General features: G+C 64.4%; 39 protein-coding genes and 1 pseudogene. 14 read left to right on the plus strand and 26 right to left on the minus strand.

What is annotated here, in order from left to right; all coding sequences use genetic code 11:
• A pseudogene (locus GRZ55_RS21655) lies at window positions 1-277 on the plus strand (isopentenyl-diphosphate delta-isomerase); the annotation flags it as partial.
• A gap of 279 nt (window positions 278-556) precedes the next feature.
• Here the strand turns inward: GRZ55_RS21655 and pufM are convergent.
• From pufM to GRZ55_RS21710, 11 genes are all read right to left on the minus strand, one after another.
• Window positions 557-1,480 carry a photosynthetic reaction center subunit M gene (pufM, locus tag GRZ55_RS21660; protein ID WP_169289033.1) on the minus strand — a complete coding sequence of 308 codons (924 nt, stop codon included), beginning with the start codon at window positions 1,478-1,480 and terminating at the stop codon, window positions 557-559.
• 16 nt (window positions 1,481-1,496) lie between these two features.
• A complete protein-coding gene (gene pufL / locus GRZ55_RS21665) occupies window positions 1,497-2,321 on the minus strand; it encodes a photosynthetic reaction center subunit L (protein WP_169289034.1) in 825 nt (274 codons plus the stop codon).
• Between the two features lie 129 nt (window positions 2,322-2,450).
• On the minus strand, window positions 2,451-2,639 hold the full coding sequence (gene pufA / locus GRZ55_RS21670) for a light-harvesting antenna LH1, alpha subunit (RefSeq protein ID WP_169289035.1): 189 nt from the start codon (window positions 2,637-2,639) through the stop codon (window positions 2,451-2,453).
• 12 nt (window positions 2,640-2,651) lie between these two features.
• Window positions 2,652-2,873, minus strand: coding sequence for a light-harvesting antenna LH1, beta subunit (gene pufB, locus GRZ55_RS21675; protein ID WP_169289036.1), 222 nt, complete (start codon window positions 2,871-2,873; stop codon window positions 2,652-2,654).
• Window positions 2,874-2,997: 124 nt separating this feature from the next.
• The gene (locus tag GRZ55_RS21680) at window positions 2,998-3,219 is read right to left on the minus strand and encodes a hypothetical protein (protein WP_169289037.1); all 222 of its coding nucleotides are present in this window, start codon (window positions 3,217-3,219) and stop codon (window positions 2,998-3,000) included.
• Window positions 3,220-3,268: 49 nt separating this feature from the next.
• Window positions 3,269-4,717: a chlorophyllide a reductase subunit Z gene (gene bchZ, locus GRZ55_RS21685; RefSeq protein ID WP_169289038.1), complete on the minus strand. Its 1,449-nt coding sequence runs from the start codon at window positions 4,715-4,717 to the stop codon at window positions 3,269-3,271.
• Window positions 4,717-6,192, minus strand: coding sequence for a chlorophyllide a reductase subunit Y (bchY, locus tag GRZ55_RS21690; protein ID WP_210257477.1), 1,476 nt, complete (start codon window positions 6,190-6,192; stop codon window positions 4,717-4,719). The genes bchZ and bchY overlap by 1 nt, the downstream gene beginning before the upstream one ends.
• Window positions 6,193-6,335: 143 nt before the next feature.
• A complete protein-coding gene (locus GRZ55_RS21695) occupies window positions 6,336-7,349 on the minus strand; it encodes a chlorophyllide a reductase iron protein subunit X (RefSeq protein ID WP_210257474.1) in 1,014 nt (337 codons plus the stop codon).
• Window positions 7,346-8,287 carry a chlorophyll synthesis pathway protein BchC gene (bchC, locus tag GRZ55_RS21700; RefSeq protein ID WP_169289040.1) on the minus strand — a complete coding sequence of 314 codons (942 nt, stop codon included), beginning with the start codon at window positions 8,285-8,287 and terminating at the stop codon, window positions 7,346-7,348. The genes GRZ55_RS21695 and bchC overlap by 4 nt, the downstream gene beginning before the upstream one ends.
• A gap of 121 nt (window positions 8,288-8,408) precedes the next feature.
• The gene (locus tag GRZ55_RS21705) at window positions 8,409-9,545 is read right to left on the minus strand and encodes a methyltransferase (RefSeq protein WP_169289041.1); all 1,137 of its coding nucleotides are present in this window, start codon (window positions 9,543-9,545) and stop codon (window positions 8,409-8,411) included.
• 29 nt (window positions 9,546-9,574) lie between these two features.
• A complete protein-coding gene (locus GRZ55_RS21710; protein WP_169289042.1) occupies window positions 9,575-10,453 on the minus strand; it encodes a polyprenyl synthetase family protein in 879 nt (292 codons plus the stop codon).
• An 85-nt stretch (window positions 10,454-10,538) separates the two neighbouring features.
• Here GRZ55_RS21710 and crtD point away from each other — a divergent pair, with 85 nt between their 5' ends.
• Both crtD and GRZ55_RS21720 read left to right on the plus strand, forming a co-directional pair.
• On the plus strand, window positions 10,539-12,101 hold the full coding sequence (crtD, locus tag GRZ55_RS21715) for a 1-hydroxycarotenoid 3,4-desaturase CrtD (protein ID WP_169289043.1): 1,563 nt from the start codon (window positions 10,539-10,541) through the stop codon (window positions 12,099-12,101).
• Between the two features lie 155 nt (window positions 12,102-12,256).
• The gene (locus GRZ55_RS21720; RefSeq protein ID WP_210257475.1) at window positions 12,257-12,970 is read left to right on the plus strand and encodes a hypothetical protein; all 714 of its coding nucleotides are present in this window, start codon (window positions 12,257-12,259) and stop codon (window positions 12,968-12,970) included.
• Between the two features lie 4 nt (window positions 12,971-12,974).
• Here GRZ55_RS21720 and GRZ55_RS21725 read toward each other — a convergent pair whose 3' ends face one another.
• The 6 genes from GRZ55_RS21725 to bchI all read right to left on the minus strand — a co-directional run bounded on the left by GRZ55_RS21725 (window position 12,975) and on the right by bchI (window position 19,395).
• Window positions 12,975-13,124 carry a hypothetical protein gene (locus tag GRZ55_RS21725; protein WP_169289044.1) on the minus strand — a complete coding sequence of 50 codons (150 nt, stop codon included), beginning with the start codon at window positions 13,122-13,124 and terminating at the stop codon, window positions 12,975-12,977.
• Window positions 13,121-14,170, minus strand: a complete 1,050-nt coding sequence (locus tag GRZ55_RS21730) for a phytoene/squalene synthase family protein (protein WP_169289045.1) — start codon at window positions 14,168-14,170, stop codon at window positions 13,121-13,123. The genes GRZ55_RS21725 and GRZ55_RS21730 overlap by 4 nt, the downstream gene beginning before the upstream one ends.
• Window positions 14,148-15,644 (minus strand): phytoene desaturase family protein, encoded by a 1,497-nt coding sequence (gene crtI / locus GRZ55_RS21735; RefSeq protein ID WP_169289046.1) that lies wholly within the window; start codon window positions 15,642-15,644, stop codon window positions 14,148-14,150. The genes GRZ55_RS21730 and crtI overlap by 23 nt, the downstream gene beginning before the upstream one ends.
• 64 nt (window positions 15,645-15,708) lie before the next feature.
• Window positions 15,709-16,608: an alpha/beta fold hydrolase BchO gene (bchO, locus tag GRZ55_RS21740; protein ID WP_169289047.1), complete on the minus strand. Its 900-nt coding sequence runs from the start codon at window positions 16,606-16,608 to the stop codon at window positions 15,709-15,711.
• Window positions 16,609-16,615: 7 nt separating this feature from the next.
• Entirely contained in the window at window positions 16,616-18,343 is a 1,728-nt protein-coding gene (locus tag GRZ55_RS21745) for a magnesium chelatase subunit D (protein WP_169289048.1), read from the minus strand.
• Window positions 18,340-19,395 carry a magnesium chelatase ATPase subunit I gene (gene bchI / locus GRZ55_RS21750; RefSeq protein WP_169289049.1) on the minus strand — a complete coding sequence of 352 codons (1,056 nt, stop codon included), beginning with the start codon at window positions 19,393-19,395 and terminating at the stop codon, window positions 18,340-18,342. The genes GRZ55_RS21745 and bchI overlap by 4 nt, the downstream gene beginning before the upstream one ends.
• A gap of 162 nt (window positions 19,396-19,557) precedes the next feature.
• Between bchI and GRZ55_RS21755 the strand changes: the two genes are divergently transcribed.
• Window positions 19,558-19,983, plus strand: a complete 426-nt coding sequence (locus tag GRZ55_RS21755; protein ID WP_169289050.1) for a cytochrome c family protein — start codon at window positions 19,558-19,560, stop codon at window positions 19,981-19,983.
• A 207-nt stretch (window positions 19,984-20,190) separates the two neighbouring features.
• On the plus strand, window positions 20,191-22,023 hold the full coding sequence (gene dxs / locus GRZ55_RS21760; RefSeq protein WP_169289051.1) for a 1-deoxy-D-xylulose-5-phosphate synthase: 1,833 nt from the start codon (window positions 20,191-20,193) through the stop codon (window positions 22,021-22,023).
• Window positions 22,024-22,032: 9 nt separating this feature from the next.
• Here dxs and GRZ55_RS21765 read toward each other — a convergent pair whose 3' ends face one another.
• The 4 genes from GRZ55_RS21765 to GRZ55_RS21780 form a co-directional block, all read right to left on the minus strand.
• Entirely contained in the window at window positions 22,033-22,488 is a 456-nt protein-coding gene (locus GRZ55_RS21765; protein ID WP_169289052.1) for a TspO/MBR family protein, read from the minus strand.
• A gap of 79 nt (window positions 22,489-22,567) precedes the next feature.
• Window positions 22,568-22,846: a hypothetical protein gene (locus GRZ55_RS21770; protein ID WP_169289053.1), complete on the minus strand. Its 279-nt coding sequence runs from the start codon at window positions 22,844-22,846 to the stop codon at window positions 22,568-22,570.
• Window positions 22,847-23,015: 169 nt separating this feature from the next.
• Window positions 23,016-23,621, minus strand: a complete 606-nt coding sequence (locus GRZ55_RS21775) for a response regulator transcription factor (RefSeq protein ID WP_210257476.1) — start codon at window positions 23,619-23,621, stop codon at window positions 23,016-23,018.
• Complete coding sequence (locus tag GRZ55_RS21780; protein WP_169289055.1) at window positions 23,614-25,905, minus strand: ATP-binding protein; 2,292 nt, start codon at window positions 25,903-25,905, stop codon at window positions 23,614-23,616. Before GRZ55_RS21780 ends, GRZ55_RS21775 begins: the two co-directional genes overlap by 8 nt.
• A gap of 327 nt (window positions 25,906-26,232) precedes the next feature.
• Between GRZ55_RS21780 and GRZ55_RS21785 the strand changes: the two genes are divergently transcribed.
• A complete protein-coding gene (locus GRZ55_RS21785; protein ID WP_169289056.1) occupies window positions 26,233-27,552 on the plus strand; it encodes a PAS domain-containing protein in 1,320 nt (439 codons plus the stop codon).
• Between the two features lie 26 nt (window positions 27,553-27,578).
• A complete protein-coding gene (locus GRZ55_RS21790) occupies window positions 27,579-27,836 on the plus strand; it encodes a hypothetical protein (RefSeq protein ID WP_169289057.1) in 258 nt (85 codons plus the stop codon).
• Window positions 27,837-27,839: 3 nt separating this feature from the next.
• On the opposite strand, the gene GRZ55_RS21795 is transcribed toward GRZ55_RS21790, so the two are convergent.
• Both GRZ55_RS21795 and GRZ55_RS21800 read right to left on the minus strand, forming a co-directional pair.
• Window positions 27,840-29,168, minus strand: coding sequence for a DUF3422 family protein (locus tag GRZ55_RS21795; protein ID WP_169289058.1), 1,329 nt, complete (start codon window positions 29,166-29,168; stop codon window positions 27,840-27,842).
• A 137-nt stretch (window positions 29,169-29,305) separates the two neighbouring features.
• The gene (locus GRZ55_RS21800; RefSeq protein WP_169289059.1) at window positions 29,306-29,683 is read right to left on the minus strand and encodes an STAS/SEC14 domain-containing protein; all 378 of its coding nucleotides are present in this window, start codon (window positions 29,681-29,683) and stop codon (window positions 29,306-29,308) included.
• A gap of 118 nt (window positions 29,684-29,801) precedes the next feature.
• Between GRZ55_RS21800 and GRZ55_RS21805 the strand changes: the two genes are divergently transcribed.
• Window positions 29,802-29,984 carry a hypothetical protein gene (locus tag GRZ55_RS21805; protein ID WP_169289060.1) on the plus strand — a complete coding sequence of 61 codons (183 nt, stop codon included), beginning with the start codon at window positions 29,802-29,804 and terminating at the stop codon, window positions 29,982-29,984.
• A gap of 78 nt (window positions 29,985-30,062) precedes the next feature.
• Here the strand turns inward: GRZ55_RS21805 and GRZ55_RS21810 are convergent, their stop codons facing one another.
• The 3 genes from GRZ55_RS21810 to GRZ55_RS21820 form a co-directional block, all read right to left on the minus strand.
• A complete protein-coding gene (locus GRZ55_RS21810) occupies window positions 30,063-30,836 on the minus strand; it encodes an IclR family transcriptional regulator (protein ID WP_169289061.1) in 774 nt (257 codons plus the stop codon).
• Between the two features lie 97 nt (window positions 30,837-30,933).
• A complete protein-coding gene (locus GRZ55_RS23815; RefSeq protein WP_169289062.1) occupies window positions 30,934-34,230 on the minus strand; it encodes a hydantoinase B/oxoprolinase family protein in 3,297 nt (1,098 codons plus the stop codon).
• The gene (locus GRZ55_RS21820; RefSeq protein ID WP_169289063.1) at window positions 34,227-34,727 is read right to left on the minus strand and encodes an ureidoglycolate lyase; all 501 of its coding nucleotides are present in this window, start codon (window positions 34,725-34,727) and stop codon (window positions 34,227-34,229) included. The genes GRZ55_RS23815 and GRZ55_RS21820 overlap by 4 nt, the downstream gene beginning before the upstream one ends.
• 209 nt (window positions 34,728-34,936) lie before the next feature.
• Here GRZ55_RS21820 and GRZ55_RS21825 point away from each other — a divergent pair, with 209 nt between their 5' ends.
• The 6 genes from GRZ55_RS21825 (at window position 34,937) to GRZ55_RS21850 (ending at window position 41,418) form a co-directional block, all read left to right on the plus strand.
• Window positions 34,937-35,731 (plus strand): creatininase family protein, encoded by a 795-nt coding sequence (locus GRZ55_RS21825; RefSeq protein WP_169289064.1) that lies wholly within the window; start codon window positions 34,937-34,939, stop codon window positions 35,729-35,731.
• A complete protein-coding gene (locus GRZ55_RS21830) occupies window positions 35,728-37,029 on the plus strand; it encodes an amidohydrolase family protein (RefSeq protein ID WP_169289065.1) in 1,302 nt (433 codons plus the stop codon). Before GRZ55_RS21825 ends, GRZ55_RS21830 begins: the two co-directional genes overlap by 4 nt.
• Complete coding sequence (locus GRZ55_RS21835) at window positions 37,026-38,420, plus strand: FAD-binding oxidoreductase (protein ID WP_169289066.1); 1,395 nt, start codon at window positions 37,026-37,028, stop codon at window positions 38,418-38,420. Before GRZ55_RS21830 ends, GRZ55_RS21835 begins: the two co-directional genes overlap by 4 nt.
• Window positions 38,421-38,456: 36 nt before the next feature.
• Window positions 38,457-39,704, plus strand: coding sequence for an FAD-binding oxidoreductase (locus GRZ55_RS21840; RefSeq protein ID WP_169289067.1), 1,248 nt, complete (start codon window positions 38,457-38,459; stop codon window positions 39,702-39,704).
• A gap of 140 nt (window positions 39,705-39,844) precedes the next feature.
• Window positions 39,845-40,549 carry an ABC transporter ATP-binding protein gene (locus GRZ55_RS21845; RefSeq protein WP_169289068.1) on the plus strand — a complete coding sequence of 235 codons (705 nt, stop codon included), beginning with the start codon at window positions 39,845-39,847 and terminating at the stop codon, window positions 40,547-40,549.
• 8 nt (window positions 40,550-40,557) lie between these two features.
• Complete coding sequence (locus GRZ55_RS21850; RefSeq protein WP_169289069.1) at window positions 40,558-41,418, plus strand: ABC transporter permease; 861 nt, start codon at window positions 40,558-40,560, stop codon at window positions 41,416-41,418.

Below are 41,418 nucleotides of genomic sequence, written 5' to 3' on the forward strand. Positions count from 1 at the left end.
GCTCGGGATCTGCCTGCCGCTCACCCACCGCGCGATCGTGGAATACCGCGCCGAGGTCGGCCACGGCCTGATCGAGCACGAGATCGTGCACGTCTTCGAAGGCCACCTCCCCCGCCCGGTCCTGCCGACCGCCTTCGACCGCGCGGAAGTGGCCGAACTGCGCTGGGCCACCGTCGCCCAGCTCACCCGCGAGATCGCGGCAAACCCGCAGGCCTTCACCCCCTGGCTCAGGATCTATCTCGAAAGATGGAACGAGCTCGATTTGACCGCGGCCTGACACCCCAGAAACGCTGCCTGACCGACGCGGCGAGCCAACCACCAGGCGCGGTGGCTGGATATCTGGCGGCGTGGCGACCTCAAGAAAAAAGCGGTCCGGAACGGCCCTGGAGGGACCAGGCCGTTCCGGCCACCTCATGCCAGGGTTCGGGGCGCGATGCCCTTGAACGGTGGCGGTGACGCCGGCGGCGGATAAGGACGCAGCTCCGCCCTTCCGGCTCCGGCCATCGAACCTGCCGCGTGCGGCCTTCAACGCACGCGGCAGGTCCAATTCGTAGGCTCAGCCTGGCGTGAGCCCGTGCTTGATGCCCCACGAGAACCAGTCGTCGACGACGGTGCCTGTGAGCAGGATGCCAATGCCACCCGTGAGCGGGCACAGGATCGCAAACCACCAGGCCCAGCGATGGATCGATTCCATCGTGGCGTTGAAGCCCATGGTCCAGCGCCAGAACAGAGCAGCGCGCTCGGAGGCCGTTCCGCGATCGACAATCTGCTCGATCTCGCGCTCGCCGCCGAGCCGACTTACGGCCAGGATCGTGGCGCCATGCATGGCAAACAGCACCGCCGAGCCATAGAGGAAGGCGATCGAGAGCATGTGGAACGGGTTGTAGAACAGGTTTCCGTAGACCAGCGAGAAATTGTTGGTCCAGTCGAGATGCGGGAAGATGCCGAAAGGTACTGCCTCGCTCCAAGAACCCATCAGCACCGGCCGGATGAAGCCGAGCACCAGATAGAGGAAGATCGCGGCTGCAAAGGCCCAGGCCACATGCGTGCCCATGCCGAGTTCGCGTGCGCGGACATACATTCGTCCCCACCAGAGAAGGATGGAGGTAGTCAGGAAAAAGCCCGCCATCAGCCACCAGCCACCCTCTTGGAGCGGGGGCATGACCGACAGGCCATGTTCGGGCAGCGGCGGATCGAGCGAGAGCCAGAAGAACTCGCGCATGAAAGCGAGCGGACTCCAGTTCACCGAAGCCAGCATGTTCAGCCCGATGATCTCAATGGCGACAAAGCCGCAGATCAGCGAGGCGACCCCCAGCGTGCCCAGATAGATGGGGCCGATCTGAGCGTCGCCGATCTTGCCCATCCAATAGGAGAAGATCGGTTCGCCCTCGCGTTCCCAGGGACCCGGTTGCAGCGGGACGCCCATGTCGGGCCCGCCCCGGATTTGAACGCGTGTGAAGATGTTCTGATACTCGACCATGACAAATCTCCTCCGCTCACGACCAGATCGGGACGCGACGCCACCAGTCCCACCACTCGAGCCAGGTGGCAGTCCACAAGGGGCCGCTGATGATCATACAGACCGCGCTCCAGAAAGAGGCGGATACGGCGAGGAACAGGCCCAGGCGGTGGATGCCCAGCGTGCCGATCGAATAGCCGATCGTATCGCGGAAATAGCTGTTCTCGTGTTCGGCCGTCTTGACCGTCTCGCCCTTCCTCGGATTGGTCGCCGACAGGATCAGGCCACCATGCAGCGCCAGCGCCAGCGTCGTCGTGAAGAAGAACGTAATGGCGATCATGTGCGCCGGATTGTAGTGGAAGTTGCCAAACTGGTAGCCGACGTTCGACACCCAATCGAGGTGTGTGATGATGCCGTAGGGAAAGCCCTCGCTCCAGGCGCCCATGGCGATCGGCCGAAAGATGACCAGCGTGACATAGGCCAGGATGGCAAAGGCAAAGGCCCAGGGCACGTGCATGCCCATGCCAAGCTTGCGCGCGATTTCGGCCTGGCGCAGGGCCCAGGAGCCGAAGGCGCCGACCGCGCAGATGGTGATGACCTGCCAAAGCCCTCCTTCCTTCAGCGGGGCAAAACTCAACCCGTATTCACGCACGGGTGGATCGATGGAGATCTGCCAGAGGTTCCAGGTGGGGCCGAGTGAGGCCCCATAGACGATCAGCAAGGTCCCCACCGCGGTGAAGAAGATGGTCGTGATGCCGAAAAAACCGACATAAAAGGGGCCGACCCAGAAATCGAACAGGTCTCCGCCGATCAGTGTCCCTCCCCTGACGCGGTATTTTCGCTCGAAGCTCAGCATCGCCATGTGCGCTCTCCCCACAGAGGGTGTTCGGGAGGGCGCGAACCGCGCCCTCGAAGGGTGGCTGCGGGCGGCGGCCGAGGACCGGTCGCCCGCGCCTTTCTTGTGTCGACCCTGCCCGGACGGCTGCCCGGGTCAGGCCTGATCGACGACCAGTTCGATGGTCGCCGGGTTCGCGGAAGATACGTTCCGCGGCCCTTCGAGCCAGTTGAAGCGGTCGGTGCTGAGCAGGATGAAATGAATCACCAGTGCCAGCACGAACAGGAAGGTGAACAGTGCGATCAGCGACCGGCGCGGATCGAACAGTAGCCAGATTCTCCACATCTCTCTTCTCTCCTACGTCACGATTGACAGGAGCGCGCTCGCGACGGGCATGACGCCTTCCTCGAGCGATGCGTAGCCCTGGGGACCGGGAAGCCACGGCCGCCACATCCAGGCAAGGATGTGTGCGACGACCGCGACGATCACGAACACCATGAAGCTACTCATGAAGACGGAGTGAAACTCTCTGGCCTCAGCTTCCGAAAGGCCCGACAGGGACCCCTCTCTAACAGCCATCGTTACCTCCTACGGTTTGGCCTTTCGGCCATATGCCGGATGGCGGACCATCCAGCGCCAACGCCCTGAACCAAGAAGGCCGGGACGCTTTCCGTCCGGTTGCCCGGCCGGAAAAGAGATCCGCTCATCGAAAGACGAACGGAATGCAGGATGCCGCGACGACGCGCGCCTCGGCAAAGACGGATCGCCGCTCGCCAGCTGCTCGGCCGGCACCCAGCAGGCGCGACACGATCACGCCGACAAGCAGCAGCGGGTAGGAGATGCAGAAGAGGAACCAGTACTCGCGGCGCTGCGAACGACGCCGTTCGGCGTAGCTCGGCCTGCGGTCGAAATCGGCAATGGCCATGTCCATTCCTCCTGTCCTGCCGGAAACGGAATAGTCCCGGCGAAGTCTCTCATGCCGGCTCGGCCGTGCGCCCCAGCGCCTGCCGTGCCCTCGTCAACCCGACACGCGTTTCTCCCGCCGCGCGGGCCAGTTCCTCGATGCGGTCGCGCATCCGCTTGGCCGCCGAAATACGCACCAGCACCGGCTCCGCCTCGACGCTGGCGTCGAGAAGGGCGCGGGCTTCCTCGTCCCAGGGCAGCTCGCGATGCAGCCGCGCGGGCGTCGCCTCGACGCGGTCCATGTCGGTGGCCAGAGGCAGGATCCGGAACAGCGCGTCGAACAGCGCGTTGCAGACTTCCTGGATGACATAGGTGGCGCCCGCGTAGCCCATGAAGGGCGTACCCGTGTGGCGCCTGATGATGGCGCCGGGAAAGGAGGCCGGGATGTAGGCGGATCGCCCTCCAGCTTCGGCCGCGTACATGCGCTCGTTGAAGGAGCCGAAAAGCACCATCGGGTGCTTTTCGTGGATCGCCTTGCGAACCGCGTCGTTATCGGTCTTTGCCCCGGCCCGCCGTGCGATGGCGAAGGCGCAGGGGAGGCCCATATCCTCTTCGAGGAAATGGCGCAGGCCGCGCGCGTAGGTCTCGGAGGCGACCACGCCAAAACTCGCCGTGGCGTAGAAATCCTGGGTCACCGAGCGCCACAGATCCCAGATCGGCTTGATCGTGGTCATCTTCTCGGCGTCGATGAAGGGTTCGGGATCCAGCCCGGTCAGCTCACCAAGCTTGCGCAGGAAGGCTGTGGTCGAATGCAGGCCGATCGGGGCCTGGAGATAGGGCTTGTCCAGCGCCTCGCAGAGCTTGCGGCCGAATTCGCGGTAAAGACAGATATTGACGTCGGCCTCGGCCAGCCTCGACACCTCGGACAAATCGGCCCCAAGCGGGAAGACCAGATTGACCTTACAGCCGATGCCTTCGACGAGACGCCTGATCTCGGCAAGATCGGAAGGCATGTTGAAGGTGCCGTAGATCGGACCGATGATGTTGACGCGCGGCGGAGCACCCTCGGGGCGCGGCTTCGGCTTCTTGGGCCGCTTCTTCTCGCCGAACTCCTTCCACAGCCACAGCATGGCGCGGTCAGCGCTCTGCCACTGGTCCTCGTCGATGGTGCGCGGCAGGAAACGCACGATGCGCGTGCCTTCCGGCGTGACCCCGCCGCCGATCATCTCGGCAATCGACCCGGTGACCACCACGGCGGGCTTGGTCGGATCGAGGGTCGCATGGGCACGCTTCATGGCCTGTTCGGTGCCGGTCTGGCCGAGTTCTTCCTCGCCCAGCCCCGTGACGACGATCGGCAGTTCATGCGGCGGCAACGCGTCGGTGTAGTGGAGCACGGCCGTGACCGGCAGATTCTCGCAGCCGACCGGACCATCGATGATGACCTGCAGCCCCTTAACGGCGCTGAAGACATAGACAGCTCCCCAGTAGCCGCCGGCGCGATCGTGATCGAGGACCAGCATCAGAAGTCCTCCATCTTGACGGAGGCCTTGGCGTCGACCTGGGCGGCGGCGGGCGCTTCGGCCGATGGCAGGCTGTCTCGATCGTGCCACACACCGGCCTTCCGGTCCGTGCCGATATCCTCGAAGAAGGCCTTCATCGTGTCGAACCGGCCCTTGCCGGAAGCCGCCGCATTGACGACCGTGGCGAGCGAACCAGGTCCCGCCGGCCCCATCAGGGGGCGGGCAGAGATGAGGTTGGTGAAGTAGAGGGCGGGGATCGCCTTCTGCTTGGCGTGCTGGACGACCGGCGTGGTGCCGATGGCGAGATCCGGTTCAAACCCATCCACCGCGGCGAGATCTGTTTCCAGCGATGCGCGGAACTCGACATGGATGCCGCGGGCGCACAGCCATTCGGCATCGGCCTCGTTCCATCGCGTCTTCGGGCAGGCGGTTCCGACATAGCGCAGATCGGCACCCGCCTCGGCGAGCAGGCGGCCGACGATCAGTTCGGAGCCTTCATAGCCCGACAGCGTGATGCGCGCCGTGATGGGAGCAGCGGCAAGAGCGCCGCGGATAGCCGGCAAAATGCCGTTCAATGCCGCATCGACCTTGGCGCGGCCGACACCGCAGGTCTCGCCAATCGCGCCGAGCCAGGCGGCGGTGCCCTCGACCCCGACCGGCGCGGAACCGACAACAGGCCTGCCGGCACTCTCGAACTCGCGGATCGAGGCGGTATAGAAGGGATGGATTGCGGCAACGACTGCGCAGTCGAGCGCGGCATAGAGCTCGCGCCATTCGCGTGTCGGCACGACGGGACCGGGTGCCAGGCCAAGCGGTTCGAGCATGCGCCCGATCGAGACTGGATCAGCCGGGAATATCTCGCCCAGCAGGGTAACGGTCGGTAGGGCGGAACGGCCCGTCGCAGGGGCCTGGACTGGACCGCTGGCGGCTTCCTGACGCGCATAGGCGAGCATGGCGCCGGCCAGGACGTCCTTGGCTTCGGCATGGGTCGGCACGCCGAACCCCGGCACGTCGATGCCGATGATGCGCACGCCATTGATTTCTTTCGGGAGTGCGCGCAGCGGGATGCCGGAGGCTGTCGGCACGCAGAGATTGGTGACGACGACGGCATCGTAGAGCTCGGGATCGGCCAGCTTGTGCACGGCTTCGCGGATGTCCTCGTAGAGCTTGCCCGTGACCAGCGTTTCGGAATCGAATGGCACGTAGCCAACGGTTCGCTTGGCGCCGTAAAAATGCGCGGTGAAGGTCAGGCCGTAGACGCAGCAGGCCGACCCCGACAGGACGGTGGCGGTGCGCTTCATGCGCAGGCCGACACGCAGCGACCCGAAGGCGGGACACATCGATTGCGGCTGGTCGTGCGGCCCTTGCGGGTAGTCGGCCTTGAGCCGTTCCATCAGTTCCGCGTTGCCGGACGTTGCGGCCGCGCGGCGCATTTCGTCGGCACCGCCGTGGCAGCCGGCGCCGTCTGCGGCCATTTTCGCGGTTACGGGGGCGGAGCCTTGATGCGGGCTGTCCGCATTGTCGAGTTCAACCGTCGCCGAGCCATCATAGACGATTTCGGATTTCGACGGTGGCTTCGTGGCCTTGGGATCAGGGCGGACATTCATCGGATGCTGCCTCAAACCTGATCGTAGACGATTTCGAGGGAAGGCTTGTCGATCACGATGCCGCCGCGCATGTCGGCCTGGCTGGCGGGCTCCAGCACGACATTGCCACCCACCATCTGGCTGGAGAACAGGCCGAGCAATCCGTCCTGGTCGAGCGGTGTCGGGCGCTGCGGCTGGGAGGAGGCGACGTTCTCGGCCAGTTCGGCAAAGAGCGGACCCCAGCGACCATCCGGCTTGCCGATGATCTGGTAGTTGGCGCTCTTGCGGCGGATGTCCTCATCGGCGGGGATGGTCGCCAACACGGGGATGCCGACAGCTTCGGCAAAGGCTGCCGCCTCGCCCGTCCCGTCATCCTTGTTGATGACCATGCCGGCCACGCCGACATTGCCGCCGAGCTTGCGGAAATAGTCGACAGCCGAGCAGACATTGTTGGCGACGTAGAGCGACTGCAGATCGTTCGATCCGACGACGATCACCTTCTGGCACATGTCGCGGGCGATCGGCAGGCCGAAGCCACCGCACACCACGTCACCCAGAAAGTCGAGCAGCACGTAGTCGAAGCCCCATTCGTGAAAGCCCAGCTTCTCGAGAAGTTCGAATCCGTGGATGATGCCGCGCCCGCCGCAGCCGCGGCCGACTTCCGGGCCGCCGAGCTCCATGGCGAATACGCCGCCGCTCTTGAAGCAGACATCGCCGATGGCGACATCCTCCCCGGCCGCCTTCTTGCGCGCCGAGGTCTCGATGATGGTCGGGCAGGCCCGTCCGCTGAACAGAAGTGAAGTGGTGTCGCTCTTGGGATCGCAGCCGATCAAGAGTACGCGCTTTCCCTGCTGCGCCATCATGTGGGAGAGATTGGCCAGCGTGAAGGACTTGCCGATGCCGCCCTTGCCGTAGATGGCGATGATCTGGGTCTCGGATTTCGCCTCGCCCTCATGGACGGGATCGGGCTCCATCGCCGCCTCGGCGCGAACGCTCTCGACCAGGGCCATCAGGCCGTTCTCGGTCGCCTTGAAGGGTGCGTTCATGAGGGTTTCCTCCAGTCCAGGACCATTTTCAGGCAAGCCGGGTCATCAAAGGCCGTGCGATAGGCCTGCTCGACTCCGGTCGGGGTGCCTGTGTGTGTGATGAGCCCCCTGAGCGACAGCGCACCCGTCTCGATGAGATGGGTGCAGGAAGCCAGATCTTCCGGCCGCCATTCCGCCGCGACGCGCAGCCTTACTTCGCGCATGAAGGCCGGCGGGAACGAGAACGAGACGCGCCGGTCGTAGAAGCCGGCCAGCGTGATCTCGCCGCCTTTTGCCAGTCGACCGATCAGCGCATCGAAAATGTCGGCATCACCGCTGACGTCGCAGACGCGATGATAGTCGCGCCGCTCGTCCTCCGCCGGGTCGAGCAAGGCGTAACCTTCGGCGCCAGAGCGCCGCTGTGGATTGACTTCCCATACCGTGGGCGGTTTGCCGCCGGTGGCGATAACGGTTCTCGCGATCAGCCTGCCAAGTGCGCCGTGACCTACGATCAGCTCCGGCGGGCGCAGCCGCTCGGGATCAATGGCGTGCCAGGCGGTCGCGGCCAGCGCAACCAGGATCGCCTCGTCGCCGATCGCCTGGCTGAGAGGCGCTGTCCGTCGGCCGGGAACGACAAGATGCGAGGCTGCACCACCGAAGAGGCCGCGGACGTCGCCGAAACAATTCGCCCCCGGCACGAAGACGCGGTCGCCGGCTCTGCGTTCTGAGGCAGGCCCCGCTTCGACGACGGTTCCAACCGTCTCGTAACCAGGAACCAGCGGATAGGCCATGCCGGGAAAATGGGGCATCTTGCCGGACCACAAGAGTTTCTCGGTGCCGGTCGATATGCCGCTGGTTTCGACCTGGACTACGACATCGTCGCGGCTCGGATCGCAGATCGCGAGATCGGCGATTGTGATGCATCCGGGCTTTTCGAGAACAACGGCCTGAGACTGCATTCCTGGCTCCATGTCGGCGCCCCTTTTTGGGCGCACAGGGCTTGTGTTGTCAGAATAGCTTTACGGTCATAGGTGTCAATCTTTTTATACACTTCTCGATGTGGAAAGCCGTTGACGGACGTCATGACGCTGGTTTGCGGCCGACAACAATCCTTGCGATCAACGGTGTAGCCGTTCGCACTTCGCGCATTTTTTCGAAGCCGGCCTGCGCCATCAGTTTCCCGATTTCGGCTATACGGCGCGGCCGACCCTGCCCCATCGCCAGCAGGTAAAAACCGAAATAGGCATCCCCCGAAGCCTCCGCGCCCCGCGTGGCTGCCATCGGCTCCGCGACGACGATCGTGCCGTCTCCACACAGACCGGCATAGGCGGCTTTCAAGATGCTCAAGGCAGCGGAATCGTCATGATCGTGCAGCACCCGAACCAGCGTCGCGATATCCGCACCGCGTGGCATCGGGTCTTCGAAGACGCTGCCGTCATGGACAGCAATCCGGCTTTCGAGTCCCGCCTGCATGATCCTGTCCCGGGCAATCTCGGCAACAGGCGGCAGGTCGAACAGGTCAATGCCCAGGTGCGGGTTGCGCCGGGCAGCCTCCATCGAGAAGGCGCCGCTGCCGCCGCCAATATCGAGCAGTTGCCTGTGGGTCTTCATGGGCAGGGCATCCAGCACCTCGCGCGCCACCATCTCTTGCGAACGCGCCATGAGCTGCGAATAGGAACGCGCGGCCGCCGCATCGTGGGACTCGCCGCCCGCGTAGGACCAGAATTGCGACAGTTTAGTCGCCCGCTCGCCGCGAAGAAGCGCAACCGGATCAGCCAGATCTTCATAGAGCATCTGGTGGTGCGCGATCATGGCGAGCACGCCATCGTTGTCGACAAGGGCGGCACCGGTCTCGCCCAGCCGGTAGCGACCGTCCGCATCCATGGCTGCGAGGTCGAGAGCGACCGCGGCGTTCATGAGTCGCAAAGCACGCTCTGCCGGAAGACCCGTATGCCGAACGATCTGGGCCAGGTCATTGGACCCGGCATGGAGCGCCTGCACCAGGTCGAGCCTGACGAAGGCTGCCAGCACCTGGGAATAGACGAAGCCGGCTGCCAGATCGAACAGCACCCGGGTGCGGCGGCGCGCCATGGGCCGCGTCAGCGGAAACGCTGCGGCGAACTGTCGAAAGGCCGGTCTGGCAACGAGACGCACGCGAAAGTGGCGCCAGCGATCATGCAGGATGCGCACCAGAGACCGCGAGGCGGGCTGCATCATGGGGACCGCACGCCCTGGCACCCGACCGCTCATGCCGCCGCGCGGGCGGCCTCCTTGGGCAAGAAGCGCGCAGACTGGGCATGAATCTGAAGCCGCAACGCCGGTGCGCCAGGACAGTCCGGTACCGATTCGGCCGCTTCCGCGATGAGCGCCTTGAGATGCCGCGCAGCGCCCTCGACGCCCATGCGTTCGACGATGTTCGGACGCGAAAGCGCTTCGTCCTGACCGACAGGCTTTCCGATTTCTTCCGGGCTGCACAGCACGTCGCGCAGATCATCGGCAGCCTGATAGGCTTCGCCAAGACGGTGTCCGAGCGTTGACCAAGCTTCCGCAGGGTGCCCCGCCGCCGCCGCCCCTGCCATGGCCGCGCCCGCAAACAAGGCCCCCGTCTTGGCCCGCTGGTAGATGGCGAGGTCGACCACTGACTCGCTCTCCCATCCCTGCCCTGCGACGATACCGTGCGGCATTCCCACGGAACGTGCCAGGACGGCCGCCAGCGCGGCCGAACGCAGCGGGTCCACGACCGCCATGAGCGCCGTCGTTTCGAAGGCCAGCACGATCAGGGCGTCACCTGCCAGGAGGGCAAGCGGTTCGCCGAAGGCGGCATGGACCGAGGGCTTGCCGCGACGTGTGCCGGCATTGTCGAAGCAGGGCATGTCGTCGTGGACGAGCGAGGCACAATGAAGGAATTCGACCGCCGCGGCTGCGGCGTCGGGCAGGCCCGGAGGGCACTCGCCACAGGCAGCGGCGACCGAAAGGGCCAGCCTCGGCCTGATCCGCGCTCCGCCGGGGAAAACGGCATGGCGCATTGCCTGTGCAAGCCGGTTCGGCGCGGCCGATCCCGTTACGCGGGCCACCGCCCGTTCGAGAGCCTCCTCGATCCGCAGGGAAATCTCGTCCTTGGCCATGACTTTCAGCTCCCATTGTCAACTCCATTGGTCTATAGTGCATGTAAATCTACCTTTACACAAGTGAGAGGACAGGAAGCCGGACATGCTGGACAGACACCCAACGGGCGCCCCCCGGATCGTTGTGATCGGGGCAGGCATTGGCGGTCTTGTCGCGGCGCTGCTGCTGTCTCATGCCGGCTTTGAGGTGACCATCGTCGAAAAGTCGGCCCGGCCGGGCGGCAAGGTGCGAACGATCGAGGCCGGCGGGCTACCGGTGGATTCCGGCCCGACGGTCCTGACGATGAAGCCCGTATTCGACGCCATCTTCGAGACCGTGGGAGCCCGGCTGGCCGATCATGTCCGGCTGATGCGGGCCGAAATTCTCGCGCGCCACGAATGGCCCGACGGTTCGATGCTCGACCTCTTCGTCGATACCGATCGCACGGTGGACGCCATCGGCACCTTGGCGGGTAACGTCGACGCGGCCGGCTATCGTCGTTTCGCCGCGCGCAGCGCCGAAGTCTTTGCCACACTCGACCGCAGCTTCATGCAAGAGACCGAGCCCGGGATCGGCAAGCTGATTGCCCAGTCCGGCTTGGGAGGGCTCCCTGCCCTTGCCCGCATCCAGGCCTTTTCGACGCTCTGGAGCGTGCTTGGAGGCTATTTCCGCGACCCGCGCCTGCGTCAGCTTTTCGGGCGCTACGCCACCTATTGCGGGTCATCACCCTTTGCCGCCCCCGGGCCGCTGATGCTGGTGGCGGATGCGGAAAAGCAGGGCGTCTGGCTCGCGCGCGACGGCATGATCGCCCTGCCGGAGGCCATTGCCGAACTGGCGCGCCGGGAAGGCGCACGGTTCCTGTTCGGGCAGGAGGTCGAGCGCGTAAACATCAGCGAGGGCCGCGTCGTCGGCATTCGAACCGCGAACGGCAGCGAGATCGGCGCCGAGGCCGTCCTCTTCAATGGCGATCCCACCGCACTCGGGATCGGCCTGCTCGGGGATCGGGCGAGGGCCGCCGCAGCCGCCTGGCCGAGGTCTCGACGGTCACTTTCCGCCCTCACGCTCTCGCTTGCCGCGCGCGCCCGGGATTTCCCCCTGGTGCGCCACAACGTCTTCTTCTCAGCCGACTACCGGGCCGAGTTCGATGCCATCTTCGCCCACGGTCGCCTGCCCGAGGATCCTACGATCTATCTGTGCGCGCAGGATCGCGATGACCGCGGCCGCAGGCTCGGCGACACGAGCAGGGAGCGGCTCTTCATGATCGTCAATGCGCCCGCCACGGGCGATGCCGGAAACCCGACGCCAAGGGAGATCGAACGATGTATCGAGCGCATCATGCAACGCTTGTCAGAGGCAGGGCTGAAGCTGGAGATCGATCCCGGCGCTATGGTGGCGACCGACCCGAAAGCGTTCCATCGCCTGTTTCCGGGAACGGGCGGTGCGCTGTACGGCCGATCCTCCCACGGGTGGATGGCTTCATTCCAGCGGCCGACAGCGCGGACCCGGATCCCGGGTCTCTACCTGGCCGGGGGCGCGACCCATCCCGGCCCTGGGCTGCCAATGGCCGCGCTTTCGGGCCGACACGCGGCGCGGATGATCCTGCAGGACTGCGCTTCGACGGCGCGGTACCACACGGTGGCTATGCCTGGTGGTATGTCGACGCGCTGAGCGGCGACCGGCGCCATGCGCTGACCATCATCGCATTCATCGGGAGCGTCTTTTCTCCCTGGTATGCCGCAGCGCGCCGCCGCGGCCGCGGCGACCCGGAGAACCATGTCAGCATCAACGCAATCCTCTATCGCCCCGAAGGCAAGAAGTGGGCGATGACCGAACGCGGGCGAGGCGACCTTCACCGTTCCGCCCGCCATATCGCCATCGGCCCGAGCAGTCTGCGCTGGTGCGCAGGCAAGCTGATCATCGAGATCGACGAATGGACTGTTCCGTTGCCGGGACGGCTGCGCGGAACCGTGGTGATCGACCCCGGACCCATCTTCGGCGAGGTCCATGCGCTCGACAGCGCCGGCCGTCACCGCTGGAGGCCGGTCGCACCGCTGGCACGGGCCGAGGCACATTTCACCGCGCCAGATCTCGCCTTCTCCAGCCATGCCTATCTCGACATGAATGCGGGCGACGAAGCGTTGGAGAATGGCTTTTCCAGCTGGGTCTGGTCGCGTTCCGCCTTGCCAGGCGGCGGCACGGCCATCTTCTACGATGCCGTCGCACGCACGACGACCGGAGCCTCGATCGCCAATTCCTACGCGCCCGATGGCACGGTGACGCCGCTTGCACGGCCGCCACTTCGCGAATTGCCGGGCTTGCTCTGGCGGGTCGAGCGTTCGGCCCGTTCTGCGCAGCCCATCGACGCGGCAGGACTGAAGAACCTGGAGGACACGCCCTTCTACACGCGCAGCTCGTTTTCAGCGACGATCGAGGGGCAGGCGTGCCCCACCATCTCAGAGAGTGTCGACCTCGACCGTTTCGCCGCGCGATGGGTGCAGGGTCTGCTGCCCTTCAAGATGCCGCGCTGGTCGAAGTGAAGGTTCAGTTCGACTGGTCGTCGCCGTTTCGGCGCAGCTTTTCCTCCCGATCACGATCATAGCGTCGCAGATTGCGCAGTTCGCGTATGCCGAAGAACAGCGCAAGGCCGAGGACCAGCGAGAGCTCGAGAAAGATGATGAGTCCCGAACTCATCCCGCTGCCGTGCTGCGACGCTCGAAGCGCGCAAGCAACTCGATCATCCGCGTGGTGCGTGCCTGAACGTTCCACCACTGCGGCAGGGGGTCGTGCCATACCGTGCGCCGCGAGCGCACGACGGCATCGATCAGGAACCGGGCTTCCGCCAGAGCGGGTCCGCCAAGTCCGTCCTGGACCGAATGAGGTTGTGCGGCGGCGCGGCCCAGCAAGGCCAGCTTCCGGCCCTTGGCCACCACTGCGCGCTCGCGCAGCGGGTCGATGCCTTCGCAGATCAGGCGCCCAATCTCGCGATAAAGGAGCCGTGCCGCGGCAATGCCGGTGCGCGAGCCGGCCGGCAGTGCACCTATGCCAGGCCGGGCCTGGCCATACAGTCTTTCGGCTTCACCGAGCAGATCGACGATGACCGCGCGAAGGGCTGGCGTGGAGCGTTTCATGACGCCGATTTCGACCGGCGAGAGGCCAGCCGTCCTCAGCTGCGAAAGCGGCAGGTAAATCCGGCCATTGCGAGCATCCTCGCCGACATCTCGGCAGATATTGGTCAGTTGCATGGCCACGCCAAGGTCACACGCTCGTGCCAGCACTTCCGGCTCGCGCCTGCCCATGACGAGTGTCATCATGACACCCACGGTGCCAGCAACCCGCATCGCGTAGCCGACCAGATCCGACAGAGTTTCGTAGCTGCGTCCCTCCACATCCCATTCCAGCCCCTCGACCATGGCATCTGGTATGGCGCGCGGGATCGCGAAATCTCGAACGACATCGGCAAAGGCCCGTTCGACGAAGCTGTCGGCCGGGCGACGGGCGTAGATATGATCGAGCGCGCGCCGGATCTCGGCGATTGCTTCGGGACCGCTGCCGCCCCCATCGACCATGTCGTCGGCCATCCGGCAGAACGCATAGACGGCATAGGCGGGCTCGCGTGCGGCGGCGGGCATCAGCAGCGAAGCAAGATAGAAAGATTTCGAGCCTTGTCGGATCGACTGTCGGCAGGCGGCACAATCGGCCGGGGTGGCGAAGGGTCTAGCGGGCGAACTGACTGGCATGGGGAACCACCTTGTCGAGAATGCGTGCAGAGGACAACACGCCCGGAAGCCCAGCGCCTGGATGCGTGCCGGCTCCGACCAGATAGAGCCCTTCGATACCTGAATTACGGTTGTGCGGCCGAAACCAAGCGCTCTGCGTCAGAACCGGTTCAAGACCGAAGCCCGCGCCGCGCTCCGACAGGTAGTCGTCCTGGAAGTCGCGCGGGGTGATGAAATGGGACGTCAAAAGGCGCTTGCCGAGGCCGGGCAGCACGGTCTCTTCAAGGCGCTGCTGGATGGCTGCGCGGCGCCGTTCCGCCTCGGATTCCCAATTGGTCGATCCGTCCAAATTGGGTACGGGACAGAGCGCATAAAACGTATCGCATCCTTCCGGAGCGACGCTTGGATCGGTCGCACTCGGACGGTGAAGATAGAGCGAAAAGTCCTCGGCTAGGCGCTTGCGAGCGAATATGTCGTCCAACAGCTCGCGGTATCGAGGACCAAGCAGAATGGTGTGGTGCCCGACATCCTCGTAACGTCCGCGGACGCCGAAATACCAGACGCAGAGTCCCATGGAATACCGCGCGCGTGCCAGGCGCGCCCTGTCGGCCAAGGCCACGGCGCTTGGTTCCAGGAGCTTGCCGAGCGTCCAAGCCGCATCGGCATTGGAGACGACGATATCGGCGGACAGGCTCTGGCCATCGGCCAGCTTGACCCCGCTGGCCTTGGCGCCACGCGTCTCGATCCGCGTCACCTCGACACCGGTGCGGACCGTACCGCCCAATTCTCCAACCAGCGCCGCCATTCCCTCGACGAGACGGCCCACACCGCCCAGGGGATAATGGACACCCCAGCGGCGTTCGAGCGCCGGGATGAGGCAGTAGATTGCGGGTGCACGGAACGGGTTTCCGCCGATCAGGAGCGGGTGGAAGCTAAGCGCGGTGCGCAGCTTGGGGTGGCGTACATATCGCGCCACCAGCCCGTGGACGCTGCGGTAGCCTTCCAGACGCAACAGGTCAGGTACGATTCGCGCCATGTCAGCGACCGAGCCGAAGGGCTGGTCGCCGAGTTGCTCGAAGCCGATCCGACAAATGTCGTCCGCCTTTGCCATGAAGCGCTGATAGCCATCGAGGTCTGAAGGCGCGACCCGCAAGACTTCCCGGCGCATCCATTCCGCGCTCGCACTGACGGAGATCTCGTCACCATCGTTGAAGCGGATGCGGTAGAATGGGGAGAGTGCGCGAAGCTCCACATCTTCCGCAAGTTGCCTGCCGGCAAGCTGCCACAATTCCTCGAACAGGAACGGTGCCGTGACGATGGTCGGTCCGCGATCGAAGGTGAAGCCGTCGCGCTCCAGCACGCTGGCTCGTCCGCCCAATCGCTCAAGTCGCTCAAGCACCGTTACGCGCCAGCCGCGTGCACCCAGCCGAATGGCCGCCGCCAGCCCGCCGAAACCGCTGCCAATGACGACAGCATGCGGGCGGTGGTCATCCATATCGAAGGTGCAGGTCAAGGGCCGGACATGTGTCAACATCAATGGACACTACTTGAGTATCTCATCATTGACAATTCTCGGTCGCACCTCGGATGTGAATTGTCACTTCATCGATGATGACCCGAGCGACGTCAGCCGGCCTTTCTTCGTGGACGAGGTGTCCTCCTTCCAGTTCGACCAGCCTCGCGGCTTCGAGGCGTCTGGCCAGATCACGAGCCTGGGCAGGCGCCACCGCACGATCGTTCACGCCCGTCACCAAGAGCAACGGCACGTCCATCCGCGGCAGCCGCCGCTCCAGCCAGTCCAACTCCCAGTTCGCCATCATGCCGAGCGTGGCCGCGACGTGGCCGGGCTTGCGGAACAGTCTCGCGTAGAATTCGATACCTCGGGCATCGATGACCGACCCGGTGCCCTCCAGCAGTTTGCGGGTGGCGCGCATGTCTTCCGCCCGCCAGGAGAATATCCGCGGGGCCAGCGGGTTGAGGAAGAGTAGCCGTGCCAGGGGCCCGAAGAGCCCGGCACCGCGCATGGGAAGCAGGGCGCCGTTCAGGGCCACGAGGGTTTTCGGCATGGCGAGGCGCTCGATGACCATGGCGGCGAGGATGGCCGCGCCGGCCGAATGGCCGACCGCAACGTCGGGCCTGATGTCGAGCTGCCTCAACAGGCCATCGACGAGGCCGGACATTCCGCGCAACGACAGGCCCGCGGATACGGGCATCGCGGTGAAGCCATGGCCAGGCAGATCAGGCGCGATGACCCTGAATCGCGTGGCCAGAAGCGGCAGCAAGCCGCGCCAGCTGTGTGTCGCCGCTCCGGTTCCGTGCAGGAGGAGAAGTGCCGGCCCCTCGCCCGCCATCTGTACATGCCAGCGCAGTCCACCGGCTTCCACGAAACGGCTCGTCTCGCGGTTGGGCCAGTCCTTCCCTTCCACATCCCATCGCGGATGGTCCTGACGGAATCCCATGACGGCTTCAGCCTTTCATGCGCTCTGAGAGGACCGCTGAGATCCGGCCGGCGCCGCCGCGGGGCAGAGGAACATATTCGGCGCCCAGTTCGTTCGCCAGCGCTGCGACCGCGGGTTGAGGTCGTCCGCCCGTATCGATGACGATGCTCCTCAGCGCCATGCCACGGAAGCGCCGCGCGGCCTCGCGCATGTCGCTCATCGCGCGATCGCGACCGCCTGCTCCATCGAGGGCGACATTTGCGCGGCCATCCGTCAGGAAAATGGTGATTGCATCGCGTCCGCGCTTGTCCTGCGCCCGTGCAAGCCTCGCCGCAGCGATGATGCCGGCGGCGAGCGGTGTTCCACCCCCGCCCGGCAGCGCAGAGAGCATCTTGCGGGCGCGCGCCAGTGAACGAGTCGGTTCGAGCAGAACCTCGGCTTGGGTCCGGCGATATGCGATCAGCGCCACCTCGTCGCGACGGACGTAGCATTCGGCCAGAAGCAGTTGCACTGCGCCCTTGGCTTCCGCCAGGCGGGCGACGGCGGCCGAGCCAGAGGCGTCGACGGCAAAGATCGCGGTGGCGCCGCGCCGTTCGGCATAGCGCTTGTTGCGCAGGTCGGACATCCGAATGCGCAAGGTTTCATCTTTTGCCCGGCCACGCAGGCCCTGCCAGGGAGCCGCCGCTCTGAGCGTGGCCAGAATGTCGAGCCTCACACCTGCGCGCCGGGGGCTGGCAATCGGCGCCAGTGGCCTGCCACGCTTCGCGCTGGCCGCTGTCCTGCCGCTGCCGCCCCCGCGATCAGCTGCCATGCGCACCTTGTTTGCGAGCATGGCTGCAAGCAGACCGTCCGGCAGTTGCGCCGCAGCTGCCTGCAACACGATGTCCTGCAGCTCTCCCCGACTGTCTTCGGCTCGACCCTCTTCGGGCGGCGCTTGTTCAGGCTGGGGCGGCTCCTTCTCCTGCGGGGCGGCGACTGCCTCGGCAAGCCGCTGTGGGCCCAGCGCCAATCGCGCCGCGGTTGCCGCGTCCTCGACCGCGATCTCGTCAGCACCGCGCAAAGCCGCGACCGCGCGGGCCGCGCGCAGAAGAAACAGCGATCCACGCACCGAGGACCAGCCACTTGCGAGGGCAAGACCAACCAGCGCGGCGACGATATCGTCTGCCACCGCAACCGCGTTCACGCGCGCCTGCGCGGCAATCACCGCATGCCGGTCGCATTTCTCGGAGCCGATATCACGATAGCCGATTTCTTCGAGCCTGATCGACAGGCCCAGGCGGTCGGCCAGTGCCGCCGGAATTGTCTCGTCGTCCTCAATGCCCTCGTCGAGGGCGATCAAGCCAAAGCGGGCTTGCAGATCGCTTGAAAAGCCCTCCCGCTCCACCTTCACCAACCCGCAATCCATCGCGGCGGCGATCAGCGCGGCACAGCTGGCACTCGTGCGCTCGGCCATGGCCAACACGAGAACGCCGCCATCGACCGCGGCAAGCAGCCCGAAGCGCATGACCGGTTTTCCGGTCGCAAGGGTTGCGGAAAAGTCGAGGCCGCCCACGAGACTCGCCTCGTCGGGCGAAGCCGCCACGCGACTGAAGCTCGCGCCGGGGGGAAAGAGTTCGCGCACCCATCGCAGCCATGCCTCGCGCACGGGGCCAGCCCTCGCCCGCACCCTGATTCCGCCCAGTCCCATGGGGTCGATCGCCAAAAGCTGCGCAGCCAGAAGCGCATCATGCCATGGGCCGGGGTGCGAGGCGTTCATCCCTCGGAGAGTTCCGACAGCGCCCGCTCGATTCGCGCGGTGGAGCCGGATTCGTCCAGGGGGTCGCGGCGAAGGCGGTGGCGCAGCGCGCCGGGCGCAGCCGCCACCATATCGGCGACCTCCACGTGTTGGCGGCCAGCCAGTGCCGCGGTGGCGCGGGCGACGCGCAGCAGCGTGAGTTCGCCGCGCAATCCATCCACACCAAGCTTGAGGCATAATTTCGAGGCGAAAGTCAGCGCCGCGTCGGGGCATTCGACTTCGGGCAGAAGCGCCTGGGCCTTGCGGATGCGCGTGCGCAGCCGGCCATCTCCACGCTTGAACCGTTCCATGAAAGTCTGCGGATCCCGCTCGAAGGCGTCACGGCGGCGTACGACCTCGATGCGCTCGGCGATATCCGAAGGAGAGCCGACCTCGACCGAGATGCCGAAACGGTCGAGAAGCTGCGGCCGCAATTCGCCTTCCTCGGGATTGCCGCTTCCGACCAGAACGAAGCGTGCGTCGTGGCGCACCGACAGACCTTCGCGTTCCACGACGTTAATTCCCGACGCGGCGACGTCCAGCAGTAGATCCACGATGTGGTCTTCAAGAAGATTGACCTCGTCGATGTAGAGGAACCCGCGATGTGCGCTCGCCAGAAGCCCGGGCTCGAAGGACTTGCGGCCATGGACGAGCGCGGCCTCCAGATCGAGCGCTCCAACCACCCTGTCCTCGCTGGCGCCCAGCGGCAGATCGACCACAGGAACCGGGATGCGTCGGTACCTGGCGGTGCCCCTGGCTCCGCCCCCGCAGTCAGGACATGTGCCGGAGGGCCTGTCCGGATCGCAATTGAAGCGGCAACCTTCCACGGCCCTGATCACCGGAAGCAGGCCCGCCAGGCCGCGCACAGCGGTCGTCTTGCCGGTGCCCCGGTCACCCAGCACCAGAATCCCTCCGATTGTCGGGTCGATCGCGGCCAGCAGCAGCGCGCGCTTCATTTCCTCTTGCCCGACTATGGCCGAGAAGGGATAGGCGCGATTGCGGGTACCGGTACGGCTCACGTAGGCAAAGGTCATTCGTCACCCTCCCGACCGGAGCGGGCCAATTCGTCTCGCGGTTCGACGATTGTCGCCCTCGCCCATCAGATTTGTCAATCTAACTTTACATTCACTCTTGACGGGTGGCCATGCCGGTCTAGATTGGCAGATGTTCGGACTTCGCCGTTCAGGGAGGAATTCATGTCCGTATTTGCCCGCCTGGGCCTAGCCGTGCCGTTTGCGCTTATCGTGTCCGCCCCCTTTGCGCTGGCTGAGGGAGATCCGGCCGCTGGCGAACGGATTTTCCAACGTTGTGCCGTATGCCACGGTATCGGCGAGACCGAGCGTCAACCTGGCCCCAACCTCAACGATGTTATTGGCCGCGTGGCCGGAACGCATCCCGATTTTGGAAGATATTCCGCCAACATGCGCGAAGCGGGGGAAGGTGGGCTGGTCTGGTCCGCCGAGGCGATCAACGAATATATCGAGAATCCCCGACGAATGATCCCGCGCGGCAATATGGCATTTCCCGGACTGCGCAGTGCCGAGGAAAGGGCCAATGTCGTGGCCTATATCGCGCAGTTCTCCGCGGAAGCGGACGGCGAAGAGGAGAATGGCGAGGAATAGCCCGCCCCTTTGTCGGAATACAAGAGTTTGGCGCGCCCTCTGGGCGCGTCTTTCGTTTTTCGGGCGCCTTGCGGGTCCACACCGGCTGGACACGGCGCAGCAGGAGTGTCAATATATGTGGACATCTTGAGGAGGGCGCCAGATTGACGCGCCTCCCCGTGGCAGGTACCGCGGCAGCGTGGCCCGCCCCAGCCGGAGGAGCCCGCCATGCAACGTCCAGCCACCCCGCTTCTCGATCGGATAGAGGTGCCTGCCGACCTTCGGCGGCTCAGCGACGAGCACCTGAAGGCCCTGGCCGCGGAATTGCGCGAGGAAACGATTTCGGCCGTCTCGGTGACGGGCGGCCATCTGGGCGCGGGCCTCGGCGTCGTGGAACTGACGATTGCGCTGCACGCGGTCTTCGACACGCCACGGGACACATTGATCTTCGATGTGGGACATCAGTGCTATCCACACAAAATCCTCACGGGCCGCCGGGAGCGCATTCGCACCTTGCGCAAAGGAGAGGGCCTTTCGGGATTTACGAACCGATCGGAAAGCGAGTTCGATCCCTTCGGTGCCGCTCATTCCTCCACCTCCATATCGGCTGGCCTGGGCTTTGCGGTAGCGCGCGATCTGCGCGAGAATGACGGGCATGTGGTCTGCGTCATGGGGGATGGCGCGCTTTCGGCCGGCATGGCCTATGAGGCCATCAACAATGCCGGTGCGCTGGGCCGGCGGCTGATCGTGGTCCTCAACGACAACGATATGTCGATCTCTCCGCCTGTCGGTGCAATGTCAGGCTACCTCGCCGAGCTTCGCCAGCCGGGCGCGGGGGATGGGCGCAGCTGGTTCGAGCAACTGGGCTTTTCCTATGTCGGTCCCGTGGACGGGCATGATGTCGGCGGTCTGCTCGAGGTGCTGCGCAATGCAAGGGACGGCGCGGACGGTCCCGTTCTCATCCATGCACTGACGGTGAAGGGCAAGGGCTACGCGCCGGCCGAGGCCGCTGCCGACCGCTATCATGGGGTTTCGGCGTTCGATGTCGCCTCCGGCAAGCAGGCGAAGTCTCCATCCGCCGCGCCCTCTTATACGAAAGTGTTCGCCGACACCCTGCTGGCGGAGGCCGAAAAGGATTCATCGATTACGGCGGTCACCGCTGCCATGGCATCCGGGACGGGTCTCGAGGCCTTCCAGAAGCGCTTTCCCGACAGGTTCTTCGATGTGGGGATCGCCGAGCAACATGGCGTGACCTTCTGTGCGGGCATGGCCGCGGCAGGTCTGCGGCCCTTCTGTGCCATCTATTCGACCTTCCTGCAGAGGGGCTATGACCAGATCGTCCACGACGTGGCGCTCCAGCGACTGCCGGTTCGCTTCGCGATCGACCGCGCCGGATTGGTGGGCGAAGATGGCGCAACCCATGCCGGCGCATTCGACCTCGCCTATCTCGCCAATCTGCCGGGCTTCGTTATCATGGCGCCGGCCGACGAGGCCGATCTGGTCCATATGGTCGCAACGGCGCGGCTGATCGACGACCGGCCATCGGCCATTCGGTATCCGCGCGGAGAAGGGCGTGGCGTACCACTCCCCGAGTCCGGGCTACCCCTCGAGATCGGACGGGGCCGCATCCTGCGTGAGGGCAATTCGGTCGCCCTTCTCTCGCTTGGCGGGCGGCTCGGCGAATGTGTCCTGGCGGCCGAGGAACTCGGCAAGAGGGGCATTGGCGTGACCGTAGCCGATGCACGTTTCGCAAAGCCGCTGGACCGCTCGCTGATCATGCAGCTTGCGCGCGATCACGAGGTGCTGATCACGGTCGAAGAAGGCGCTACGGGCGGGTTCGGCGCGCATGTACTGCATCTGCTTGCTGGAGAAGGCGTTCTCGACAGGGGCCTGCGCATCCGCACGATGACACTACCCGACAGCTTCATCGACCATCACCGGCCGCACGCAATGTATGATAAGGCCGGCCTCAACGCCCGGCATATCGCAACCACGGTGTTGAATTGCCTGGGTCTTGGCGAACGGCGGATTTACGCGACCGCCGCCATCCGCGCCGCGTGATCGGAGTCGCTATGCCGCCTGCGGATTTCGTTTCCAAACGGACAGGTTCAAGGCCGACGCGATGGTGACCCATACCAGATATGGCACGAAAAGCAGGGCAGCGAGGGGAATCTGGGCTGCCGCGACGATGAAGGCAGCGATCGTCAGCCAGAGTACGACCACGTCAATAAAGGCGAGATCCATGCGTCTCGCCCCGAAAAACAGCCCCGACCACATGCCATTGACGACCAGTTGTGCTCCCCAGAGGAAGAGGGCGACAGACATGCCGAGATTGCTCCATACCAGCCAGCCGGCGACCGCGATCATCAGATAGAGGACACTCCACACAGGGCCGAAAAGCCAGTCCGGCGGCGTCCAGGAGGGTTTGTCGAGCGTCTTGTACCAGTCGCCCGGCCTGAAAATCACACCGGTCAGGGCCGTGGCTACGCACAGACCTACGAACACGAGCAGACTGAGATCGGGCATTCAAACGCTCCTCAGGTCGGATCGAACAAGAACAAGGAACCGCGCCGGAGCCATGCGGTTCCCCGCTTCCCGCGCCACCTCACCCCTGGCGGAACTCTATCTCGTCCGAGGCTTCGGGCTCGCCATCATAGCCCAACCCTGCCACCAACCGGTAAACGCGCCCAATTTCGCTCAGCAACCCGATACGCACCAACTCTTGCAGTGCTTCCTCCCTGCTGTCTATCCGGTTGGCGAACCGCCAACCGTCGACCGCTGCCAGTTGTTCACCTTCCAGGCTGATTTCCAGCCTGGATTCATAATGCTCGTGCGCGCCGTTCGACGTGAGTTGCGCGCGTTTGCCATTCGATGCCTCACCCATCGGCCCGACCTGTGGACGATGGACGTGTCACGAAACGGCAATTCTCCATGCAGGTCTGGAAAGCCATCTTGTTCCTCCCTGCAAAGAGGATAGCGCGGGAGGCGAGGCTTTCTATTTCGGTATTCTACCTAAGGAAAATCTGCGTAGCCGTCTCAATTGCGGCTGGTGGTCAGCGCATGAGCCTGATCAGGTCAGCGAGCCCGCGTGCCTCGAGTTTTTCCCGGATGCGCGCGCGATGTATTTCCACTGTCCGCTGGCTGATACCCATGTGATCCGCGATCGCCTTGTTGGTCTGTCCCTGAACCAGCTGGTCGAGGACTTCCCGCTCGCGCGATGTCAGCCTTGCCAGGCGCCGTGCGGCCTCTTCAGGGGAAAGCGCCGGCTGGGCGCGGTTGGCAAGGACATCGCGTGCCTGACCGATGGCCTCCAGCAACTGCGCCTCGGATCCAGGTTTCTGGATGAAGTCGATCGCTCCGAGCTTCATCGCCCGCACGGCCAACGGGATATCGCCATGTCCGGTGAGAATGATGACGGGCAGACCGGGCGCCGTACGACTCAGATGAGCCTGCAGTTCCATCCCGTTCATGTCGGGCATGCGGAGATCAAGCAAGAGGCAGGCGGGCACGCTCGACTCGTACAGCAGCAGAAACTCCTCGGCGGAGTTTGTCGGCACCACCTCGAATCGATGTGCCGAAAGCAGAGCCCGCATCGAATCCAGGACCGAAGGATCGTCATCGAGCACATAGACCCGGATCTGATCAGGCAGGTCAGCCAACGTGCGTGCTCCGGATGGGCAAGGTGAAGACAAACTCGGCGCCCGACGGACGCGCCCTTGACCAGATCCGTCCGCCATGCGCCTGGACGATCGTTCGGCAAAGCGACAAACCGACTCCCATACCGCTGGTAGTCGAGGCGTGGAACGGCTCGAACAGACGCTCTTCCATGCCGGCAGGAATGCCATGGCCGGTATCGATGACAGCGACTTCGATCGCCTCGCCCACGCCAAAGGCCGATATCCTTAGTCGCCGCTCTTTCTCATTGGCCATGGCGGGCAGGCTGTTGCGCACGAGATTCAGGACGACCTGTCCGATCTGCACTCTGTCGGCCTGCACCGCCGGAAGGTCCGGAACGATGTCAAACTCGACTTCCGGCTTGGGCCATTTGGAGGAGTCGAGCGCCAGCCGGACACCTTGGCGAATGATCTGCGAGAGGTCGACCTCATCGAGCACCAGTTCACCCTCCGCGATGAAATTCCGCAGTCGCCGCATGAGGTCGGCAGCACGCGCGGATTCAGCGACGGCATTGTCGATCAGAGCAGAGACACGGTCGGGGACCGCCACGCCATAATTCCTCAGTTCCTGGCGGCAGGCATTGATGTAATTCGTGACCGCGGCGAGCGGCTGGTTCAATTCATGCGCCAGCGCCGAGGCGAGTTCGCCCAACGAGCTCTTGCGGGTCGCCTCCAGCACCATCATCCGCAATCGCGCCTCCTCGGCCTCCGCCTCCTTCTGCGCTGCGACCGCAGCGCGCTCACGCACCAGGCTGTTCAAGGCGAAAAGCGCCCGGCGGAGGATGCGCAGGGCTTCCATGTCGCTCTGGGTGAAAGGCTGGCTACGCCCCCGCCGCTCCTCGCGCCACAATGCAAAAGATCCGCGGGGCGAAAGCCGCACCGTACCGTCCTCGTTGACCCGCTCGAACTTGTCGGGCTTGCCGGCCCATTTTATCGTGTGTTCAAACTCCTCGCGGTACAGCACGAGTTGATCCTGGCGGTCCTCCGAAAGCACGAGCAGAGCCACACCGGCGGCGGCCCGCCGGTCGGCCGCATCGACGTACGAGCCAACAGGCAGACTGTCGGTCGCAGCGACGCCTTCCACCAGTTGATCGTCCAGCGCGGAGAAGTCTGGAACGGCAGGCGGCACGCGACCGAAATGACGCTCACTCCCGGCGAGACGCAGCGTCATACCCTGGGCTCCCGAATGTTCCATGAGCGCACAGGCATGCTCGCAGATGATGTCGCCCAGCTTCGTGCCGTCGCGAAACCGGCTCTCGATATGGGAAGCCGTGCGTTCGGCGGAGATGCTCTGATGGAGCTGCTGGGTGTTTTCGAGGCTCTGCAGCAGCGAGGAGATCGTCCCTCCCAGAAGTTCGCAGAAGCGGAAGCGGCTCCACGGCAGGTGAAGCGGCCCATAGTGGTGGCATGCGACGAGGCCCCACAGATCGTCGTTCGAAATCAGCGAAATCGACATGGAGGCGCCGACGCCCATATTGTTAAGGTATTCGATGTGGACCGGGGCGACGGCGCGGAGTTTGGAGTATGTCAGGTCGAGGGGCGCGCTGTGGTCGGCATCGGCGATCCCTCCTCCGCGCGCCAGTATCGGTGAGGGTGGAGCATTGATGTCTGGAATGCTGCGAATCACGTTGAGGGCAAAATGCCTGCGGGCCGGATCCGGAATATCCGATGCCGGGTAGTGCAGCCCGAGAAAGCTGTCGGGGCGGACTGTGCTCTCGGCAATCACCTCGCCATGTTTGTCCGCGGCGAAACGGTAGATCATCACCCGATCGAAGCCGGTCACATCCCGGATGATCTCGGCGCTCACACGAGCGAGTTCTGCGAGCGTTCGGGGCGTGATCAGTTGGGAAATGATGCGCTGGCGCAGGAGATCCTCTTCCCAGACGAGCGCTGGCCCCTCTTCGAAGGCCACGAATTCCAGGATGAGGCTGCCCTGGTGCCGATGGGGGAAGCACTCCAGGCGCCGTGTCTTTCCTTCCACTTCGAGCGAGAGAAACCAGGGTTTGATCAGGTCCGGCTTCAGGGCATCGAGGGGCCGCGAAAGAAGCGCGTCAATGTTCTCCTCTCCCAGCAGGGCGGAAAGAGGCCGGCCGATCGCTGCCTCGGCCTTCAATCCGAGATAATCCTCGACGCTACGACTGGCATATTCAGTGACAAGCGTCTGTGCATCGGCCGCAAGCAGCGCTCCATGCGGTTGCACCGCCCCGATGATGTGAATCGGCTCGGTGTCACAGGCCGACAGGTCGACTGAAGTGGGCCTTATCCGCATGCGTCGGCCAACATGACCGGGATCTGGCGGAGATTGGGAAAAGCCCGCTCGTGGCCGCGCCCGACCGCCAGTCGGATACGCTGTACCGCGCCGCCTCGCTCGGATATGCCCTCACGCATCGCCGAAAGCACGACCACCTCCCTGCGGTTGCCTTCCCAGCCGACTGTAGGCCAATGACGGCGGCAGGCGCAATGATTGCGGTGACAATTCGCCTTGACAACCTAACTTGCATTCCCGACTACACAAGGCGCTGGGCTACTCCAGACTCGTCTTGGAAAAAGTCCGCGTCAGCTGTCCCACGCTTGTGTCCAAAGCCACGAAAGCCACATGGAAAACCTGCAGGATCTTGCCAATGCACTGACGAATGCCGAGCCGTCTGCTTTGGCGGAACTGCTGGTGGCAAGCTCGGACGTGGCTGTCGTGATCGGCGAGGACAACATCATTCATTCGGTCGCGGTGCCGGGCGATCTGTCCATGAGGCTGGACACGAGGGCGTGGCCAGGACAGCCGTTTGACCAGATAGTCACGGCCGACACCCGCCGGACCGCCGATCTGCTGTTGAGAAGCGCGCGAATGGGAGAGACCGACTCGCGCGAACTGGCGCACGGCGCGGATGACGGCGCCCGCGTCGAACTGCGTTATGCGGCTGCGGCGCTCGGATCTGATCGACCTCTCGTCCTCGTCGGTCGCGCCATCGCGTCGGGCTTTGAAAATGGTCGGGATGCATTCGCTCGCGTCTTCGATTTCGGATCACAGCCAGTCATCGTGGTAGACGGCAGCACCGGCCGGATTCTGGAGGCCGATTCGGAAACTGCGGCCCACCTCGGGGTTTCACAGCCGCAACTGTTGCGGATGGTGGTCTTCGATTTGATTGGGACGCCTTGGCGACGGGAAGCACAGTCGCGTCTGCGCGGCGTACTCGCGTCGCAAAGTCAGGATCGTTTCGTGGCCGAAGCCGGCGCTTCGGGTGAGCAATATGTGGTGGTCTTCGAACCGCGGACCGGCGCGAATGCCGGGAGTGTGTTGGTGCGTTTTCTTGCGCCCGGCACCGAGCCCGAGAGCATTCCTCCGGCCACCAGCCTCGCCGAACTGGTTGCAGGCATGACCGAATGCGTGGCCCTGCTTGAGACCGATGGCCGAATCCGCTGGGCCAACCAGGCGTTTCAGGATGCGGTGGGGGCGGCCCAGCCCTCGCTCCTCCTGGGCCGGCCACTCGACGAGGTTCTGTCACCCGTCGGCGATGGCGATTATTCGCTTTCCCTCGCCAGCGCCCGCAAGGGGGACTCCGCCGTTTCGACCGAGGTCACGCTGGTGGACCGCGAAGGCGCATACCGGACGGGGCGGCTCTCTCTCGCCTGGCTTGCCAATGCCGATCCGCAGGGTTTCGGCGCCGTGCTTGATCTGGCCGAAGGCGGCGAAAGGCTGCGTGGCGTCGCAGCACCCGATGCCGCCGCCATCCTCGAACTGGTCGGAAGCGTTCCGCTCAAGGACCTCGTTCGCGACACGACCGATGCCATCGAGCGACTTTGCATCGAGGCGGCCTTGCGGCTGACCGGCGACAACCGGGCGGCCGCGGCGCGCGCGCTCGGGCTCAGCCGTCAGGCGCTTTATCTCAAGCTCGAGCGCTACGGGCTAGGCGGCAGCTGACCCCGCTGCCATTAGCGGAGGAGCCGATGACCGAATGGTTGCTGCAGGATGGCTGGATCGTCGTCGTGGCCATGGCGATCCTGATCGGCGAAATCGCCCTAGCCCGGCTTGTGCCTGAAGCTCACCGGTCAGGCTTCATGGCCAATGCGCTTGCGGGCCTGGCTCTGCTCGGCGCTCTCTATGCCGCGCTTACCGAACGTGCGGGCGTCATCGTCCTGGCGTGTCTGGGGGCGGGGCTGCTCGCCCATGTCGTTTATCTACTGGCGATCCGACGGCGACCCTAGCTGCTAAGCGTCTGGCTTCCCGTCATCGGTGAAATGACGTCGGATGCGGCGGACGAAAAGCCAGATACCGAGCACCACCACCGGCACGCTGAGCCCGATCACCGTCTCAGGGGGCAGCCAGGGCGGCAGGATCGGATGGCTTCGCACCATATAGGCCACGAGCCCTACCACATAATAAGAGACGGCCGCGACCGACAGTCCCTCCACGGTCTGCTGCAGCCGCAATTGCTGGCGGGCGCGGTTGTTCATCGAGGCGAGAAGGTCGCGATTCTGCTTTTCGACCTCGACATCGACCCACGTCCGCAAGAGTTGCGCGGCACGGGCCAGCTTTCGCGAGAGGCCGGCCTGACGCTCCTCGACCGACCGGCAGGTTCGCATGGCCGGTGCCACACGGCGTGTAAGGAAGGCTTCCCAGCTCTGCGCCCCGGGGGCGGCGACCTCGCCCAGTGCGGCGAGTCTTTCCGTGACGATATCGTAGTAGGCCCGGCTGGCACCGAAGCGGTAGAGGCTGGAGGCCGCCTGGGCTTCCAGTTCGGCGGCAAGTTCGGTGAGTTCTCCCAGAAGCTCCCGGCTGTTGCGGCGGTCCGCCCCCCGCATTTCGCCCGTCAACTCGGCCAGGCGATCCTCCATGCGGCGCAACTGGCCGGACAGCGATTGCGCGAGCGGCAGGCCGAGCATGGCCAGCGTGCGATAGGTCTCGATCTCGATCAGGCGCTGGGCAAGCGCGCCGCGCCGCGCTTTCGAGAGCCCGTCATCGAGGATGAGCATCCGCGTAAGTCCCTGGCCATCCTGCCGGAAGTCCGTGGCGATCGCGGCCCTGCCGTCCTCGACGAAGGCATGGCACAGGCTTTCCGCATCGAACCCCTCGAGCATCTCGCCCGCCGCGGGCGGCGACGCGCGCAGTTCCAGGCGGATGCCGGAAATGACGGTCCCCGGCGCGCTGAAGCCCCGGCCGAACGGCGTGTCATCGAGCCCGGTTCCGCTCTCTCCGAGGGGGCCTTCCCAAAGGTAGGTGGAGAATTCCGTATGGCGCTCCCAGCGCAGCGTTCCCTTGCCCCACTTCATCACGCAGTGGCGGGCCTGACGATCGGGCGCGGCGATACCCTGTCGGCGCGCCAGTTCCGTCAGCACGGCGATGTCGACACTCGACCCGCCCTCGGTCATGAAGGAAAGCTGGATCAGGAGCCGAGGGGACGACAGCAGAGGGTGGGGTCTCGCATGCACCTCGCCAAGCGCGGCAGCGCGATCCTCGTGCGCGGCTAGGCCCAGCACCTTGCCGACCGGCAGGCTCGCCTCATCCGGGCGTCGATCGGCGTGTGGCACTTCCCCCATTCCGTACCCGCCATTCTCGGGCACATCCCTTCTTCGGAGGGCCCGCGCTTGTCTACCGGCAATCTAGAGTGCAGCTTCTGCCTTGAGCAAGTGGCAAAAGGAGGCATCCGGCGGCGCAAGGATGCGGGGCGATCACCTCAAGCGGAGCGCACCCACGTCCAGGCAGCCTGCTCGTCTTCGAGATCGAATGTCCGAGCCTGGACGGGTGAGATCGGCGAGAAGAAGTTTATCATGGCCTCGGCCCAGTCCGGCGCGCCCACCACCGCGTATTTGTCGACTTGGCTTGCCGATCGCGCCTGGGCAGAGAGGGCCTTGCGATCGAATATCGCGCCGGCTTCGATGCCTTCGTAGCGTTTCATGACGATCAGGATGTCCAAACTGTCCTGCGCCTCGAAAGCGGCACGCAGGACGTCGGCCATCCACTCGACATCTGCCCGGGTGATCTTGCCGACGATCTCGAACGCGTGGAGCCTGGGTTCGGTGGTGTCCACCTTGCTGATGTTGAGCGTGTTCATGCAGGAGCTTCCTTCTGCATACCCAAACATCGCTGGATGAGCGGGGTTCCGCTCGCTCGCGGAACAATGGCGAGCGGCGGGATGTTGGTCAGGAAGCCACACCAACAGGAGCAGCGCAATGAACGTCATAGAACGCGAGATCCCCGCCCGAAGCACCCCACATGCCGCCGCCCATGGGTCGGCAGGCCTCTACAATCCCGGCAGCCCCATCTTCGAGACCCAGGACATCGTGGCCATGGCACTGGCAACGGTCATGGCACTGGGCCCTCTTTCGGCCTACGCGCTGGGATACGGTCTCTAGATCTGCCGCATCGCGGCTCTTGGGGAGGCTGGCTGGTCGCCTCGGAGCTGGTGCACCACGTCGACGGAGCAACGATAATCAGAAGACCGCGCCGATGTCGGCGGCGCATCGATGCAGCTTGCTGACGATGCGGTCGTGAAGTTCCCTTTCGTTGTACTGGCCTTGCGGGAAGATAATGGAAACGGCACCGACGACGTGGGCGCCACGATCGAAGACTGGCAGTGCCACTGAGCTCACGCCCTCCACATATTCCGATTCGCTGAACGAGAATCCCGTCATGCGAACCGAGTTCAGGAGATCGTTCAAGGCCTGTCGTTCGACCACGGTATGTGACGTGTAGGGGGTCAGGCCCAGCCGCTCCAGGATGGCGGCACGCTCGGTTTCATCGAGAAAAGCAAGGATTGCCCGGCCGATTGCAGTGGGCGCGAACGGAACGCGGCTGCCGACTGTCACCATGTTGAGGCTGAAGCGGCTCGGAACAAATGCATGGGCTACGTAGACCGCCTCGTCGCCGTCCTGCATGGCGAAGGAGACCGACTCCCCGATTTCATGCGAGACGTTGCGGAGCACCGGTTGCACCACCTGCGGAATGCTGCGCGTCTCCAGGAACCCGCGGGAAAGACGCAGAACGCGCGGGGTCAATTGATAGCGACCCCGCTCATGGCTGACGAAACCAAGCTGCTCCAGCGTGCGTACCAACCTCCGGGCAACCGCGCGATTGAGACTGACCTTTTCTGCAATTTCGGAAATCGTGAGGTCGCGATTGCGGCCCTCGAAAGCCATGATCACGGACAGCCCTTTGCCGAAGGTAAGAGAGACCTCCTTATCCTCCTTGTCGAGCAGGTCGTGCATGTTCAAGATTTCACCATGCTTGGGCAGGGCACGAAACCAACGTCGTGCCTAGGTTGCAATCCTACGTCACCCTGGAGATCAGTTCTCAAAAGAACTCTCAGGACGGCGATCTCTCGCTGACGAGCCCATAACCTGCCCCGCCGCAGCTTTCAACGATCAGCCGGTCAAACTTATTGAGTACGAGCGAAGAGCGCGATACGAGTTCTTCGACCACGCCGTCAGCCCGCACGACCCGGGCTGCCGCCGGCTCAGGCGAGCCACCCCCCGCGGCCCCCTGCGGCACATGGATGAAACGTTCGCCGCGCAGCGAAACGCCGACGCCCTCCTGCAGGGCGATATAGGTGCGGCGAATGCCATCGCCGCCTCGGAATCGGCCGCCACCGCCCGATCCATGACGTATCTGTGCACTATGCAGCCGGACGGGTATCTGTGACTCCAAGGCTTCGGCGGGCATGTTCATAGCGTTGCCGACATCAGTCGAGATGCCCGAAGCACCGTCCCGGTCGGGTCCGCCGCCGGCGCCGCCAGCGATGATCTCCGTCGCGATGAAGCGCTGCCCGTCGGGTCTGGTTCCAGAAAAGGCGAGGACATAAGACATGCCGGAATTCGCTGCCGGCATACGTTGCGGCATGGCCTTGGCCAGGCCCTGAAGCAGACTTGACGTCGTTGCACGAACAACGCCCATGCGCGCGTTGACCGCGGCAGGCGACGAGGCATTGATGACGCAGCCCGTCGGCAGAGACAGATCGATGGTGCGGACCACGCCGCCGTTGCGGAACATGGTCTCCTCCATCGCACTCAGCAGACTGTAGAATGCCGCCGCGAACGGACCCGATCGAACGCAGTTGATGGGGGCTGCCACCTGCGGGCTCGTCCCGGCGAAATCGGCGACGAAACGGCCGCCGACACATGACAGCGCCAGTTGTATCTTGATCTCCGGAAGGCCGGGCGTTGCGTCGAGTCGCTCCGCTGCGACATGCGGACCAGGTGCCATGGAAGCGATCGTGCGTGCCGCCAGTTTCTCGCCGCGCTCAAGGCACGTCTCCATGCCGGAGATGAAGGCGTCCACACCCGTTTCCAATGCGAGCTTGCGTAGTGCGGCTGCAGCCTGAACAGCGGCGCTGACCTGTGACGACAGATCTCCAAGTACCGTGTCCGGCGCACGGGAATTCGCCTGGATGAGATCAATGGTTTCGCGCGAGATGGCGTCTTCGGCACCCATACGCATGGGCGGCAGGCGCAAGCCTTCCTGAAAGATGTCGACGGCGTCGGGAGGAACCGAGCCCGCCCGCATGCCACCGACATCCTGATGATGCAGGATGCTGGCCGCAAAGCCTATCAGCCGCTTCTCGACGAAGACGGGGCGCATGACCGTAAGATCCGGCAGATGCGTCCCGCCAAGAAACGGGTCGTTCATCAGATAGAGATCGCCGTCCCGCATCGTTTCGATGGGAAACCGATCGAGCAATGCGCGGATAGAGCCGTCGAGGGCGCCGAGCAGAAGTGGGATTGCGTCCGAGAGCGCGATAAGCTCGCCGTTCGGCGTAAGCAGACCCGCGGCCGCATCGTTGCCTTCGCGAACGACCGGCGAGACGGCCGTACGGAACAGTACTTCCTGCATCGACTGAGCGATGGCGTTAAGCCGCATCTGCAGCGTTTCGGCGCGCATGGCCTCTCCCTTGCCAGTCCTCATCGTCATGGGAGTCGCCACGACGCTCATGGCCGGCAGAGGCGGTTCGAGGCGCAGCCTGGACAATGAAAATGCAAAGCCGGCCTCGCGCGGTGCGCTTGCAAACTGGGCCATGTGATAGTCGGCAAAAGCCGCGCGAAGATAGGCGACGTCCGGCTCGTCGACCGCCAGTTGGAGGCGGACCGGATGCATGAATGCATTCGGCGCAACGATCAGGTAGAGCTGGCCGTTGGCGGCCTGGGGATTTTGCGCGCGCAAGGCAGTCATGGCGTTGCGCAGCTCGTCGTCCGAAAGTTCGGCGAGCGGAGCGTTCAGCGACGTTGTCGCCTGATGGACATGCCGGGCAAGAAGCAGACCCATGGCGCCCGACATCGCGGGATACGAGCCTGCCAGGATCTGCTGCGTGCCGAGCCGTTTGGCGATGTCGGGTCCAAGCACCGTACCGAGGCCACCGGCGACGATGAGTGGCACTGAAGCCGGATCCACGTTGCGGCTGACGGCGTGGCGGACGATGCATGCGGCCATCGCGTCCAGCGCCGCCTCGCGGATATGGGTGGCCTCCACACCGTCGAGCATCGACAGACGTTCCACCGCATTTGGGGCGAGGTCATCAGAAAGCTCGCTCAACACCACAAGCGCGTCCGTGAGACTCGGCGCATCGTCGTCAGAAGCCTGCGTGAAGCTTAGTCCGGAGGGCGTTGATCGCACCTTCGAGCCGCCGCCCAAGGCGATGCTCTCTATGTCCGCCATACCCATGCGCACGGGTATCCCGGCGACAGAGCCGTGCGTGGTCAATGCCGGCGCGCCATCGGCCACGAGCACGATGTCCGTCGTCGTCGAGCCGATGTCGATCGCGAGCGCCTGCGGCGCGCCCGCTGCCTTGGCGATGCCACCGGCCGACCAGGCGGACGCTGCAGGCCCGCCCAAGACCTGCGCCGAGACGGCCGCCCGCGCGCGGTCGCACGACAAGAGATGCCCCCGCGAGTCCGCGAACGATAGCCGACCCGCGAACCCCATATTTCGCAGATCGCTTTCTATCTCGGCGAGTACGGCCTGCTGCGACGGCCACAACGCCGCTTCCAGGCATGTCGACACCGTGCGCTCATACTCGCGCGATTGGGGATCCACCGCATGGGACAGAACGAGAGGAATACCCGGCGCCACTTCTGCCAAGATCTCGGCGCAACGGCGTTCATGGCTGGGATTGGCATGGGAAAACAACAGGCAGACGGCGATCGCCTCGGCGCCTTGCGCGGCAAGAGTTCTGCCTGCCTTGCCCACGTCATCAATCGATACGGGCTCGATCTCGCAGCCACTGCCGTCCAAGCGCCCACCGACCTCGTGTATGCCCCCTTTCATGACCAAGAATGTCGGCGCCGGCGAGCGCGCGACGGGGTCATAAAGCTCCGCGCGATTCTGCCGGGCGAGCGCCATTGTGTCGGCAAACCCGCACGTCGCAATCAAGCCGACGCGCGCAACTGTGCGTGCCAGCAGCATGTTGATGGCCCCGGTGGAGCCGATCCGGATTTCCTCCAGCCGATCGGGGGCGAATGCCCATATATCTGCCGCGTGGGCGACGGCAGCCGCGATGTCGCGAGCGGGCGTGGCGGCGCGGCGCGTCACCTTCGTGGCGTGGACCCCACCCTTCGTCCAGACAGCAACATCGACCGTGGACGCGCCGATGTCGAGGCCGAGAACCGTCACTCGCCACTCCCCGAGACTAGGACCTCCAGCGGAGCCGGCAGGTCGGTGAATTCGACGTCGCGGCCATTGCGTGTGCGCCACATAGTCGACGCGAAGAGCCCCGGCTTCCCGATGACCATGATGCCGTGATGCCAAACGCCCGGGTGATAGATCACGACATCTCCTGGCCCCCCCACGAATGCATGGGGCCTGCCGCCCTCGCACGGGTTGTTGTCCCAAACCACGACAAGATAGTCTGTCACGGACATGGGCACGAACATCTGCGCACTGTGCTCGTGGCGTTCTGCCTGCGTGATGCGGACAGGCGCTCTCTCCGGCTGAACTTCGTAGAAATCGAGCGCCAGATCGACGGCTTCATCACCGTGTCGAAAAACAGCGGGCGATTTGGAAAGCTTTACCTTGTTGTCGCGAATGAGTTTGTGCGTGGGCTCGCCGGCGCGGGCCACGTGGCCGAAGGGGGCGAATGTTGCTGCCGCAAGTTGCTCCACCTTGACCATCTACCACCCAGATTTTGTCGATTATCGATCATACGCTCTATTATTATAACGCCATCCGTACACCGGCCTGTCAACAAGGCTTGAGCCATTGCCGATAGGCGCGACGGTGAAAGCAATGGAAAGATCTGGCCCAGACGGCAAAACGGGTTGACCTCGAACAGCAATCTTGTCACGCTTAGCGAACGAATGCTCGATAATCGGACTATTTCATGGCTTATCATCTCTGGGGCGAATTGTCGGCGCCCGCATTGCGCACGACGATAAACGCAGCAACGGTGGCACTGCTCCCCGTCGGTGCCGTGGAACAGCATGGCCCTCATCTGCCATTGAATACCGATGCGCTACTCGCCGAGGGTTTCGCGCACGAAGCGGCGCGGCGCGTCAGGGAAGCGACAGTGCTTGTCCTGCCAACTGTTTCCGTTGCCAAGTCGGATGAGCATCTGGGTTTTCCGGGGGTGCTCACCCTCGACGGAGCGACGCTGCAGTCGGTCCTTGTCCAGATCGGCCGCTCCGTCGCGCGTTCGGGTGTGCGGCGCCTCGTGTTCCTCAATGCGCATGGCGGCAATGTTCCGGTGCTGCAGACCGTCATCCGGCAGCTTCGGATCGAGGAGGAGATGTTCTGCGTCAGTGCCGGCTGGATGAGCATGGGCTACCCGGTCGGCCTCGTCAGCGAGTGCGAGCTTCGCGACGGAATCCATGCGGGCCTGATCGAAACGGCAGCGATGCTTCATTTCCGTCCCGATCTGGTGGAAATGGAGCTGGTGAAGGACTTCGTTCCAACCTCCCGCGCAGTCGCCGAAGGCAACGAGGTGCTGCGGCTTCTCGGACCCGTTTCCGCGGGATGGACCATGCATGATCTCAACACCGACGGGGCCGCCGGCAACGCGGCCGCAGCCACTCCGGCCATCGGCAGGGCCCTGGTCGAACACGCTGCGGCCCGCTACGCCACGTTGCTCGAAGAGGTGGCGCGTCACGCGATGCCGTTCGGAGCAATGGGGCAGTGAACTTCCAGCACTCCGATACGGGCGAGAACCTCTGGTTCGTCAATGCTCGCATTCCACGCGCACTTGCGCGCGGCCTTGAAATGCGCGCACAGCATGGCGCGACCGGGCTCGGTTTTACCGATTTCGGGATAGCCGTGGACGGCACGTTAACGAGGGACGGTCGCGGCTGGCGCCGGGTCGATCTCGGGGGGCGGATCGTGCTGCCCACCTTCATCGATTCTCACGTCCATCTCGACAAGGCCTATACTGTTCGCCGGACCGGCATTCCCGGCGGCGGCCTGCTCGATGCCGTGAAGCTCTCGGGCGCCGATGCCGTCAACTGGACCGCACAAGACCTTCATGCCCGCATGTCGAAGGCGCTGGAACGGGCCTACCTTCACGGCACCTCGGCGTTGCGTACCCATCTCGATACGCCAAACATGCCGGCGGAAAACGCGGCGTGGCAGGTGTTTGGCGAACTACAGCGGCAGTGGCGGGGTCGCATCGAGATGCAAGCCGTCGCCCTCATGGCAATCGAGCGTGTCGATCAGGCCGAGGACTACGCCGAGCGTTGCCGCCAGATCAGGTCGAGAAATGGCGTGCTTGGTGCGTTCATTGCCCCAAGCATGGCGACCGCCGAACGCCTGGATGCCCTGTTCGGCTTTGCCACCGACGCGGCGTTGGACGTGGACTTCCATGTCGACGAGACACTCGATCCTGCCGCGCAGGCGCTCGAACTCATCTGCGATAGCATCCTGCGCACGGGCTTTGGCGGTACGGTCGTAGCCGGTCACTGCTGCTCGCTCAGCACAATGCCGGTGGAAGATCGCGACCGGATTATCGCCAAGGTGGTGGAAGCCGGCGTGCATGTGATCTCGCTGCCTCACTCCAACCTTTTCCTCCAGGATCGTCGCCGTGCAGCGACGCCGCAGCGGCGCGGCATAACGGCGGCCCGGGAACTTCGCGCGTCCGGCGCCTCGATCCACTTCGCATCCGACAACGTTCAGGACGCCTTCTATCCCTACGGCGATTACGACATGGTCGAGGTCTTCCGCTCGGCCGTACGCGCCGCCCATCTCGATGAGGAGATGGACGACTGGCTCGTGCGGCAATTCAGCGGCGCTTCAGCAGCCTGCGGCTTTGCCGGTCAGGGCGCCCTGGTTGCCGGAACCCCGGCCAATATCGTCATGCTCGACGTACAAGACATGTACGACCTCGTGAGCCTAACGTCCTGCGACCGGGTCGTGGTGCGCGACGGACGGCCCGTCCTGCCCGTTTCCTTCAATCTGCGCGATCTCTTCGCGGTGGAGTCTCCATGACCGACAACATTTCCGCCTGCCTTGAGGCGCTTAGCCATCTGGATGTGGACGACAATCCCAACACCGTGCTCCAGAAGAGCCGCGACTTCTACTGGTACAGCCCGATCCTGAAAGACCAGCTCCAGGAGGTGAAAGCCGACTTTGTGGTTGCGCCGCGCACGGTCGAGGAGGTTCTCGAAGTGCTTGCCACCTGCTGGAGACACGACGTGCCGGTCACGACCCGCGGCGCGGGGACAGGAAATTACGGGCAGGCGATGCCGCTTGCCGGCGGCGTCGTCCTGCACATGAAGCATCTCGACAAGATCATCACAATTGGCGACGATTATTTCGTGGCGCAGGGCGGCACGGTGATCGAACATATCGAGCATGCTCTGCGCGCCGAGGGCAAGGAAATCCGCCTGTTTCCTTCCACCACGGGATCGGCAACCATCGCCGGCTTCGTCGCCGGCGGTTCGAGCGGCGTCGGCGCGATCCGCTGGGGTGGCTTGCGCAATCCCGCCAACATCCGCCGCCTGCGCCTTGCGACGATGGAAGAGACACCTCGCATCATCGATCTGGTCGGCGCGGACGAGATCAGCAAGGCGGCCCATGCTTACGGCGTCAACGGCGTGATCCTCGAAGTGGAAATGCCCGCCGACCCGGCGAGCGACTGGGTCGACGTGATCATCGGCGTCGACACGTTCGAGAATTCCTGTCGCCTGGCGCTGCTCGTCGGCGAAGACGAGTCGATTGACAAGCGCATGCTGTCGAACTTCGAAGCACAGATAGCGACTCGCTACTTCCTGCGCCATCGCCCCCATCTGAGCGACGCTGAAGCTATGCTCGCCGTGACCGTTTCCCGCGACACACTCCCGCGTCTCGGTGAGGTGATTGAGGGCTTCGATGGCGCTACGCTGCGCCTGCGTTACGACCGGCTGCCGGAAGGGGCGCGTTTGCCCGCCGCTTTCGAGCTCGCCTGGAACCACACGACGCTGCGCGCCCTGCGCGTCGACCCGACCGTCACCTATCTCCAGATGATGATGCCGCGCCCCGTGATGTTCGAGAAGATGAAGGAGCTAAAGGAGCGCTTCGCCGACGAGCTCCTGCTTCACTTCGAATTCACCCGGTTCGACGGCGTGGTTTCGCCCGTTGGCCTGCCGATAGTCCGCTACACGTCCAACGAACGGTTGGAAGAGATCATTCAGATTATCGAGCACGAACTTGGATTGCCGGTCTTCAATCCGCATCGGGTCACGCTCGAGGAAGGCGGCATGAAGAAGACGAACCCGGCGCAACTCGCCTTCAAGAAACAGACTGATCCCAAAGGACTGCTCAATCCCGGCAAGATGATCGCCTGGAAGGAACCCGACTGGGTTCCCGTGCCCGGCAAAACCTACCTTTTCGCTCAATAGGCTGCGGCCATGACACCGGATCGATTGGGGCCAGAGATGAGCGGCACTAAGGGACATGTCACCGTCATCGGAGCCGGCATCGTCGGCGTGAGCTCGGCCGCATTTCTCCAGCGCGAGGGCTTTGCCGTTACCATAGTCGACCGCCTCGAGCCGGGGCTCGGCACGTCCTTCGGCAATGCCGGTTCGGTCTCGCCAAGCGCGATCCTGCCGGTCGCAATGCCGGGCGTCATGAAGAAGGTGCCGGGCTGGCTTCTCGATCCCCTCGGGCCGCTGACGATCCGATGGTCCTATCTGCCGTGGGCTACGCCCTGGCTGCTGCGTTTTCTGCGTCACGCAAGCCGCAAGGAAGCGACACGCGTGGCCACGGCAATGCGTGCATTGATGGAGACCGTATTCGACGACTACGCCGAGCTTCTGGAAGGCGACACGTTCGCCCGGCTGATCCGCCGCAACGGCTGTCTCTACATCTACGAGAACCGTGAGGAACTGCAGGCGGCCAAGTGGTCGCTCGACCTGCGCCGGGAACTTGGCGCAGCGATGGAGGAGATCGGCGGCAGCGACATCCGCCAGCTCGAGCCGGCGCTCAACAGGCGTTTCGATCTCGGTATCTTCGCGCCCGAGAATGGCTCCACTGTCGATCCTCATCTCCTGGTGCGCGCGATTGCCGATCAGGTGCTGCGCAATGGCGGCACCTTCGTCAGGGCCGATGTAAAAGATGTAGAGATCGGCCCCGACGGCCCCGTGGCGCTGGAAACCTCTTCAGGCAAGCTTCCCGTCGACAGGCTCGTGCTGGCTGCCGGCGCATGGTCCTCGCCGCTTGCCCGCAAGCTCGGCGCAAAGGTGCCGCTGGAGACGCAGCGCGGCTATCATGTCACCTTCGCCGAACCCCAGATCGACGTGCGACGCACCGTGATGTGGAACAGGCGAAGCGTCTTCGTGAATCCGATGGATTGCGGACTGCGCATTGCCGGCACCGTCGAACTCGCCGGGCTGAAGGCCGCGCCGAACTATGCGCGCGCCGACAAGCTCGCGGGGATTGCGGTGGAGATGTTTCCGGACCTGAACACGAAGGAGCAGTCGAAGTGGATGGGGCATCGCCCCTGCCTGCCCGACAGCCTGCCGGTCATCGACCGCTCGCCGCGGTTTGCCAATACTGTCTTTGCCTTCGGGCACCAGCATGTGGGCATATGCTCTGGCGGACCTACAGGGCGCCATGTGGCGAGCCTGATGGCGGGCAGCACGCCTCGGATCGACCTGACGCCTTTTTCTGCCACCCGCTTCTGAAGTGGGCGTCGGACCTATAAAAAGAGGGGAATCCACTCATGACATATCCGGCGGCCAGCCAGTTGCCTCGAGGTCTCGCGGGAGGAACGTCCTCCGCTCCGCGATCAGAGAACGTCTCGCTTTCGTTTGACGGTGTTTCGATGCGGTTTCCGGACGGGACGGAGGCGCTGGACGATATCTCGCTGACGATCGGGCAAGGCGAGTTCGTGTCGATCGTCGGGCCGTCGGGTTGCGGCAAGTCGACCCTGCTCAAGATCGCMTCGGGCCTGTTTCCCCATACCGACGGCCTCGTCAAGGTCGACCGCGACCATCTCGGCTACACGTTCCAGGATGCAACGCTGCTGCCCTGGCGCAAGGTGATCGGCAACATCGAGCTGCTCATGGAACTGCGCGGCTATCCCGCCGAAGAACGCCGCAGGATCGCGCGCGAGCAGATCAGCCTSGTCGGCCTCGACGGCTTYGAGGAYCAYTATCCCAAGCGTCTGTCGGGCGGCATGCGCATGCGCGTCTCGCTCGCCCGRTCGCTSGCCCTCAACCCCAAYGTCTTCATGTTCGACGAGCCCTTCGGCGCGCTCGACGAGATCACCCGCGAACGCCTCAACGACGAACTCATCTCGCTCTACATGCGCAAGGGCTTCACCGGCCTGTTCATCACCCAYTCCATCCCSGARGCCGTCTACCTGTCGAACAAGGTCGTCGTCATGTCGCGCAGGCCCGGCCGCATCCTGCAGRTCTTCGACATCCCGTTCGCCTATCCCCGCGAGCCGGAACTCAGATACGCGCCAGAGTTCTCCGCGCTYTGCGGCGAGGTCTCCATCGCCCTGCGCGACGCCATCGAGAAGTGAGCCGAGCCATGTCCGACACAGCCCCCGCCACCAACATCACCGCTCACGGACCYGTSCCCTTCGCGCCGCCGCGCGGGTTCTTCKCGCATATCCTGATGCTSGTCGTGCCGCCSATCRTCCTGTTTGGGATGCTCTTGGTGGTCTATGCCATGGTGCGCGCCAATCTGGAGCCCCACCGCCAGTTCCTGATGCCATCGGGCTATGCCCTGTGGAGCGAGGCKTTCGGGGTCGCGGCCGTCAGATGGGAACTGCTCGAACGCGCCATCACCACGCTCGCCATCGCGCTGGCGGGTCTSGCCGTCTCCATCCCCGTCGGCATCCTGCTCGGCGTCGTCATGTTCCGCGCCCTGATCCTGGAACGCGCCCTGTTTCCCAACATCGTCGCGCTGCAGGCCATTCCSACSCTCGCCATCATYCCGCTGATCCAGACCGCCCTCGGCTTCGGCACCCTGCCCAAGATCCTGATCGTGGCCAAGTTCACCCTGTTTGCCATYCCCATCACCCTGCTCCTCGGCCTCAAGAGCGCCGACCGCGGCATCATCAACCTCTTCCGGCTGCAAGGCGCCAACTGGCGAACCATCCTCCTCAAGGCATGCTTCCCGTCGGCCGCCCCTTCCCTCTTCGCAGGCCTGCGCATCGCCGCCAGCCTCGCCGTCCTCAGCGCCATCGTCTCGGAACTCTTCTTCCTGGCCGGAAGAGGCGGCCTCGGCCAGATGATCATCAACTCAAAGATCGATTTCAAATACGAGCAGATGTACGCAGCCCTCATCGTCGCAACCCTCATGTCCGTCTGCGTCTACGTCGCATTCACATGGCTCGGACACAAACTCTTCTCCGAATGGCACGAATCCGGCGGAAAGGAGAATTGA

Origin of the sequence: Chelativorans sp. ZYF759, assembly GCF_012911015.1 — a bacterium.
GTDB lineage: Bacteria > Pseudomonadota > Alphaproteobacteria > Rhizobiales > Rhizobiaceae > ZYF759.

What these genes read in the sequence shown, in the direction of transcription:
- pufM (WP_169289033.1), bottom strand. Translation starts at nt 1,480, where the DNA reads ATGGTCGAGTATCAGAACATCTTCACACGCGTTCAAATCCGGGGCGGG.
- pufL (WP_169289034.1), bottom strand. Translation starts at nt 2,321, where the DNA reads ATGGCGATGCTGAGCTTCGAGCGAAAATACCGCGTCAGGGGAGGGACA.
- pufA (WP_169289035.1), bottom strand. Translation starts at nt 2,639, where the DNA reads ATGTGGAGAATCTGGCTACTGTTCGATCCGCGCCGGTCGCTGATCGCA.
- pufB (WP_169289036.1), bottom strand. Translation starts at nt 2,873, where the DNA reads ATGGCTGTTAGAGAGGGGTCCCTGTCGGGCCTTTCGGAAGCTGAGGCC.
- GRZ55_RS21680 (WP_169289037.1), bottom strand. Translation starts at nt 3,219, where the DNA reads ATGGCCATTGCCGATTTCGACCGCAGGCCGAGCTACGCCGAACGGCGT.
- bchZ (WP_169289038.1), bottom strand. Translation starts at nt 4,717, where the DNA reads ATGCTGGTCCTCGATCACGATCGCGCCGGCGGCTACTGGGGAGCTGTC.
- bchY (WP_210257477.1), bottom strand. Translation starts at nt 6,192, where the DNA reads ATGGCCGCAGACGGCGCCGGCTGCCACGGCGGTGCCGACGAAATGCGC.
- GRZ55_RS21695 (WP_210257474.1), bottom strand. Translation starts at nt 7,349, where the DNA reads ATGAACGCACCCTTCAAGGCGACCGAGAACGGCCTGATGGCCCTGGTC.
- bchC (WP_169289040.1), bottom strand. Translation starts at nt 8,287, where the DNA reads ATGCAGTCTCAGGCCGTTGTTCTCGAAAAGCCCGGATGCATCACAATC.
- GRZ55_RS21705 (WP_169289041.1), bottom strand. Translation starts at nt 9,545, where the DNA reads ATGATGCAGCCCGCCTCGCGGTCTCTGGTGCGCATCCTGCATGATCGC.
- GRZ55_RS21710 (WP_169289042.1), bottom strand. Translation starts at nt 10,453, where the DNA reads ATGGCCAAGGACGAGATTTCCCTGCGGATCGAGGAGGCTCTCGAACGG.
- crtD (WP_169289043.1), top strand. Translation starts at nt 10,539, where the DNA reads ATGCTGGACAGACACCCAACGGGCGCCCCCCGGATCGTTGTGATCGGG.
- GRZ55_RS21720 (WP_210257475.1), top strand. Translation starts at nt 12,257, where the DNA reads ATGACCGAACGCGGGCGAGGCGACCTTCACCGTTCCGCCCGCCATATC.
- GRZ55_RS21725 (WP_169289044.1), bottom strand. Translation starts at nt 13,124, where the DNA reads ATGAGTTCGGGACTCATCATCTTTCTCGAGCTCTCGCTGGTCCTCGGC.
- GRZ55_RS21730 (WP_169289045.1), bottom strand. Translation starts at nt 14,170, where the DNA reads ATGCCAGTCAGTTCGCCCGCTAGACCCTTCGCCACCCCGGCCGATTGT.
- crtI (WP_169289046.1), bottom strand. Translation starts at nt 15,644, where the DNA reads ATGGATGACCACCGCCCGCATGCTGTCGTCATTGGCAGCGGTTTCGGC.
- bchO (WP_169289047.1), bottom strand. Translation starts at nt 16,608, where the DNA reads ATGGGATTCCGTCAGGACCATCCGCGATGGGATGTGGAAGGGAAGGAC.
- GRZ55_RS21745 (WP_169289048.1), bottom strand. Translation starts at nt 18,343, where the DNA reads ATGAACGCCTCGCACCCCGGCCCATGGCATGATGCGCTTCTGGCTGCG.
- bchI (WP_169289049.1), bottom strand. Translation starts at nt 19,395, where the DNA reads ATGACCTTTGCCTACGTGAGCCGTACCGGTACCCGCAATCGCGCCTAT.
- GRZ55_RS21755 (WP_169289050.1), top strand. Translation starts at nt 19,558, where the DNA reads ATGTCCGTATTTGCCCGCCTGGGCCTAGCCGTGCCGTTTGCGCTTATC.
- dxs (WP_169289051.1), top strand. Translation starts at nt 20,191, where the DNA reads ATGCAACGTCCAGCCACCCCGCTTCTCGATCGGATAGAGGTGCCTGCC.
- GRZ55_RS21765 (WP_169289052.1), bottom strand. Translation starts at nt 22,488, where the DNA reads ATGCCCGATCTCAGTCTGCTCGTGTTCGTAGGTCTGTGCGTAGCCACG.
- GRZ55_RS21770 (WP_169289053.1), bottom strand. Translation starts at nt 22,846, where the DNA reads ATGGGTGAGGCATCGAATGGCAAACGCGCGCAACTCACGTCGAACGGC.
- GRZ55_RS21780 (WP_169289055.1), bottom strand. Translation starts at nt 25,905, where the DNA reads ATGCGGATAAGGCCCACTTCAGTCGACCTGTCGGCCTGTGACACCGAG.
- GRZ55_RS21785 (WP_169289056.1), top strand. Translation starts at nt 26,233, where the DNA reads ATGGAAAACCTGCAGGATCTTGCCAATGCACTGACGAATGCCGAGCCG.
- GRZ55_RS21790 (WP_169289057.1), top strand. Translation starts at nt 27,579, where the DNA reads ATGACCGAATGGTTGCTGCAGGATGGCTGGATCGTCGTCGTGGCCATG.
- GRZ55_RS21795 (WP_169289058.1), bottom strand. Translation starts at nt 29,168, where the DNA reads ATGGGGGAAGTGCCACACGCCGATCGACGCCCGGATGAGGCGAGCCTG.
- GRZ55_RS21800 (WP_169289059.1), bottom strand. Translation starts at nt 29,683, where the DNA reads ATGAACACGCTCAACATCAGCAAGGTGGACACCACCGAACCCAGGCTC.
- GRZ55_RS21805 (WP_169289060.1), top strand. Translation starts at nt 29,802, where the DNA reads ATGAACGTCATAGAACGCGAGATCCCCGCCCGAAGCACCCCACATGCC.
- GRZ55_RS21810 (WP_169289061.1), bottom strand. Translation starts at nt 30,836, where the DNA reads ATGCACGACCTGCTCGACAAGGAGGATAAGGAGGTCTCTCTTACCTTC.
- GRZ55_RS21820 (WP_169289063.1), bottom strand. Translation starts at nt 34,727, where the DNA reads ATGGTCAAGGTGGAGCAACTTGCGGCAGCAACATTCGCCCCCTTCGGC.
- GRZ55_RS21825 (WP_169289064.1), top strand. Translation starts at nt 34,937, where the DNA reads ATGGCTTATCATCTCTGGGGCGAATTGTCGGCGCCCGCATTGCGCACG.
- GRZ55_RS21835 (WP_169289066.1), top strand. Translation starts at nt 37,026, where the DNA reads ATGACCGACAACATTTCCGCCTGCCTTGAGGCGCTTAGCCATCTGGAT.
- GRZ55_RS21840 (WP_169289067.1), top strand. Translation starts at nt 38,457, where the DNA reads ATGAGCGGCACTAAGGGACATGTCACCGTCATCGGAGCCGGCATCGTC.